Below are 57,357 nucleotides of genomic sequence, written 5' to 3'. Positions count from 1 at the left end.
AGCCCAGGAAGGTGTAGAGGAAGAACTTGAGGGTGGCGTAGACCCGGTTCGGCCCGCCCCACAGGCCGATCACCAGGAACATGGGGATCAGCATGCCCTCGAAGAACACGTAGAACAGCACCGAGTCCAGGGCCGCGAACACGCCGTTCATGAAACCTTCCATGATCAGGAAGGCGGCCATGTACTGGGACACCCGCTTCTGGATCACCTCCCAGGCGGCGATCACCACCAGCACCGTGGTGAAGGTGGTGAGCAGGATCAGCGGCATGGAGATGCCGTCCACGCCCAGGTGGTAGTTGACGTTGAAGGTGCTGATCCAGGGCAGCAGCTCCACGAACTGCATCTCGTGGGTGCCCCGGTCGAAGTGCACGAACAGCGGGATGCTGATCAGGAAGGTCAGCACCGAGAAGAACAGCGACAGACGGCGCGCGCCGTCGGGCATCTTGTCCCCCGCCATCAGCACCAGGATGCCGCCGATGATCGGCGTCCAGATCACCAGACTCAGAAGTGGCCAGTCAGCAAACATTGATCAGTCCCAAAATGTTCCGCGATTCGATCCTGCTGGATCGTCTTGTCGTTATGTTCCGCGCTCAGAACGCGAACACCGTGATCAGCACCAGCAGGCCGATGATCATGGCGAAGGCGTAGTGATACAGGTATCCGGTCTGGCTGAAGCGGGCATATCTGGAGATGAAGCCCACCGCCCGGGCGCTGCCGTTGACCAGCAGGCCGTCGATGAACATCCGGTCGCCGAAGCGCCACAGGGCGCGGCCCAGGCCGACGCTGCCGCCGGCGAACACGAAGGCGTTGAACTCATCGAAGCCGTACTTGCGGTCCAGCACCTTGTACAGCCACTCGAAGCGCGCCTTGGCGGCGGCGGCGATGGAGGGCTTGCGCATGTAGATGTACCAGGCGCTGGCCAGACCGGCCATGGCCAGCCAGAAGGGCGGCATCATCATGCCGTGGACGATGAAGCCCATCACCCCGGTGTAGCCCTCGCCCAGGCGGGCCAGCACGTCGTTGGCCTCGGCCACGAAGATGGCATCGCCGAAGAAGTCGCCGAACAGCATCGGGCCCACCACGTAACCGGCCAGTACAGAAGGGATGGCCAGCAGGATCAGGGGCACGGTCACCACCCAGGGTGACTCCTTCGGCTCCACCGGACCGTGGTGGCCATGGCCGTGGTCATCGCCGTGGTCGTCGCCATGTTCATCGCCGTGATGCGCGTCATGATGGGCGTGGTGCTCCAGGTTACGGAAGCGCTCCTCGCCGTGGAACACCAGGAAGAACATGCGGAAGGAGTAGAAGGCCGTCACGAACACGCCGGCCAGCACCAGCACGTAGGCGAAGGTCGCCCCCGGCGTGGTGGACAGGGAAACCGCCTCGATGATGCCGTCCTTGGAGAAGAAGCCGGCGAAGCCCGGGAAACCGATCAGGGCCAGCGAGCCGATCAGGGCCGTGATGTAGGTGATGGGCATGTACTTGCGCAGGCCGCCCATGCGGCGCATGTCCTGCTCGTGGTGCATGGCGATGATCACCGAACCCGCGGCCAGGAACAGCAGGGCCTTGAAGAAGGCATGGGTCATCAGGTGGAACACACCCGCGGCGTAGGCCGAGGCACCCAGGGCCACGGTCATGTAGCCCAGCTGGGACAGGGTCGAGTAGGCCACCACCCGCTTGATGTCGTTCTGCACGATACCGATCAGGCCCATGAAGAAGGCGGTCAGCGCGCCAATCACCAGCACGAAGGACAGGGCCGCCGTGGACAGCTCGAACAGGGGCGACATGCGCGCCACCATGAAGATGCCGGCGGTCACCATGGTGGCCGCGTGGATCAGGGCGGAGATGGGGGTCGGGCCTTCCATGGAGTCCGGCAGCCACACGTGCAGGGGGACCTGGGCGGACTTGCCCATGGCGCCGATGAACAACAGGATGCAGGCCACCGTCAGCAGGGACCACTCGGTGCCCGGGATGATGCTGATGGTGGCCTGGGACATGCCCTCGGCCTCGGCGAACACCTCCCAGTAATCCAGGCTGCCGGCGTAGAACAGCAGCGCGCCGATGCCCAGGATGAAGCCGAAGTCGCCCACGCGGTTGACGATGAAGGCCTTCATGTTGGCGTAGATGGCCGTGGGGCGCTTGTACCAGAAGCCGATCAGCAGGTAGGAGACCAGGCCCACGGCCTCCCAGCCGAAGAACAGCTGCATGAAGTTGTTCGCCATCACCAGCATCAGCATGGAGAAGGTGAACAGGGAGATGTAGGCGAAGAAGCGCTGGTAGCCCGGGTCGTCCTGCATGTAGCCGATGGTGTAGATGTGCACCATCAGGGACACGAAGGTCACCACCAGCATCATCATGGCGGTGAGGTTGTCCACCAGGAAGCCCACCTCGAAGCGGATGCCGTCGCTCACCATCCAGGTGTAGACGGTGGCGTTGTAGACCTCCGCACCGTCGAACACGTGGGCCTTGAACACCCACACCGACAGCAGGAAGGACACGGCCACGCCCAGGATGGTGACCGTGTGGGCCCCTACCCGGCCGATCTGGCGGCCGAACAGGCCGGCCACGATGGCGCCGAACAGGGGGGCGAGGACGATGGCGAGATAGATGTTCTCCATGACCTTATCCCTTCATCTCGTCCAGATCCTGGACGTTGATGGTCTGGCGGTTGCGGAACAGCAGGGTCAGGATGGCCAGGCCGATGGCGGCCTCGGCGGCGGCGACGGTGAGGATGAAAAACACGAACACCTGGCCTGCCAGATCCCCGGAGAAATGGGAGAAGGCGACGAAGTTCATGTTCACCGCCAGCAGCATCAGCTCGATGGACATGAGCAGAATGATGACGTTCTTCCGGTTGAGGAAGATCCCGGCGATGCTCAGGGAGAACAGGATCGCCCCGAGGACCAGATAATGTGACAAAGAAATCATGATGGGTCCCGTTTGTTAGCCCGGGCAGACCGTCGACCGGCCCGCCTCTTCATGTCTGTTCGTGATTCCGTCTTCCCGGATCAGGACTTGTCTTCCGACTTCATGTCCACCATGCGCACCCGGCCCTTGCGGGTGATGCGCACCTGCTGTGCCGGATCGATGGCCTTGGTACCCGGCCGGCGGCGCATGGTCAGCGCGATGGCCGCGACGATGGCCACCAGCAGGATCACCGCGGCGATCTCGAAGGGGTAGACGTATTCGGTGTACAGGATCTGGCCCAGGGCCTCGGTGTTGTTGTAATCGGCGCCGGCCCGCTCCGGGGCCTCCATGTGGAAGTGGCGCACGATCACCAGGGTCATGACGCTCACCATGGCCACCGCCACCACGATGCCCACCGGCAGGAAGCGGATGAAGCCCTCGCGCATGCGCGCCAGGTTGATGTCCAGCATCATCACCACGAACAGGAACAGCACCATCACCGCGCCCACGTAGACCAGCACCAGCACGATGCCCAGGAACTCCGCCTCCAGCATGATCCACAGGGCGGCGCTGGTGAAGAAGGTGAGCACCAGGAACAGGGCCGCGTGCACCGGGTTGCGCACGGTGATCATGGCCACCGCCGCGCCCACCAGGATCACGGAGAAGAAGTAGAACAGGAAGGCTTCAAAGTTCATGGTCGGAATCGTCCTCGAAACTTATCGGTACGGCGCGTCGGCGGCGCGGGCGGCCGCGATCTGCTGCTCGTACCGGTCGCCGATGGCCAGCAGCTTGTCCTTGGTCATGATCTGCTCGCCCCGGTTCTCGAAGTGGTACTCGAACAGGTGGGTCTCGACGATGGAGTCCACCGGGCAGGCCTCCTCGCAGAAGCCGCAGAAGATGCACTTGAACAGGTCGATGTCATAGCGTGTGGTGCGCCGGGTGCCGTCGGCCCGCTGCTCGGATTCGATGGTGATGGCCAGCGCCGGGCACACCGCCTCGCACAGCTTGCAGGCGATGCAGCGTTCCTCGCCGTTGGGATAGCGGCGCAGGGCGTGCAGGCCGCGGAAGCGCGGCGACATGGGCGTCTTCTCTTCCGGGTACTGCACGGTGATCTTGCGGGCGAACAGATAACGCCCGGTCAGCCGCATGCCGATGAGCAGTTCCCACAGCATAAAACTCTTGAAGAAGTTGCGAATCGCAGCACTCATCATCGAACCTCTCACGCGAACCAGGGGCCGATGCCGAAGGCGACACCCACGCCCAGGACAAACAGCCACACGATGGTCACCGGGATCAGCACCTTCCAGCCCAGGCGCATGATCTGGTCATAGCGATAGCGGGGGAAGGTGGCACGGAACCACAGGAACAGGAACAGGAAGAAGGCGGTCTTGAGCAGGAACCAGTGGATGCCGCTGTCCAGGAACCAGCCGATCACGGGAATCGCAAAGGCGGACTCCGGCAGGATGCCCTGGAAGGGAGACAGCCAGCCGCCCAGGAACAGCAACGCGGTGAGCGCCGAGATCAGGATCATGTTGGCGTATTCGGCCAGGAAGAACACGGCGAAGGCCATGCCCGAATACTCCACGTGGAAACCGGCCACGATCTCCGACTCGCCTTCCGCCACGTCGAAGGGTGCGCGGTTGGTCTCGGCCACGCCGGAGATGAAGAACACCAGGAACAGGGGCAGCAGGGGCAGCAGGTACCAGTGATAGATGCTGCCGGACTGGGCGCTGACGATCTCGCCCAGGTTCAGGCTGCCGGCCACCATGATCACGCCCACCAGGGCGAAGCCCATGGCGATCTCGTAGGCCACGATCTGGGCCGCGGAACGCATGGCGCCCAGCAGGGCGTACTTGGAGTTGGACGCCCAGCCGGCAATGATCACGCCGTACACGCCGAGCGAACTCAGGGCCAGGATGTACAGCAGACCGGCGTTTATATTGGCCAGCGCCATGCCGTCGTCGAAGGGGATCACCGCCCAGGCCGCCAGCGCCGGGGCGATGGACAGCACCGGGGCGATCAGGAACAGGTAGCGGTTGGCGTTGGTGGGGACGATCACCTCTTTGGTCAGCAGCTTGACCGCGTCGGCGATGGGCTGCAGCCAGCCCTTGGGACCCACCCGGTTCGGACCCAGGCGCACCTGCATGTAGCCGATCACCTTGCGCTCGGCGTAGGTGACGTAGGCCACCGCCAGCATCAGGGGCGCGACGATCAGGGTGATCTTGGCCATGATCTGCATGACCAGCGGCAACCCTTCCCAGACATTCATGATGGTTTCCAGCATCTCGTATCCCCAGCGCCCTTAGAGCTTCTGCAGTTCCACGGGTCCGAAGGCCGCGCCCAGGGCAGCGGTCTCCGGCATCCCGGCGGGAATCCATACACAGCCCATGGCGACGCCGTCGTCGATCACCAGGTCCAGGGTGGCGGTGCGGCCGTTCTGGCGCACCAGCACCCGGTCCGTATTGAGCAGGTCCAGGGCGCGGGCCTGGGCCTCGCTGATGTAGGCACCGGCCTGGCGGCCGTCGGCGGTCTCCTGCAGCGGCCGCGCGCGGCGCACCAGGGGATCCAGGGCGTAGATGGCCACGCCACCGGCGCGCTGCAGGCCGGTGGGTACCGTGGCCGCCTCGAAGGCCGCTCCTTCCAGGGAGACGCCGGTATCGAAGGACAGGTCGGCGCCGAACAGCCCCTTGAGTTCGTCGCGCACGTTCTCGGAAGAGACGTGCTCGAAACCATTGAGCCCGGCCATGTTGCCCAGCACACGCAGCACCTTCCAGCCGGGGCGGGCCTCGCCCAGGGGCCGGGCGACACCCTGGAAGGACTGCCAGCGGCCCTCGGCATTGACGAAGGTGCCGGAGGTCTCGGCGAAGGTGGCGATGGGCAGCAGCACGTCGGCCAGGTTGCGGGTGGCCTCGGAGGCGAAGGCATTGAGCGAGACCACGAAGTTCGCCCCCTCGATGGCCTCCCGGGCACGCACGCCGTCGGCGCAGTCCAGATCCGGCTCCACGCCCAGCAGCACATAGGCCTGGCGCGGCTTGTCCAGCATGGCCTGGGCATCCAGGCCCGAGCTGACCAGCCGCTCACCGGCGGGACCGCGATGGGGCACGGCACCGGCCAGCCAGGCGCCGGCGCTGTTGGCGGCCTCGGGCAGGTAGCCCAGGGCGGCGCCGGTGTGCTCGGCCACCACGGCGGCCAGGGCGCGCAGCAGGCTGAAGCGGGGATGGGCAAAGGCCTGGCTGCCCAGCAGCACCACGGCCTGTTCGCCGGCCTTGAGCTGTTCGGCCATGGCGCGGGTGGTCTCGTCGATCTCGGCGGCGTCGATGATCTTTGCCAGGCTCGCCGGCGCCTTGGCGCCGGCGGCCTTGAGCGCGGCACCGGCCACGCCCGCCAGGACACCGACCATGCCATGGGGGTCGGTGATGCACTGGGCCGTCACCGGGAAGGCAAAGCCGTAGTCCCGGGTGTTGATGGCCATCAGGCGGGCGCCCTTGAGCCCCGCCTTGCGCAGGCGATGGGCCGCGATGGGCTGTTCCTTGCGCACGTTGGAGGCCACCAGCAGGGCGGCGTTGAGGTTCTCAAGATCCGCGACGGGCAGACCCAGGTAGGGGAACACGGGATCGGCGTCGCCATGCGCGAAATCGCCCTGGCGCAGGCGGTGATCGATGGCACTCACGCCCAGACCGCGCAGCAGCTTCTGGGCCAGGTAGAGTTCTTCCAGGCTGGCGTGGGGCGAGAGCAGTGCGCCGATCTCGCTGGCGGCGGTGCCCTTCAAGCCTTCTACGGTGCGGGCCAGGGCCGTTTCCCAGTCGGTGGCCACCCACTTGCCGTTGTCTTTCACCATGGGCGTGGTGAGGCGGTCATCGGCATACAGGCCGGTGTAGCTGAAGCGGTCCCGGTCGGAGATCCAGGTCTCGTTGACCGCCTCGTTGTCCCGGGGCACGGCGCGCATCACGCGACCCTCGCGGGTGTGCAGGAACAGGTTGGAGCCGATGCTGTCATGGGGCGCCACGGTGGCGTGCTGCACCAGTTCCCAGGGACGCGCCGTGTAGCGGGACGGCTTGGCGGTGAGCGCGCCCACCGGGCACAGGTCGATCACGTTGCCGGACATCTCGGAGCTGACCGACTTCTCGATGTAGGTGCCGATCTGCATGAACTCGCCGCGGCCGGTGGCGCCCAGTTCACGGATGCCGGCGATCTCCTCGCCGAAGCGCACGCAGCGGGTGCAGTGGATGCAGCGGGTCATCTCGGTGGCGATCAGGGGACCGATGTCCTTGTCCTTCACCACGCGCTTGGCCTCGCTGTAGCGGGACACGTCCTCGCCGTAGCCCATGGCCACGTCCTGCAGCTCGCACTCGCCGCCCTGGTCGCAGATGGGGCAGTCCAGCGGATGGTTGATGAGCAGGAACTCCATGGTGCCCTTCTGGGCGGCCAGGGCCTTGGGCGACTGGGTGAAGGCCTTCATGCCGTCCATCACCGGCGTGGCGCAGGCGGGCAGCGGCTTGGGCGCCTTCTCCACCTCCACCAGGCACATGCGGCAGTTGGCCGCCACGGACAGCTTCTTGTGGTAGCAGAAGCGCGGGATCTTGATGCCCGCTTCGTCCGCCACCTCGATCAGCATGGCGCCCTTGCGTGCCTGCAGGGGAATGCCGTTGATCTCGATGTTGACCAGGTCCTGACTCATGTTCTGTGTCTCGACTCGCTGGGGTTCAGTCCGGGCAGGCTCAGGCCGCGTTCGCGACCAGGCTGCGCCCGTGCTGAATGTAGTATTCGAATTCGTGGCGGAAGTGCTTCACGAAGCTGCGCACCGGCATGGCGGCGGCATCACCCAGGGCGCAGATGGTGCGGCCCTCGATCTTGCTGGCCACGTCGTCCAGGCGCTCCAGGTCCTCGGGCCGGCCCTTGCCTTCCACGATGCGGGTGAGCATGCGGTACAGCCAGCCGGTGCCCTCGCGACAGGGGGTGCACTGGCCGCAGGACTCGGAGAAGTAGAAGCGCGAGATGCGCTGCAACGCCCTGACCATGTCGGTGGTCTCGTCCATCACGATCACCGCGCCAGAGCCCAGCATGGAACCGGCCTTGGCGATGGAGTCGTAGTCCATGTTGGCAGTCAGCATCACGTCGCCGGGCACCACGGGCACCGAGGAACCGCCGGGGATCACCGCTTTGAGCTTGCGGCCGCCCAGCACGCCGCCGGCCATCTCCAGCAGGTCCTTGAACGGGGTACCGAGGGGGATCTCGAAGTTGCCCGGTTTGTTCACGTGACCGGAGACGGAGAACAGCTTCTCGCCGCCGGACTTGGGGATGCCGAGCGCCGCGAACCAGTCTCCACCCTCGCGGATGATGCTCGGGATGGAAGACAGGGACTCGGTGTTGTTGATGGTGGTGGGCCGGCCGTAGAGGCCGAAGTTGGCCGGGAACGGCGGCTTGAAGCGGGGCTGGCCCTTCTTGCCTTCCAGGGACTCCAGCAGCGCGGTCTCCTCGCCGCAGATATAGGCGCCGGCACCCAGCGTCGGGTAGAGGTCGAAATCCACGCCGGAGCCCAGGATGTCCTTGCCCAGGAAGCCCTGTTCGTAGGCCTCGCGCACCGCCTGGGCGAAGCGCTGGTAGGGCTCGTCCATGAACTCGCCGCGCATGTAGTTGTAACCCACCGTGGCGCCGATGGCGTAGCCGCCGATGGCCATGCCCTCCACCAGGGCGTGGGGGTTGAAGCGCAGGATGTCGCGGTCCTTGCAGGTACCCGGCTCGGATTCATCCGAGTTGCACACGATGTATTTCTGGCCCGGGGCATTGCGGGGCATGAAGCTCCACTTCAGGCCCGTGGGGAAGCCCGCGCCGCCACGGCCGCGCAGGTTGGATTTCTTCACCTCCTCGATGACGTCCTCCTGGGACATCTTCTCGGTGAGGATCTTCTTCCACGCCTGGTAACCGCCCACCTTGAGATAGCTCTCCAGGGTCCAGGGCTCGTCGAACTGAAGGGTCGTGAAGCAGATTCGGTTCATGGCTTGCTCACTCCAGACCGTCGAGGATCTCGTCCACCCGTTCGGGGGTGAGATGCTCGTAGTAGACGTGATCCACCTGCATCATGGGCGCGCCGCAGCAGGCGGCGAGGCATTCCTCTTCGCGCTTGATGTAGAACTTGCCGTCGGGGGTGCTCTCGCCGGTCTTGATGCCCAGCTTGTTCTCGATGTGCTCGACGATCCTGTCGGAGCCGCGCAACATGCAGGAGATGTTGGTGCACACGGCGATGGTGTGTCGGCCCACGGGCTTCAACTCGAACATGGAGTAGAAGCTCGCCACCTCGTAGACGGCGATGTCCGGCATGCCGATATACTCGGCCACGGCGTCCATCATCTCGGTGCTGAGATAGCCGTGCTCGTGCTGCACGGCGCGCAGGGCGCCGAGCACCGCCGACTGGCGCTGGTCTTGCGGATAGCGGCGCAGCCAGTCGTCGATCTCCTCGCGCAGGTGATCGTTGAGCAGTGCGGCCTTGTGTTCGGTCTGGATCTTGGGCATCAGCGGTCAATCTCCCCGAATACGATGTCCTGGGTGCCGATGATGGCCACCACGTCGGCCAGCATGTGGCCCGTGGCCATCTCGTTGAGGCCGGCCAGGTGGGCAAATCCGGGGGCGCGCACCTTGAGCCGGTAGGGCTTGTTGGCCCCGTCGGAGACCAGGTACACGCCGAACTCGCCCTTGGGATGTTCCACCGCGGCATAGGCCTCGCCCTCGGGCAGGCAGAAGCCCTCGGTGAACAGCTTGAAGTGGTGAATGAGGGACTCCATGTCCGCCTTCATCTCTTCGCGGCGCGGCGGGGCGATCTTGTGATCCTCCAGCATCACCGGGCCGGGGTTCTTGCGCAGCCAGTCCACGCACTGCCTGATGATGCGGTTGGACTGGCGCATCTCCTCGATGCGCACCAGGTAGCGGTCGTAGCAGTCGCCGTTCACGCCCACCGGGATCTGGAAGTCGAGCCGGTCGTAGACCTCGTAGGGCTGCTTGCGGCGCAGGTCCCACTCGATACCCGAGCCGCGCAGCATGGGGCCGGTGAAGCCCATCTGCATGGCGCGCTCGGGGCTGACCACACCCACGCCCACGGTGCGCTGCTTCCAGATGCGGTTGTCGGTGAGCAGTGTCTCGTACTCATCCACGCAGCCGGGGAAGCGCTCGGTGAAGGCCTCGATGAAATCCAGCATGGAGCCCTGGCGCACCTGGTTGAGGGCGTCCACTTCCTTCTGGCTCTTGAAGCGGGAGGCCTGGTACTGGGGCATGCTGCCCGGCAGGTCACGGGCCACGCCGCCGGGACGGTAATAGGTGGCGTGCAGGCGCGCGCCGCTCACCGCCTCGTAGCAGTCCATCAGGTCCTCACGCTCGCGGAAGGCGTACAGGAACACGGTCATGGCGCCGATGTCGAGGGCATGGGCGCCGAGCCACAGCAGGTGATTCAGGATGCGGGTAATCTCGTCGAACATCACCCGGATGTACTGGGCACGGATGGGCGCCTGGACACCCAGGAGCTTTTCCATGGCCAGCACGTAGCCGTGCTCGTTGCACATCATGGACACGTAGTCGAGACGGTCCATGTAGCCGATGCTCTGGTTGTAGGGCTTGCTCTCGGCCAGCTTCTCGGTGCCGCGATGCAGCAGGCCGATGTGCGGGTCGGCGCGCTGCACCACCTCGCCGTCCAGTTCCAGCACCAGGCGCAGCACGCCGTGGGCGGAGGGATGCTGGGGACCGAAGTTCAGCGTGTAATTGCGAATCTCAGGCATCGGCGGACTTCTCCTGGGCCGATTCATGGACATAGCGGTGATCCTGGCGGATCACCTTGGGCACCAGCACCCGGGGCTCGATGCTCACCGGCTGGTAGACGACGCGGGCCTGCTCGGGGTCGTAGCGCATTTCCACGTGGCCGACGAGCGGGAAGTCCTTGCGGAACGGGTGGCCCACGAAGCCGTAGTCGGTGAGGATGCGACGCAGGTCGGGATGACCCTCGAACATGATGCCAAACAGGTCGAATGCCTCGCGCTCGTACCAGTCGGCGGAGGTCCAGACATCGGTCACCGTGGAAACCACGGGGAACTCCTCATCTTCGCAGAACACCTTCATGCGCAGGCGCTGGTTGGCGCTGATGGACAGAAGGTGGTAGACCACGGCAAAGCGCGGACCTTCGTGGGCCTTGCGCTCGGCGACCTCGTCGAAGATGAAGCGCCCGAAGGTGGCCTTTTCCACGCCGCGGCTGAAGCCCTGGTTGGAGGATTCTTCCGTGGACCATTCGGCCACGCCGTATTCCTGGTAGTCCACGCCGCACAGGTCGATCAGCATCTCAAAGCCCAGATCGTCACGCAGCGCCTTGGCCGTGTCGGTCATGGCAGCCGCCGGAACGGTCAGGGTCAGCTCGCCGTAGGCGCTGTCCACCTTGCCGCCCGCCGCCTTGAAGCGTTCCGTAAGACGCGCAGCCAGTTTCTCGAGTCGCTCGCTCATGATCAAAGACCGGGTTGGGACGGGTTTATCGGGCGATGGTGTTGGTACGGCGGATCTTGTTCTGCAACTGCAGGATGCCGTAAAGCAACGCTTCCGCCGTGGGTGGGCAGCCGGGGACGTAGATGTCCACGGGCACGATGCGGTCGCAGCCGCGCACCACCGCATAGGAGTAGTGGTAGTAGCCGCCGCCGTTGGCGCAGGAACCCATAGAGATCACCCAGCGGGGCTCGGCCATCTGGTCGTAGACCTTGCGAAGCGCGGGCGCCATCTTGTTCACCAGGGTGCCGGCCACGATCATCACGTCGGACTGGCGCGGGCTGGGACGGAACACGACACCGAAGCGGTCCAGGTCATAGCGGGACGCGCCGGCGTGCATCATCTCCACCGCGCAGCAGGCCAGACCGAAGGTCATGGGCCACAGTGACCCGGTGCGGGCCCAGTTGATGAGCTTGTCGGCCGAAGTGGTGACGAAGCCCTTTTCAAGGACGCCTTCTATTCCCATTCCAGGGCCCCCTTCTTCCACTCATAGATGAAGCCGATCACCAGGATCCCCAGGAACAGCGCCATGGCCAGCAGGCCGAACAGGCCGATGCTGTCCAGGGCCACGGCCCAGGGAAACAGGAAGGCGATTTCCAGATCGAAGATGATGAACAGGATGGCGACCAGGTAGAACCTGACGTCGAACTTCATGCGCGAGTCCTCGAAGGCCTCGAAACCGCATTCATAGGGGGAGTTCTTGGCCCCGTCAGGACGATGGGGACCGATCACCATACCCAGGGCCAGCGGGATGATGCCCACCAGAAGCCCCACACCGATGAAGATCAGGATCGGCAGATAGTTTTCCAACATGCTCTCACTCCCCCCGCCAGTGGTCGGGCCACATCAACGGGACTCGGCTTGCTGTTGTGCCCGGGCGTTCGTGACGTCCGGGTCGTCTTTTATGTCTGCTTCTGCTGCTGAAGGGCTAATGCCCTGAGCCCTGGTGATTCGGGCTTTTGTGAATCAGGGAGATGACTTACACCCTGATGTCACGGCACGGGATTTCATTCCCTGCCGGAATTTGGTGCAGATGGTCGGACTCGAACCGACACGGCTTGCGCCACCGCCCCCTCAAGACGGCGTGTCTACCAATTCCACCACATCTGCATGTACTAATATTTTGCCGGGCTCAATGCCGCTCAGCGCGGCACGTCGGCCGGGGCCCCGGGCTCCACCGGCTCCGGGCGAACCGGAGCGGGCTGCTCGATGGCGGGCAGACGGTCGATCACACTGGTAGGCGCGGGCTGGTTGGATACCAGATACGCCAGACCCATGCTGTTGACGAAGAACACCGTCGCCAGGATGGCCGTGGTCCGGCTCAGGAAATTGGCCGAGCCCCGCGCGCCGAACACCGTCGAGGAGGCACCGCTGCCGAAGGCTGCGCCCGCATCGGCGCCCTTGCCGTGCTGCATCAGGATCAGGGCGATCAGGGCCAGGGCCACGACCACCTGCACCACCAGTAACAATCCATACAACATAGGTTCAACTCGCCTGTTCGGCCGCGCGGCAAATGGCCATGAAATCATCAGCCTTCAGGGAGGCGCCGCCGATCAGGCCTCCGTCAATATCCGGCTGCGAAAACAGTTCCGCAGCATTGTCGGCTTTCACGCTGCCGCCGTAGAGGATGCGCAGACCCTCGGCCACTTGCGCATCCCGTTCGGCCACGCGAGCGCGGATGAAGGCATGCACCGCCTGGGCCTGCTCGGGGCTGGCGGTCTTGCCGGTACCGATGGCCCACACGGGCTCATAGGCGATCACCGCGTCGGCCAGGGCGGACACGCCCTCCAGATCCATCACCGCATCCAGCTGCCGCGCCACCACCTGCTCGGTCACGCCGGACTCGCGCTCCTCGAGCAGTTCGCCCACGCACAGGATGGGCTTGAGGCCGTGGCGCCGGGCGGCGGCAAACTTGCGGGCCGTGAACTCGTCGCCCTCGCCGTACAGGCTGCGACGCTCCGAATGACCCACGATGACGTATTCACAACCCAGGTCCTTGAGCATGGTCCCGGATACCTCGCCGGTGAAGGCGCCGGCATCCTGGTCGGAGAGATCCTGGGCACCCAGGGCCATAGGCTGGCCATCGATCAGACCCGCCACCTGGGGGAGATACACGAAGGGGGGACACACGGCGACCTCTGCCTTGATACCACCTGAGAGGGCCTTGCGAAGGTCGCCCAGCAACGCCTCATTGGCCTTCAGGGAACCGTTCATTTTCCAGTTGCCTGCCACCAGTGGCTGTCGCATGCAATACCCCCGTTGTATTAGCTTTTCTCCAGAAAGCGCGCAAGCATACTGCCCGGCACCCAATAAATCAATTTCACCGACTTCCGCCGTTGGTCTCAGCCGGCATGATCCGCTACGGAGCGCACCGCCTCGGCGATCTCCCGGGCGATCTGTTCCACCTGGCGACGCTCCCTGCCCTCCACCATGACCCGCATCAGGGGCTCGGTCCCGGAGGGCCGAAGCAGCACACGCCCCTCCCCGCCCAGGGCACCCTCAGCGGCACGCACGGCCTCCTTGACGGCCTTGGCGGAGAGCAGGGCGTCCCGGGCCACGCCGCCGTTCAAGGGCACGTTCAGCAGGGTCTGGGGGAACTTGGCCATGACCTTGCGCAGCTCCGAGAGGGGCCGACCGGTGGCCTGCATGATGGCCAGCACCTGCAGGGCGGAGACGATGCCGTCGCCGGTGCTGGTGCGGTCCAGGCACAGGATGTGGCCGGAGGACTCGCCGCCCAGCAGCCAGCCGCGCTGCTGGAGCATCTCCATCACGTAGCGATCCCCCACAGCAGCGCGCTCGAAGGCGATGCCCTGGGCCTTGAGAGCCAGTTCCAGGCCCAGGTTGCTCATCTGGGTGCCCACCACCCCGCCGCCCAGGGCGCCCTCCCCGGCCCGGGCCAGGGCGATGATGCACAGGGCCTCGTCCCCGTCCAGGACCTCGCCCTGCTCGTCCACCAGCACCAGGCGGTCACCGTCACCGTCCAGGGCGATGCCCGCGTCCGCGCGCTGGGCCAGGACCGCGGCACGCAGGTTCTCCGGGTGCAGGGAGCCGGCCTTCTCGTTGATGTTGAAACCGTCCGGCTCGGCGCCGATGGCCACCACCTCGGCCCCCAGTTCCTCGAACACGCTGGGCGCCACCGCGTAGGTGGCCCCGTGGGCGCAATCCACCACCAGCTTCAGGTCGTGGAAGGCGGTGCCGTTGGGAATGGTGCTCTTGCAGAACTCGATGTATCGCCCGGCGGCGTCCACCACCCGCTCCGCCTTGCCGATATCCGCGGAATCCACGGTCTCGATGGGCTTTTCAAGCTCCGCCTCGATGGCCAGTTCCACCTCGTCGGGCAGCTTGGTGCCCTGGGCGGAGAAGAACTTGAAGCCGTTGTCGTAGAAGGGATTGTGGGAGGCGCTGATGACGATGCCCGCCGAGGCCCGGAAGGTGCGCGTCAGGTAGGCCACCGCCGGCGTGGGCATGGGACCCAGGAGGCGGATGTCGGTGCCCGCCGCGGACAGCCCTGCCTCCAGGGCGGACTCGAACATGTAACCGGAGACCCGGGTGTCCTTGCCGATGATCACCAGGCCATTGCCCCTGGGCGCCAGGACCCTGCCCGCCGCCCAGCCCAGGCGCAGGGCGAAATCCGGTGTCATGGGCGTACGCCCCACCCGGCCACGAATCCCATCGGTCCCGAAATAGCGTCTGTCCACCCTTGAATCCTCCCTGTGCCGCCGGCATCAGCCGACGCATACATATATATGATGTTGCAGAATCGCGAGATTCCGTCGAATGTCCGTGTTCCAGGCCTCAGCCCCCCCGGGCCTCGAGGCCCTCGAGCATGCGCAGGGCATCCACCGTGGGCCCCACGTCATGGACCCGCAGGATGCGGGCACCGGCCCGGGCAGCCAGCAGGGCCGCCGCGACGCTGCCATGCAGACGCCCGTCGATGGGCCGATCGCCCAGCAGCGCACCGATCATGCCCTTGCGCGAGACCCCCACCAGCAGGGGCAGGCCCAGGGATGCCAGTTCCGGCAGGGCGCGAAACAGGGCCAGATTGTGATCCAGGGTCTTGCCAAAGCCAAATCCCGGGTCCAGCACCAGGCGCTCCCGGCCGATACCCAGGGCCTCGCAGGCCTGCACCCGCTCGGCGAGAAAGGCCCCGACCTCGGCCACCACGTCCCCGTAGCGGGCTTCCTGCTGCATGGTGCGCGGATCCAGGGTGCTCATGTGCATGAGACACACGGGCAGGCCGATGTCCCGGGCCGCTTCCAGGGCGCCCGGCAGCCTCAGGCCACGCACGTCGTTGATCAGCCCCGCCCCGGCCCCGGCTGCGGCACGCATCACCTCCGGCTGGCTGGTGTCCACGGAGACGGGCACCGGGATGGCCCGGGCCAGGGCCTCGACCACCGGAATGACCCGCGCCAGCTCCTCCTCCACCGGTACCGGCTCAGCGCCTGGACGGGTGGACTCCCCACCCACGTCAATGATGGCCGCACCCGCCTCCACCATGGCCAGGGCATGGTCCACAGCCTGCTGCAGGCCGGCATGGCGCCCGCCATCAGAGAAGGAATCCGGGGTCACATTGAGGATCCCCATCACCCGCGGGCGCGATAGATCCAGCGCTCGCCCACCACAGTCCAGCATCACGGCGCCCTCACCCGTCTTGTCACTTGCATCTTGCCTCTTGCCTCTGCCCTCCGGGCATGAAAAAGGCCGCCCATGAGGCGGCCATTTTCATGCCCGGAGGGCTTGCCTTCAATGCTGACTGGCTGGCCCGCCGATCACGCCGCCCTTGGCGTGCTCATCCTCGGCGGGGGTGCCGCCACCCGCCTTGGGCTCGTCATCGCTCCATTCACTGGGCGGACGGGGGGTCTTGCCCTCCATGATGTCGTTGATCTGCTCCACGTCGATGGTCTCGTACTTCATCAGGGCCTCGGCCATCACGTGGAGCTTGTCCATGTTCTGCTCCAGGATCTTCTTGGCGCGATCGTAGCTGGTATCGATCACGCGCCGGATCTCCTCGTCGATGGCATGGGCCGTCTCGTCGGACATGTGCTTGTGCTGGGTCACCTGGCGGCCCAGGAACACCTCGCCCTCGTCCTCGCTGTAGGACAGCGGCCCGAGGCGATCGGACAGGCCCCACTTGGTCACCATGTTGCGGGCAATGGCGGTGGCCCGCTCGATGTCATTGGAGGCACCGGTGGTGACCTTGTCGGAGCCGAAGATGATCTCTTCGGCGATACGCCCGCCGAACAGGGAGCAGATCTGGCTCTCAAGCCGGGTCTTGCTGTGGCTGTAGCGGTCCTCCTCGGGCAGGAACATGGTCACACCCAGGGCGCGGCCGCGGGGAATGATGCTCACCTTGTAGACCGGGTCGTGCTCGGGCACCAGGCGACCAACGATGGCGTGACCAGCCTCGTGGTAGGCGGTGAGCTTCTTCTCCGCGTCGTTCATGACCATGGACTTGCGCTCGGCGCCCATCATGATCTTGTCCTTGGCGCGCTCGAAATCGTGCATGTCCACCAGGCGCTTGTTGCCCCGGGCGGCGAACAGGGCCGCCTCGTTGACCAGGTTGGCCAGGTCCGCACCCGAGAAACCGGGGGTGCCTCGGGCGATGAGGTCCGGGCGCACGTTCTCGGCCAGGGGCACCTTGCGCATGTGCACCTTGAGGATCTGCTCGCGGCCGCGCACGTCCGGCAGGGGCACCACCACCTGGCGGTCGAAGCGGCCGGGACGCAGCAGCGCCGGGTCGAGTACGTCGGGACGGTTGGTGGCGGCGATCACGATCACGCCCTCGGTGCCCTCGAAGCCATCCATCTCCACCAGCAGCTGGTTCAGGGTCTGCTCGCGCTCGTCGTGACCGCCGCCCAGACCTGCGCCACGGTGGCGGCCCACGGCGTCGATCTCGTCGATGAAGATGATGCAGGGGGCGTGCTTCTTGCCCTGGTCGAACATGTCGCGCACGCGGCTGGCGCCCACGCCCACGAACATCTCCACGAAGTCGGAGCCGGAGATGCTGAAGAAGGGCACCTTGGCCTCGCCGGCGATGGCCTTGGCCAGCAGGGTCTTACCGGTACCCGGGGAACCGACCATGAGCACACCACGGGGAATCTTGCCGCCAAGTTTCTGGAACTTGCTGGGATCGCGCAGGAATTCCACCAGCTCGGCCACCTCTTCCTTGGCCTCGTCGCAGCCGGCCACATCGGCGAAGGTGACCTTGACCTGGTCCTCGCTCATCATCTTGGCCTTGCTCTTGCCGAAGGACATGGCCCCCCGGCCACCGGCCCCGCCCTGCATCTGACGCATGAAGTAGATCCACACACCGATCAGAAGCAGCATCGGGAACCAGCTGATCAGGATGTCCATCAGCAGGGAACGACGCTGGGGCTCCTGGGCCAGGATCTCCACGTTGTTGTTCAGCAGGTCACCGATCAGGCCCGGATCGTTGGGGCTGTAGGTGGTGAAGCGCTCACCGTTGATGGTGCGCCCCTCGATGGTGTTGTTCTCGATGTAGACGCTCTTGATGCGCCCGCTCTTCACTTCGCTGATGAACTGGGAATAGGACAGGGACTGCGGCGTCGACGTGCGCGGGCTGAAGTTGTTGAACACGGACATCAGCACCACGGCAATGACCGCCCAGATAATCAGGTTTTTGACCAAGTCGTTCAAGGTGTTACCTCGGTTATCAACGTGTGAGCCCCTGTTGGGACATTACACCACTTTCCGGCCCCGGGCCACCGCATACACCTCACGGGAGCGGGGTCTTGAGGCCTTGGGTTTGCGTATGCTGACTTTATCGTATTCGGTGCGCAGCATCCGGACGTACTCGTCGAATTCGGCGCCCTGGAAAAGTTTGACCAGAAAATCCCCGCCCGGTTTCAGCACCGTGCGCGCCAGTTCCGCCGCCAGTTCCGCCAGGTACATGGCGCGGGGCTGATCCACCGCGTCCATACCACTCATATTGGGGGCCATGTCCGACATCACAAGGTCTGCCCCGCCCTCGCCCAGCACGGCCAGCAGGCGTTCCAGCACCTCGGCCTCGCGGAAGTCCCCTTCGACGATGGTCACCCCCGGCAGGGGGTCCATGGGCAGGATGTCCGAGGCCACCACCCGCCCGTGCTTACCCACCAGGCCCGCCGCGTACTGGGTCCAGCCGCCCGGGGCGGCGCCCAGGTCCACCACGGTCATGCCCTGGCGCAGGAGGCGATCCCGCTCCTGGATCTCCTGGAGCTTGTAGACGGCGCGGGAGCGGTAGCCCTCCTGCTGGGCACGTTTGACGTACTCGTCGTCGAAATGCTCCTTGAGCCAGCGGTGGCTGCTTTTGCTTCGGGGCATGGGGTTTGCTGTCGTCAGTTGGTTAGGTTCGTTAAGAAATCAAAATCAAAGGCTTCCGATCCCCGCTTTTCGCGGGGCTCGGGTTACTTTCTTTGCTTGTCCAAAGAAAGTAACCAAAGAAAAGACACCCGAGTTTCTCGCCCCTGCGGGGTGCCCTGCGCGCGGAGGCGTTCCGGGGAGGTCGGCTGACAGGCCGTCCGTGGCCTGGCAGCCGACGCTGCCGCATCCCTGCGGCGCCCCTGGCGGGCTTTTACCCCGGAACACCCCCGTGCTCGGCGAGAAAAACGGGGGGGACGTCAAAGGCAGCAACCCCTTTACCTTGGGTGGCTTGTTGTTCTTTCGTAGGAGCCCCGACCCCGGGGCGAATTTCCCACCATTCGCCCCGGGGTCGGGGCTCCTACAATAAAAACCAAAGACTGCTCGAAGCGGTTTTGACCTGCCTCCCCCCCCTTATGCCGCACCGAGTAGCGCAGGCTTCGAGGGATTAAGCCCGAAGGGGCGCCGCAGGGATGCGGCGCGTCGCCTGCCAGGCCAGGGACGGCCTGTCAGGCGACCCCCTCGAAGCCGAGCAACGCAGGGCACCCGCGAATAGCGGGTGCGGCATCGGGGTGTCCTTCTTTTGGTTACTTTTCTTGGACAAGCAAGAAAAGTAACCCGAGCCCCGTGCAACGGGGATCGGAAGCCTTTGACTTTAAAGAAACCCAAGGACAGCCAGCCCACACCAAGTCATGCTAAGCTCCGCCCTTTGAACAGCAGCCCCAGCAGATCCATGGCCCTCACCGACCGACAACGCAAACAACTCCGAACCCTCGCCCATCCCCGCAAGCCCATCGTTATCGTGGGTCAGAAGGGCCTGACCGACAACGTCATGGAAGAGATCAACCTGGCCCTGGAGCATCACGAGCTCATCAAGGTGAAGGTCAACGTGGCCGACCGGGACGAACGCAGCGCGGCGGTGGAACAGATCTGCCAGCAGACCGGCGCCGACCTGGTGCAGCGCATCGGCTTCATCGCCACGCTGTTCCGGCGCAACCTCAAGAAGCCGGTAGTAGAGCTCTAGAGACAAGAGACAAGTTTCTAGAGACAAGAAAGATCGCGGTTGCTTCGTTTACCGAGGCATTCAAATGAATGCTACGCACCCCAACTTGACTCTTGTCTCTTGCATCTTGTCTCTCAGATGTATTTCACCGCCACGATCTCGTAATCCTTGTCGCCACCCGGCGCCTTCACGGTCACCACGTCACCCTCTTCCTTGCCGATCAGTGCACGGGCGATCGGGGAGTTCACCGAGATCTTGCCTTCCTTGATGTCCGCCTCGTCGTCGCCGACGATCTGGTAGGTGACTTCCTTGCCGGTCTCCTCGTCGGACAGGTCCACCGTGGCACCGAACACCACCTTGCCGCCGGCGTTCAGCGTGGTCACGTCGATGATCTGGGCGTTGGAGAGCTTGGCCTCGATCTCCTTGATGCGGCCCTCGATGAAGCCCTGCTGCTCGCGGGCGGCGTGGTACTCGGCGTTCTCCTTGAGATCGCCGTGTTCACGGGCCTCGGCGATGGCGGCGATCACCCGGGGGCGATCCTCGCTCTTCAATTTCTGCAGTTCGGCCTTGAGCTTGTTGGCGCCGGCCACGGTGAGCGGGGTCTTGCTCATTACCGATTCTCCTGATGCATGTCCTGCAATCTGTAGACTTCCTCGTGGGCCAGGTAGCTCAAGGCCGACACCGTGGCCAGCGCGCCGGCCAGGGTCGTGGTGTAGCTGACCTTGTGCTGCAGGGCCTCGCGGCGGATGGTGAATGAATCCGCGATGGCCTGCCGGCCCTCGGTGGTGTTCACGATCAGGCTGATCTCGTCGTTCTTGATCATGTCCACGATGTGCGGGCGGCCCTCGGTGACCTTGTTGACTGGCGTGCATTCGATGCCCGCCGCCTTGAGGACCTCGGCGGTGCCGCGGGTGGCGATGACCTCGAAGCCCTGCTCCACCAGCGCACGGCCCACCTTGGCCACACCGCCCTTGTCCGCCTCGCGCACGCTGACGAAGGCCTTGCCGCGCTGGGGCAGGGTCACGCCCGCGCCCAGCTGGCTCTTGGCGAAGGCCTCGCCGAAGCTGCGGCCCATACCCATAACCTCGCCGGTGGACTTCATCTCCGGCCCCAGGATGGTGTCCACGCCGGGGAACTTGATGAACGGAAACACCGCTTCCTTCACGGAGAAGTAGGACGGGATCACCTCGCCGTCCACGCCCTGCTCCCTGAGGCTGCGCCCGGCCATGCAGCGGGCGGCGATCTTGGCCAGGGGCTTGCCGATGGCCTTGGAGACGAAGGGCACGGTGCGCGAGGCGCGGGGATTGACCTCCAGCACGTAGACCTTATCGCCCTGCACCGCGAACTGGGTGTTCATCAGACCCACCACCTTGAGGCCGAAGGCCATCTTGCGCACCTGCTCGCGCAGCTCGTCCTGGATCTTCTTGTCCAGGGAGTACGGCGGCAGGGAGCAGGCGGAGTCGCCGGAATGCACGCCGGCCTGTTCGATGTGCTGCATGACGCCACCGATGAGCACCTCTTCGCCGTCGCAGATGGCATCCACGTCCACCTCCACGGCGTCATCCAGGAACCGGTCCAGCAGCACGGGGGCATCGTTGGAGACCTGCACGGCGCTGCGCATGTAGCGGCGCAGGTCCTCCTCGTTGTAGACGATCTCCATGGCCCGGCCGCCCAGCACGTAGGAGGGACGGACCACCACCGGATAGCCGATCTCCTCGGCCTTGCTGATGGCGTCCTCCACGCTGCGTGCGGTGCGGTTGGGGGGCTGCACCAGTTCCAGCCTGTCGATGAGCTGCTGGAAGCGCTCCCGGTCCTCGGCGAGATCAATGGAGTCGGGTGTGGTGCCGATGATGGGCACGCCGGCGGCCTCGAGATCCCGGGCGAGCTTGAGCGGGGTCTGGCCACCGTACTGCACGATCACGCCCCTGGGCTTCTCGACCGCCACGATCTCCAGCACGTCTTCCAGGGTCAGGGGCTCGAAGTACAGGCGATCGGAGGTGTCGTAGTCGGTGGACACGGTCTCCGGGTTGCAGTTGACCATGATGGTCTCATAGCCATCCTCGCGCATGGCGAGCGCCGCGTGCACGCAGCAGTAGTCGAACTCGATGCCCTGACCGATGCGGTTGGGGCCGCCGCCCAGCACCATGATCTTCTCGCGACTGGAGGGTGCGGCCTCGCACTCCTCGTCGTAGCTGGAATACATGTAGGCGGTGTTGGAGGCGAACTCCGCGGCGCAGGTGTCCACCCGCTTGTACACCGGGCGCACCTTCAGACCATGGCGATGCTCGCGCACCGCCTGCTCCTTCTCGCCCAGCAGGGTGGCCAGGCGACGATCTGAGAAGCCCCGGCGCTTGAGATCCAGCAGGGCCAGGCGGTCCAGGTCCTTGAGGCTGCGGCCCTGGAGTTGCTGTTCGGTGAAGATCAGCTCGTTGATCTGGGCCAGGAACCAGCGGTCGATGCGGGTCAGCTCGTGGACCTGCTCAATACTCATCCCCAGGCGGAAGGCATCGCCCACGTACCAGATGCGATCCGGACCGTTGGCCACCAGCTGCTGGCGCACCAGCATCTCCGCGTCCGGGTCGTTCAGATCCACCATGGGGTTAAGGCCGTCGGCACCGGTCTCAAGACCCCGCAGGGCCTTCTGGAAGGACTCCTGGAAGCAGCGCCCGATGGCCATCACCTCGCCCACCGACTTCATCTGGGTGGTGAGCTTGGCCTCGGCCTGGGGGAATTTCTCGAAGGTGAAACGCGGCACCTTGGTGACCACGTAGTCGATGGACGGCTCGAAGGACGCGGGTGTGACGCCGCCGGTGATCTCGTTGCGCAGCTCATCCAGGGTGTAGCCCACGGCCAGCTTGGCCGCCACCTTGGCGATGGGGAAGCCGGTGGCCTTGGAGGCCAGGGCCGAGGAGCGCGACACACGCGGGTTCATCTCGATGATCACCAGGCGGCCGTCGTCCGGGTTCACGGCGAACTGCACGTTGGAACCGCCGGTATCCACGCCGATCTTGCGCAGCACCGCGATGGAGGCGTTGCGCATGATCTGGTATTCCTTGTCGGTGAGCGTCTGGGCCGGGGCCACGGTAATGGAGTCACCGGTGTGGATGCCCATGGGGTCCAGGTTCTCGATGGAGCAGATGATGATGCAGTTGTCCGCCTTGTCGCGCACCACCTCCATCTCGTATTCCTTCCAGCCCAGCACGGACTCCTCCACCTGCACCTCGTTGGTGGGCGAGAGGTCCAGGCCGCGCTTGACGATCTCCTCGTACTCGTCGCGGTTGTAGGCGATGCCGCCGCCGCTGCCGCCCATGGTGAAGGACGGGCGGATGATCACCGGGAAGCCGATCTTCGGCTGCACCTCCTGGGCCTCATCCCAGGTGTTGACCACGAAGGCCATGGGCGACTCGAGACCGATCTCGGTCATGGCGTCGCGGAAGCGCTCCCGGTCCTCGGCCATGTCGATGGCGTCCTCGCTGGCGCCGATCAGCTCCACGTTGTGCTTCTTGAGCACGCCGTGCTTCGCCAGATCCAGGGCGCAGTTGAGCGCCGTCTGTCCGCCCATGGTGGGCAGGATGGCATCCGGCTTCTCACGCTCGATGATGCGCGCCACGGTCTTCCATTCCACCGGCTCGATGTAGACGGCGTCCGCCATCTCCGGGTCGGTCATGATGGTGGCCGGGTTGGAGTTCACCAGGATGACCCGGTAGCCCTCCTCGCGCAGCGCCTTGCAGGCCTGGGCGCCGGAGTAGTCGAACTCACAGGCCTGGCCGATGATGATCGGGCCGGCGCCGATGATGAGGATGCTGTTGATGTCTGTACGCTTAGGCATATTGTTAAATCTTTAGTCCGCAAATGAACGCGAATGGACGCAAATAAAATCCTCAAAGCGCTTGATTGTCATCGTGACCCCAGACGATGCGCCGCACACCCAGACGCGGAGTCCCGAAATTCAACAACAAGCCTACCGTCAGCCCTGTCGCTTTGAGGTAGTTCATGACTTGAGCCTCATGCTCCAGCACCAATCGCGACAACGCTTTGATCTCGACAATCAAGCGCTGCTCGACCACGAAATCGGCCACGTATTGACCGATGAGCTCACCCTTGTAACTGACAGGCAGCACGGCTTGCCTGTCAAAATCCATTCCCGCACGCGCGAACTCCACTGCCAGCGCGTTCTCATAAACGTTTTCCAGGAAACCGGCCCCCAAGGTATTACTGACCTCGAATGCGCAGCCGATCACCCGTTCGGAAATCCTTTTCCTCTTTGCGTCCATTCGCGTTTATTTGCGGACTCCCTGCGGTTTCATCAACTCGATGAAACGGTCGAACAAGGGCGCCACGTCGTGGGGGCCGGGGCTCGCCTCGGGGTGACCCTGGAAGCTGAAGGCCGGACGGTCGGTGCGGGCGATGCCCTGCAGGGTGCCGTCGAACAGAGAGCGGTGCGTGGCCTTCACGTTACCGGGCAGGGTGTTCTCGTCCACGGCGAAACCGTGGTTCTGGCTGGAGATCATCACCCGCTTGCTGTCCAGATCCTGCACCGGGTGGTTGGCACCGTGATGACCGAACTTCATCTTCACCGTACGCGCGCCGCTGGCCAGGCCCAGCAGCTGGTGGCCCAGGCAGATACCGTAGGTGGGGATGCCGGTGTCGACGATCTCGCGGATGGCGGAGATGGCGTAATCGCAGGGCTCCGGATCGCCGGGGCCGTTGGACAGGAACACGCCATCGGGCTGCATGGCAAGCACCTGGGCGGCGGGGGTCTGGGCGGGCACCACGGTGACCTGGCAGCCGCGATCCACCAGCATGCGCAGGATGTTGCGCTTCACGCCGAAATCGTAGGCCACCACCTTGTAGGGACTGCTGGCCGGCGCCGGGGCATGGCCGCTGCCCAGCTGCCAGGTGCCCTCTGTCCAGTCATAGATCTCGGCGGTGCTGACCTCCTTGGCCAGATCCATGCCCTTGAGGCCGGGGAAGCCCCGGGCCGCCGCAAGGGCTGCCTGCTCGTCGATCTCGCCGGCCATGATGCAGCCGTTCTGGGCGCCCTTCTCCCGCAGGATGCGGGTCAGGCGCCGGGTATCGATGTTGGCGATGGCCACCACCCCGAAGCGGGTCAGGTAGTCGGGCAGGGACTCGCGGCTGCGCCAGCTGCTCACCAGGGGTGGCAGGTCACGAATCACCAGGCCGGCCGCGTGCACACCGGCAGATTCCTCGTCCTCCGGATTCACACCGGTATTGCCGATGTGGGGATAGGTCAGGGTGACGATCTGACGGGCGTAGGACGGGTCGGTCAGGATCTCCTGGTAACCGGTCATGGCGGTGTTGAACACCACCTCGCCGACGGTCTGACCCGGGGCACCGATGGAGATGCCATGGAACAGGCTGCCGTCTTCCAGTGCCAGCAGGGCAGGTGTGAAATTCAAGGGAAAACCTCCGGCGTGCTTGGGACGAGCGGGACGATGATCGGGACAGCACTCCCGCCGGGGATCGAATGTATGGGGGATTTAATGTGTTGAATTTTACGCGATTTGCGGGGGTTTTGTCCAATCGGCGCCCGTCGCGGGGCGCCTGACCCGGGGCCGGCCGGGGGCCGAAGGCGCGGCCCGGACGCACCCCTTGCAAGGCGGGAAAATCAGCGCAGGTCGAGCACGTCCTGCATGTCGTAGAGGCCGGCGGACCGGCCCTTCAGCCAGGCGGCGGCGCGCACCGCGCCCTTGGCGAAGGTCATGCGACTGGAGGCCTTGTGGGTGATCTCCACCCGCTCGCCAATGCCAGCGAACATGACCGTGTGTTCGCCAACGATGTCGCCGGCGCGGATGGTCTCGAAACCGATGGTCTTGCGCTCCCGCTCGCCGGTGTGGCCTTCACGGCCGTAGACGGCGCACTGGGCCAGATCCCGCCCCAGGGCCTCGGCCACCACCTCACCCATGCGAAGCGCGGTGCCGGAGGGTGCATCCACCTTGTGGCGGTGGTGGGCCTCGATCACCTCGATGTCCACCTCGTCGCCCAGCACCCGGGCGGCCAGGTCCAGGAGCTTGAGGCACAGGTTCACGCCCACGCTCATATTGGGGGCGAATACCACGGGGATCTCTTTCGCCGCCTCGCGGATCGTCTGCTTCTGCGCCTCGGTGAAGCCGGTGGTGCCGATCACCATGGCCCGGCCCGCCTTGCGGCAGATCTCCAGATGCGCGAGCGTGCCTTCCGGGCGGGTGAAGTCGATGAGCACGTCAAAGGCCGCCACCTGGGCGGCCGGATCCTCGCTGATGGCCACCCCCAGGCGGCCCACGCCCGCCAGCTCGCCCGCATCGGCGCCGATCAGGGAACTGCCGGCCCGCTCGGTGGCCACGGTGAGATCAAGGCCCTCGGCCTGCTGGATGGCCTCGATCAGGGTGCGCCCCATGCGCCCACCGGCGCCGACGATGCAGATGTTGGTCATGGTTTATTCTTCTGGGTGTGGTTTTGAATTTGAATGGCACGGCTTCGAAAGCCCCGTGGACTAGAGACAAGATACAAGAGGCAAGAGACAAGACAAACCGCTTTCACTTGCCTCTTGTCTCTTGCCACTTGCCTCTGCGCGCCACCGGCGCGCTTACTTATTCCAGAACTTCAGATCCTCGAAGAAGCCCTTCACCCCGTCCAGCCAGCCCTCCTCCTGGGGACTGTGGCGGGTGCCGCCGGCCTTCATGGTCTCGTCCAGTTCCTTGAGCAGTTCCTTCTGACGCTTGGTGAGGTTGACCGGGGTCTCCACGCTGACCCGGCAGATCAGGTCGCCCTGGGCACCGCCGTGCACCGATTTCACGCCCTTGGCACGCAGGCGGAACAGGCGGCCGCTCTGGGTCTCCTCGGGGATCTTGAGGTTGACCCGGCCATCCAGGGTAGGGATCTCAAGCTCCCCGCCCAGCGCCGCGGTGGCGAAGCTGATGGGCACCTCGCACATGAGGTCGTTGCCCTTGCGGGTGAACAGCTTGTGGGCCTTGACGTGGATCTGCACATAGAGATCCCCGGGCGGGCCGCCGTTGATGCCCGCCTCGCCCTCGCCGGAGAGCCGGATGCGGTCGCCGCTGTCCACGCCGGCCGGCACCTTCACGGACAGGGTCTTGTGTTCCTCGACGCGACCCTGGCCATGACAGGCCTTGCAGGGGTGGGTGATCATCTTGCCGGTGCCGTGGCAGCGGGGGCAGGTCTGCTGCACGGAGAAGAAACCCTGCTGCATGCGCACCTGGCCGACACCGCCGCAGGTGCCGCAGGTCTCGGGCGTGGTGCCCTTCTCGGCGCCGCTGCCGTGGCACTCGCCGCACTCCACCAGGCTCGGCACGCGGATCTTCACCTCGGTACCGAACACCGCCTCTTCCAGGGTCAGCTCCAGGTTGTACTGCAGGTCGGAGCCCCGGTAGACCCGGCTGCCGCCACCCCGGCCGCCGCCGAAGATGTCGCCGAAGATGTCCTCGAAGATGTCGCTGAAGCTCGCCCCGCCCCGGGCGCCGCCGCCCGCGGAGGGATCCACGCCGGCATGGCCGAACTGGTCATAGGCGGCCCGCTTCTGGGGGTCGGTGAGGATCTCGTAGGCCTCCTTGGCCTCCTTGAATTTCTCCTCGGACTCCTTGTCGCCGGGATTGCGGTCCGGGTGGTGCTTCATGGCCAGGCGCCGGAACGCCTTTTTCAGTTCCGCCTCGCTGGCGTTCTTCGCCACGCCGAGGATCTCGTAGTAGTCACGCTTTGCCATGAAGTCGTTCGGTCCGTATTGATGTCTGGAAAGTCAAAAGCCGGAACGCAGAGGGCGCAAAGAAGACGCAGAGGGCGCAGAGAAAATTTCTGATGGGAAACTCTCTGCGACCTCCGCGTCTTTGCGTCCTCTGCGTGATCCGCCGGCGCTCAGGGATAGCGCCGCGCTTACTTCTTCTTGTCGTCCACTTCCTCGAACTCGGCGTCCACCACGTCGTCCTGCTGGGCGGAGGCCTGCTCGGCCCCGGCGCCCTCACCGGCGCCGCCCTCGGCGGACTGCTTGGCGTAGACCCGCTCGGCCAGCTTGCCGGAGGCCTCGGCCAGCTTCTGGGTCCTGGTCTCGATCTCGTCCTTGTTGTCGCCCTTCATGGCCTCACGCAGTTCGGAGAGCGCGGACTCGATGGCCTGCTTCTCGCCGGCCTCCACCTGATCGCCCAGTTCCTTCAGGGACTTCTCGGTGGCATGCACCAGGTTGTCCGCCTGGTTGCGGGCGGCCACCAGCTCGTGGAAGCGCTTGTCCTCGTCGGCGTGGGCCTCGGCGTCGCGCACCATGCGCTCCACTTCCTCGTCGGACAGGCCGGAGGAGGCCTTGATGACGATGGACTGCTGCTTGCCGGTGGCCTTGTCCTTGGCGGACACGTTCAGGATGCCGTTGGCGTCGATGTCGAACATCACCTCGACCTGGGGCACGCCGCGGGGGGCGGGCGGGATGTCGGTCAGGTCGAAGCGGCCCAGGGACTTGTTGGCGCTGGCCATCTCGCGCTCACCCTGGAGCACGTGCACGGTCACCGCGGTCTGGTTGTCGTCGGCGGTGGAGAAGACCTGGGTCGCCTTGGTGGGGATGGTGGTGTTCTTCTCGATCAGCTTGGTCATCACGCCGCCCAGGGTCTCGATACCCAGGGACAGGGGGGTGACGTCCAGCAGCAGCACGTCCTTGACCTCGCCACCCAGCACACCGGCCTGGATCGCGGCGCCCACGGCCACGGCCTCGTCCGGGTTCACGTCCTTGCGCGGCTCCTTGCCGAAGAAGTTCTTCACCGCGTCCTGGACCTTGGGCATGCGGGTCTGGCCACCCACCAGGATCACGTCGTCGATGTCGGACACGGACAGGCCGGCATCCTTGAGCGCCACCTTGCAGGGCTCGATGGTGCGCTTGATCAGCTCTTCCACCAGGGACTCCAGCTTGGCGCGGGTCACCTTGATGTTCATGTGCTTCGGACCGCTGGCGTCCGCCGTGATGTAGGGCAGGTTCACGTCGGTCTGCTGGCTGGAGGACAGCTCGATCTTGGCCTTCTCGGCGGACTCTTTCAGGCGCTGCATGGCGAGCGGGTCGCCCTTGAGGTCGATACCCTGCTCCTTCTTGAACTCCTCGACCAGGTAGTCGATGAGACGCATGTCGAAGTCTTCACCGCCCAGGAAGGTGTCACCGTTGGTGGCCAGCACCTCGAACTGGTGCTCGCCGTCCACCTCGGCGATCTCGATGATGGACACGTCGAAGGTGCCGCCGCCCAGGTCGTACACGGCCACCTTGCTGTCGCCGCGCTTCTTGTCCAGGCCGTAGGCCAGCGCCGCCGCGGTGGGCTCGTTGATGATGCGCTTGACCTCGAGACCGGCGATCTTGCCGGCGTCCTTGGTGGCCTGGCGCTGGGAGTCGTTGAAGTAGGCGGGCACCGTGATCACCGCCTCGGTGACCGGCTCGCCGAGATAGTCCTCGGCGGTCTTCTTCATCTTCTGCAGCACCCGGGCGGAGATCTCAGGCGGGGCCATCTTCTTGTCGCGCACGCGCACCCAGGCGTCGCCGTTGTCGGCCTTGAAGATCTCGTAGGGCACCAGCTTGATGTCCTTCTGGACCTCCGGCTCCTCGAAGCGGCGACCGATCAGGCGCTTGACGGCGAACAGGGTGTTCTTGGGGTTGGTGACCGCCTGACGCTTGGCGGCCTGGCCCACCAGCACCTCGCCGTCCTCGGTGAAGGCGACGATGGAGGGGGTGGTGCGGGCGCCTTCGGCGTTCTCGATGACCTTGGCCTTGTCGCCCTCCATCACCGCCACGCAGGAGTTGGTGGTGCCCAGGTCGATACCGATGATCTTACCCATGGTGTGTCTCCAAAAATGTCTGAATTCTGTGTGGAATGTTCCGGTTACCCGCTAGATTTGGGGCAATCCGGGGGATTTCAAGGGTTTCCGACGGCAAAACAGCCTATTCCCCTTCGGGCGCCTTGCTGACCACCACCATGGCCGGGCGCAGCAGGCGGTCGTTGAGCAGGTAGCCCTTCTGCAGCACCGCCATCACGGTGTTGGGTTCCAGTTCCGCGTTGGGCTGCATGGACATGGCCTGATGCCTGTCGGGATCGAAGCGCTGGCCCTGAGGATCCACGGCCTCGACGCCGAACTTCTCCATCACCTGGGCCAGCATCTTGAGGGTCAGCTCGGTGCCCTCGCGGATCTTCTCCACGTCGGTCTCACCCCGGGCGGCGTCCAGGCCCATCTCCAGGCTGTCGCGTACCGCCAGCAGTTCGCCGGCGAACTTCTCCAGGGCGAACTTGCGGGCGTTCTCCACGTCCCGGGCGGTGCGCTTGCGCAGGTTCTCCATCTCCGCCTGGGTGCGCAGCGCCTTGTCGAAGTGCTCCTGGGCCTGGGCCTGGGCCTCCTCCAGCTGCTTGAGCAGGACGGCGGGATTGAACTCCGGGGCCGCGCCTTCGGTGACCGCGCCCTCGGGCGCCTGCGCGGCGGGATTGGGCTGCTGCTGTTCCTCGTTGGACATGGGTCATCTCCCTTCAGGGTCTTGAATCTAAAGGCAATTCCGGGCCACGGGCGAGCGTGTCCCGAGAGCAACTGGTTTCAATGTGGGATTCAGAGCCGGGAATTCAAGGCCGCGCCCAGCAGGCGGGCGGTGATATCCACGATGGGGATCACCCGGTCATAGGGCATGCGGGTGGGGCCGATGACCCCCAGCACCCCCACCACGTGGCCGCCCACCTCGTAGGGGGCGGTCACCACGCTGCAGTCGTCCAGGATCCGGTGCCCGGACTCCTGACCGATGAAGATCTGCACCCCCTGGGCATGGATGCACTGGTCCAGCAGACCCAGGATCTCGCGCTTCTCGTTGAAGGCCTCGAACAGCTGGCGCAGCTTCTCGACGCTGGTCAGCTCGGCGTAATCCAGCAGGTGGAACTGTCCGGCCAGCACCACGTCGTCGGCGCCCTGGTCGGCGGCCACCGCCTGCTCGCCCAGCTCGATGGCGGCCAGCATCAGGGAATTCATGTGCTCGCGCACCGCCTTCATCTCCCGCAGGAGCTGCTGACGCACCGTGGCCAGGTCCCGGCCCACCACCCGGTCATTGAGGTAGTTGGCCATCTGCTGCAGCTCGCCGGCCGAGTAGTCCCGGTCCAGCTCCAGGATGCGGTTCTGCACCTCGTTCTTGTTCATCACCAGGATCACCAGCACCCGGCGCTCGGAGAGCTTCATGAACTCGATCTGGCGCAGGGAGGCGTGCTCGCGGCGCGGCACCCGCACCATGCCCGCCATCTGGGTAACCGCCGACAGCAGCCCCGAGGCGGACTCCACCAGGGCCTTGGTCTCCAGCTCCGGGCTCAGCCGCTCGCGCAGGGTCTGCACCTCGCGGCTGTCCAGGGGCTTGACCTCCAGCAGGCTGTCCACGAACAGGCGATAACCGGCGGCGGTGGGGATGCGCCCGGCGGAGGTGTGCGGGGAGCTGACCAGCCTCATCTCCTCCAGGTCCGCCATCACGTTGCGGATGGAGGCCGCACTCAGGTCCAGGCCGGCGGTGCGCGACAGGGTGCGCGAACCCACGGGCTGGCCTTCCCGGATGTAGCTCTCCACCAGGGTGCGCAGCAGCCGCTGGGCGCGGTCGCTGAGGTCGGTGATGGGCGGCGTATCGGTCATGGCAGCTCGGGTGTGCAGGGAGTCCGGAATTTGGCACTCTCAAGTCATGAGTGCCAAATCCCATAGTATAGGCGCGGGGTCAGGAGTCAAGTAAGGCGCAGAGACAAGAGGCAAGTTACTAGAGACAAGGATTTTGAGATTACCGTGTGTGCAGGGGCATGACCTGAGATCATTACTTGCCTCTTGCAACTTGCCTCTTGCCTCTGCGCCCTCATATACATCAGCCCCGTCTTTTGCCGATAATGCCCAACCATGTCCAAGCCCCATTTCCAGACCATCGGCATCATCACCAAGACCAGTGACGAGCGCCTGGTACACATATTGAAGACCCTGGTGGGACACCTCCTGGGTCACGGCTGCCGCGTGCTGCTGCACGAAAGCGCATGCCAGTGGCTGGAGGATGACCTGGGCTGCGAGACCGCAGACCTGGACGCCATGGGGCAGGCGGCAGATCTGGCCATCGTCATCGGCGGCGACGGCACCTTCCTGGCCGCCGGGCGGGCCATGGTGGATCACCAGGTGCCGCTCCTGGGCATCAACGTGGGACGCCTGGGTTTCCTGGTGGACGTCTCCCCCCACGAGATGCAGAGCCGCCTGGACGAGATCCTGGCCGGTGAATACGACGAGGACTACCGCAGTCTGCTGGCCACCCGGGTGGTGAGCCAGAACGGCGAGGCCGTAGAGCAACTGTCCCTCAACGACGTGGTGCTGCACATCCGCGACGTGGTACGCATGATCGAGTTCGAGACCCGCATCGACGGCCGCCACGTCAACACCCAGCGGGCCGACGGCATCGTGGTGGCCACCCCCACCGGTTCCACCGCCTACGCCCTGTCCGGTGGCGGCCCCATCCTGGCCCCGAGCCTGGACGCCCTGGTGCTGGTGCCCATCTGTCCCCACGGGCTGTCCAACCGCCCCCTGGTGGTCCACGGGGACAGCGAGGTGGAAATCCGCGTCTGCGAACAGAACCGCAGCAACGCCCAGGCCGCCTTCGACGGCCAGGCCAGCACCTTCCTCGAACCCGGCGACCGCCTCATCGTGCGCCGCAAGAAGACCTGCCTGCGCCTGATCCACCCGGTGGGCTACGACTACCTGCAGATCCTGCGGGCGAAGCTGGGGTGGGGGGAGCAGCCGTAAATGGAAGTGGGAAGTGTGAATTGGGAAGTGGGAAGTAGCAGCCACCATGCCTCGCTGATCGCCCTCTCCCTCAGGCCGCTCGCCTCCCTCTCCCTCAGGACAAATCCGCCAGGAGCGGATTTATTCCGGACATCCTGTCCTCCACCCTCCGGGTCGTCCTATCGGACGATCAAATCCGTTCCAGACAGATTTGTGATCAGCCGACAGGCTGGCCCGAAGGGTGGAGGGCAGGATGCCCGGAATTTGAGGGCCGGGGTGAGGGTGGTTTCACTTCCAACTTCCCAATTCACACCTCTCCCTTCCGTTCCAACTTCCCAATTCACCCTTCGCACTTCCTAACCATGATCACCTCCATCCACATCCGCGACTTCGCCATCATCGACGAACTGAGCCTGGAACTCGGCTCGGGCATGAGCGCGCTGACCGGGGAGACCGGCGCCGGCAAGTCGATCCTGGTGGATGCCCTGGGGCTGGCGCTGGGGGACCGGGCGGACAGCACCGCGGTTCGTGCCGGGGCGGAACGGGCGGAGATCAGCGTCGGCTTCGACCTCTCCGACGACGCCGATGCCCTGATCTGGCTGCAGGAGCAGGCCCTGGAGACCGGCCATGACTGCCTGCTGCGGCGCGTGGTGGGCGCCGATGGCAAAAGCCGCGCCTGGATCAACGGCACCCCCACCACCCTGCAGAACCTCAAGACCCTGGGCGAGATGCTGGTGGACATTCACGGCCAGCACGCCCACCAGTCCCTCACCCGCCGCGAGGTGCAGCGCCGCATCCTGGACGAGTTCGCCGACCACCCGAAACTGCTGGACGAGGCCCGCAGCCACTTCCAGGCCTGGCGGGAGATCCAGGAACGCCTGGACCGGGCCGCCGGTGACGACGAGGCCCGCAGCGCCCGACGTGACCTGCTGCGCTTTCAGACCGGCGAGCTCAAGGCCCTGGAGCTGGGCGACGACGAGGTCGCGCAACTGGACGAGGAGCACCGTCGCCTGGCCCATGCGGGGCGCCTGCTGGAAGTGGCCGAATCAGTGCACCAGGGCCTGTACGCCGACGACCAGAGCGTCGACACCCAGCTGGGCCAGCTGCACCACCTGCTGGAGGAAGTCACCCGCCTGGACCCGTCCCTGAAAGAGCCGCTGGAGCTCATCGCCAGCGCCCAGATCCAGATCCGCGAGGCGGCCGATGCCCTGCGCCACTACGCCGACCGGGTGGAACTGGACCCGGGGCGGCTGAGCTTCGTGGAACAGCGCCTCTCCGACATCCACGACCTCGCGCGCAAGCACCGGGTGCCCCCCGAGGACCTGCCCCGGCTGGCGCGCGAACTCCTGGAGGAACTGGCACAGCTGGAAAGCGACGACGAGGACCTGGACGCCCTGAGCCGCAAGGCCGAGGCGGCCGAAACGAAATACCGGGACGCGGCGGCGGCCCTGTCCCGATCACGGCAGGCGGCGGCGAAGAAACTGGGCAAGCAGGTGAGCGAGGCCATGCAGGGCCTGGGCATGGAGGGCGGCAAGTTCCAGGTGGCCGTGGACAGCGACCCGGAGACCCGCCCCGCCGCCCATGGCCTGGACCGCATCGAGTTCCTGGTCACCGCCAACCCTGGTCAGCCCCTGCAAGCGCTGACCAGGGTGGCCTCCGGCGGCGAACTGTCGCGCATCAGCCTGGCCATCCAGATGATTGCCGCCAAGGCCCTGCCCATCCCGACGCTCATCTTCGACGAAGTGGATTCCGGCATCGGCGGGGCGGTGGCGGAGGTGGTGGGCCGGCAGCTGCGCAGCCTGGGCGAGCACCGCCAGGTGTTGTGCGTCACTCACCTGCCCCAGGTGGCCGCCCAGGCCCACCATCACCTGCAGGTGAGCAAGCACAAGGGCAAGGCCGACACCCGCACCCGCATCCAGGTGCTGGACGCCGACAGCCGCATCCAGGAAGTGGCTCGCATGCTGGGCGGCGTGGACCTCACCGAGCAGACCGTGGCCCATGCGCGGGAGATGGTTGAGAAGGCGAAAGACAATTCAAGATTCAATATTCAAGGTTCAAAGGGGTGACACCCGACGCCGGCTGAATGTGCAGCCGCAGCGTCTTCATTGAATCTTGAATCTTAAATATTGAATTGTCTTTACGCCTTCTCCCGATTCGGGCAATCCGGCTTGTTGCACTCCCCGTAGAGGGTGAGCGCGTGATCCTTGATGGTGTAGCCGAACTTCTCAGCGATGGCCTTCTGGCGTTCCTCGATGACGCTGTCCATGAATTCGTCCACCCGGCCGCAGTTCACGCAGATGATGTGGTCGTGATGCCGGCCCCGCTCCAGCTCGAACACCGCCTGGTTGCCCTCGAAGTGGTGGCGATTCACCAGGCCTGCCTGCTCAAACTGGGTCAGCACCCGGTAGACGGTGGCCAGGCCAATCTCCTCGCCGCCTTCCAGCAGCTGGCGATAGATGGTCTCGGCACTCAGATGCCGGTCATCGGAATTTTCCAGCAATTCCAGGATCTTCATCCTGGGCAAGGTCACCTTCAATCCGGCCTTTTTCAGATCCTGGCTTTCCAAGGGGTCCTCCGTTCGGGCCCTGAATCGATGTACAATCCGGCCACACTCACCGGCGCCCCGGACACAACCCGGGTGGCCCAATGAAGGATAACCGATCTCACATGGGAAAGATTCTCACCGGACTCGTGCTCATTGCAAGCCTGCTGCTCCAGGGTTGCGGCTCCGGGCTGTTCTCCGTGTTCCGCCCCGACATTCAACAGGGCAATCACCTGGACGATGAACGCATCGCCCAGCTGGAGACGGGCATGAGCCCGGAACAGGTGCGCTTCCTGCTCGGCGAGCCGGTGCTGCGTGACCCCTTCCACGGGGACCGGCGCTGGGAGTACGTCTACTACCTCAAGCCCGGCGACGGACAGGCGCAGCGCCGCCGCCTGACCATCCTGTTCGACGGGGCCTACCGGGTCTCCAGCATCGAGGACAGTGGACTGAAGTAAGACGCAGAGGCAAGTGACAAGAGAGTTACAGCTTTTGATCTTTCTTGTCTCTTGCCTCTATTCACTTGTCTCTGTCTCCTCTATATCCCCACCACCCTTCTTCATGCGCTTGCCCGCCGCGGCGCGCTGCTTGCGCACCTCCTTCGGGTCGGCGATGAGCGGCCGGTAGATCTCCACCCGATCCCGGGGCTTGAGCACCGTGTCGCGCTTGGTGAGCTTGCCGAAGATACCCACCTTGGCCGACTCCAGATCGATCTCCGGGAAACGCGCTTCGATGCCCGAGGCGCGCAGGGCGTCCTCCACCGTCGCCCCCTCGGGGACGATGACCTCCAGGATCAGCTGGGTGTCGGGCCGGGCGTAGGCCACCTCGACGGTCATGCCCTCGCGGGCACCGGCTTCAGCGGACGCCATAGACTTCCCGGGCCCGGCGCACGAAGGAATCCACCAGGGTATTGGCGATCTGGTTGAACACCGGGCCGATGGCCAGGCCCACCAGGCGGCTGGAGAACTCGAACTCCAGGTCCAGGGACACGCGGCTGGCGCCACTCTCCAGGGCGTCGAAGCGCCAGAAGCCCTCCAGGTGCCGGAACGGCCCCTCCACCAGGCGCACCTCGATCATCTTGTTCTTCTGCAGGCGGTTGCAGGTGGTGAAGGACTTGCTCACCGCCCCCTTGGCCAGTTCCAGGCTCGCCTTGATGGTGTCCTCGTCCCGGGCATGCACCCTGGCGCTGCGGCAGCCGGGCAGGAAGCGCGGGTAGGACTCGATGTCGTTCACCAGGTCGTACATCTGGGCGGGACTGTAGGGCACCAGGGCGCTGCGGCTGATGGAAGGCATAGTGACGGGCAGATCAGATGACGTTGATGGCGCGCAGGAACACCAGCAGGATGCCGATGGGCGCGACGAAACGCAGCAGATAATACCATGTGCGGAACAGCGCCGGCCGCTGCACGTCCAGCTCCGAGGCCACGGAGCGTTCGGTCATGCGCCAGCCCACGAACAGGGCGATGAGCAGACCGCCCAGGGGCAGCAGGATGTTGGAGGTGAGGTAATCCACCGCGCCGAAGAAGGTCATGTCGAACAGGGTGTAGCCGGACCAGTGGTTGAAGGACAGCACCGTGCCGACGCCCAGCAGCCAGGACAGCACCGCCACCAGCGTGGCCGCGCTCACCCGGGTCATGCCCCGGTTCTCCACCAGGTAGGTCACCGCCGGCTCCATGAGCGAGATGGACGAGGTCCAGGCCGCCACCACCAGCAGCACGAAGAACACCGTGCCGAACAGCACCCCGCCGGGCATCTGGGCAAAGGCCAGCGGCAGGCTGACGAAGATCAGCCCCGGCCCCTGGCTCGGCTCGAGTCCCGCCGCGAACACGATGGGGAAGATGGCCAGGCCCGCCAGGATGGCCACCAGGGTGTCGGCACCCACCACCGTGGCGGAGGTCCTGGCGATGGAGGCCCGGGAACTGAGGTAGGAGCCGTAGATCATGATAGCCCCCATACCCAGGCTCAGGGTGAAGAAGGCCTGGCCCATGGCCACCAGCACCGCGTTGCCGGTCAGCTTGCTGAAGTCCGGGGTGAACATGAAGCGCAGGCCCTCCATGAAATGCCCCTCGGCCATGGCATAGCCCACCAGCAGCACCAGCATGAGCAGCAGCAGGGGCATGAGGAACTTCACCGCCTGTTCGAGACCCGAGCGCACCCCCCGGGCCACCACGATCAGGGTCATGCACATGAAGACGGTGTGCCAGGCCAGCAGGCGCTCCGGATCCGCCACCAGGCCCTCGAACATGGCCTGGACACCCTGCGCGTCCAGCCCCGTGAAACTGCCGGTGCCGGCCCGGAACACGTAGGAGAGCGCCCAGCCGGCGATCACACTGTAATAAGAAAGTATCAGGAACCCGGCGACCACCCCCATCCAGCCCATCAGCCCCCAGCCTCGGGACAGGCCCTCCTCGCGGGCCAGGGCGGTCATGGTGTTGATGGGACTCTGCCGCCCGCGCCGGCCGATGAGGATCTCCGCCATCATGATGGGCAGGCCGATGAGCAGGATGCACAGCAGGTAGACCAGCACGAAGGCCCCGCCGCCATGCTCGCCGGCGATGTAGGGGAAGCGCCAGATGTTGCCAAGGCCCACGGCCGAACCCGTAGCCGCCAGGATGAACACCAGTTTCGACGACCACTGCCCGTGGATGGAGGATTCTTTTCTCATCGTTATGCGTCTCCCTGATCGGCGCAGCTATTGTGAGCAATACCAACCCGGCGCTCAACCGCGCCCGCCTTCGCGTATAATCCCGCCCCATGTCGAAACAGGCCAAACAAGCGGGCACCAGCACCATTGCGCTCAACAAGAAGGCGCGCCACGAATACTTCATCGAGGAACGCTTCGAGGCGGGCCTCGCCCTGGAGGGCTGGGAGGTCAAGAGCCTGCGAGACGGGCGCGTGCAGCTCAACGAGAGCTACGTGCTCATCAAGGACGGCGAGGCCTGGCTGTTCGGCGCCCACATCAGCCCCCTGCCCACCGCCTCCACCCACATCCACCCCGACCCCATGCGCAGCCGCAAGCTGCTGCTGCACAAGGAAGAACTCAACAAGCTCATCGGCCAGGTGGAGCGCAAGGGCTACACCCTGACCCCGCTCGCGCTCTACTGGAAGCGCGGCCGGGCTAAGCTGGAGATCGGCCTCGCCAAGGGCAAGAAGGAACATGACAAGCGCGCCACCATCAAGGACCGGGACTGGCAGCGGGAGAAGGAACGGGCGCTGAAGAAGGGTTGAAAGCCCCGCCCCTGGCCTCTTTCATACCGCCATCCTGTCGAAATAACTTACAAATCTTCCCCGGTCCGCGTGGCATGGCTCACAAAAAGCCAAGCAAAATAAGGCTACCAGAACCCTGGCACACTTCCTGCTTCATTGTGACTTAGAGCACACTGCAACGGCGGTTGTGCAAGAAAAACCGACAATGAGGTCCAGGGATATGAAAATCGTTAACAGGATATCTGCCGTTCTGCTGCTGGTGCTGGGTCTTTTGGCCTTCGGCAGTGCCAGCGCCAACACCGTTGACCTTCGGTACACCGGCTTCGTCGGCGGCTCCACGACCGGCACCCTGTACGACACCAACGGCAACCTCATCGGTGGCAGCGGCAGTCTGAACGTGAACGCCGGCCTGTTCGGATTCAATGTCCTGGGCAGCAGTGGTGATGTGGAGTGGGGCGGCCGGGTCGAGGCCTTCTGCATCGAGACCGGGATTGCCCTGAACACCAGCAGCACGGTCACCTACAACGTGGTCAATGCCGGCGACTACTTCTCTGCGAGCCAGCTGGGCGCGATTCAGAGCCTGTACGGCAACAACCACACTAGCCTGGGCAGCACCGCCACCAACGTGGCCTTCCAGCTGGGCCTGTGGGAGATCATCAACGAGACCACCAGCAACACCAGCCTCTCCAACGGCAGCTTCCGCAGCAACGCCTTCGGTAGCGCTCAGGGCATCGCCAACGGCTGGCTGAATGATCTGGGTGAGACCGTCGAGCAGTTCCACATGTACGTGCTGACCTCCGACAGGTCCCAGAACCTGCTGGTGATCACGCCCAAGCCCATCGGCGTCCCCGAGCCGGGCGCCCTGGCCCTGCTGGGCATCGGCCTGCTGGCCCTGGCCATGGGCATGCGCCGCCGCCACTCGGCCTGATCGCCTGAAACGCAGCGCATGAAAAAGCCCGCACCGAGAGAGGTGCGGGCTTTTTTGTATCTGCGCTTGATGTCTGAAAACCCTGTTCTCTCGCGGAGACGCAGAGGCGCAGGGAAAGTCAAAAACAAAACCGGGTCTCTCGCAAAGGCGCGAAGACGCCAAGAAATGCACATTTAAGTTCAAGGATTTTTCTTCGCGCCTTTGCGCCTTTGCGCCTTTGCGAGAGATCGTGTTTTGTTTTTTCCCCGCGTCTCTGCGTCTCCGCGAGAGAATGATTTTTTCAATCAACCCGTATCAGAACCCGGCCCCGGCCGGCAATCCAGCGACATGTGGAAGTTGCGGAACATCATGCCCCGCAGGGGCACGATGCGATGCTCCACCAGCCGGAAGCCGGCATGCTCGAAGAAGGGTCGTGCGGTGATGCTGGCATCGGTGGTCAGGCGGCGCACGCCCCGCTCCAGGGCCCAGGCCCTGGCATGGTCCAGCAGGGCGGTGCCGATGCCACGCCGCAGGTGGCCGGGGTCCACGAACAGCATGTCCACATGCCCGTTGGCCTCCATGGCGATGAACCCGACCACCTGCCCCTGCACCACGTAGACGAACACCGCGCAGCGGGCCAGTCGCCGACACCAGGAAGGCTGATCCGGGGGATCGGGGGCCCAGGCCTCCACCTGCTCGGGGATATAGTCCCGGGCCGCCACCTTGCGCACCGCGTCCTGGAACACCCGCAGAACGGCGTCCAGGTCCTCCTCCTCGAACTCGCGAATGGTCCAGCCACCCCCCTGCACCTCGCTTCCCTGCCATTGCATGATCAAAGGCTCCCGGGGCTAGTGCCGACAGGATGATGGGCGAAAGCACGGCACGCAGATCGCGCAGCCAGACATGGCCGGACGACCTGCGAGAAGACAGGAACGAGCGGTGAGCACCATCGGACAGGATGGCCTGTTCACCATGGATCCCCCAGTGTGTATGAATCAGCCCTTGATTGTGCCGCTTTCAGGCCTGGAACTTGCCTGAAGCCGCATTTATGACAATGGAGCATAGACCCTGATCAGAATTTAGCCAGCCGGTTGACCCGGTTCTGCGCAGACTGGGGCATTTTCTCCGCACATCCGCGACCCGGATTTCCCTTGGGCGCTTAGTGGCATGATCTGCCCCACCTGTACACCCCGAAATCACCACCAGCCACCCGGAAGGCGCACCCACAAACCACTATCTATATGTTTATTCGTCGAATTACACCGCAGCCTGATATCAGGGCAGGCGGCTATTTGCACCCCACTGGTGCATTCCCGGGAATCATGTACAATTAATGTATATGTTGTGCATAAGATATCCGTGGCCACCGTGGCCACGCGAATACTCCGGGGAGGCCTCATGATTCTGAACAAGCGCTTGCACAACGAACTGGCCGAATGTCGACAGGCCCTGGCCGAGACCCGCTTCGCATTCGATGCCATCCGGGCCTCGGTGGCCTACATTGAATTCACGCCAGATGGACAAATCCTGGATGTGAACGAGCAGTTCCTGGCCGCCACGGGCCACACCCGGGAGGTCGTGCTTGGCGCCCATCATCGCCTGTTCTGTGACCCGTCCTACGTCAAGTCCACCGAATACAGGCAATTCTGGGAGCGGCTCGCCCGGGGCGAATCCCATGCAGGCACCTTCCCCCGCCGCAGGGCGGACGGCCGGCGCCTCTGGCTGGAAGCCACCTATTTCCCCGTCAGGGACGCCTCGGGCAGGGTCACCCGGGTGATCAAGATCGCCTCCGACGTGACTGCCAAGCAGGAACAGCTGCGCGATCAGGCGGCCGTGTTCCAGGCCCTGGACCGGTCCATGGCCGTCATCTCCTTCACCCCCGAAGGCCAGATCCTGGATGCCAATCGCAACTTCCTGGATGCCGTGGGTTATCGGCTGGACGAGGTCCGCGGACGACATCACCGCATGTTCTGCGACGAGGCCTTCTACCGCGATCACCCCCATTTCTGGGAACAGCTTGCTGCCGGGGAATTGATGACCGGCAAGTTCCGCCGGCTGCGTTCCGATGGCCGCGAGCTCTGGCTCGAGGCCAGCTACAACCCGATCCTGGACGAACAGGGCAGGACCGTGAAGGTGATCAAATTCGCCACCGACATCACCGAAAGCGTCGACGCCGCCAACAAGATCCGCGACGCATCCGCCGTGGCCTACTCCACGGCACAGCAGACCGCCGACAACGCCGGACGGGGCTACACGTCCCTGCTCGCCTCTGTGGAAAACTCGGAACAGATCCGCGCGCTCATCGATGAGGCCAAGCGCGCCATCCACGACCTCAACAGCCAGTCCAAGAACATCGAGACCATCGTCGCCACCATCAGCAGCGTCGCCTCCCAGACCAACCTGCTGGCGCTCAACGCCGCCATCGAGGCGGCCCGCGCCGGCGAGCATGGGCGCGGATTCGCCGTGGTGGCCGACGAGGTCCGCCAGCTGGCCGCCCGCACCAGCACCGCCACGGAGGAAATCACCCGCGTACTCCAGGGCAATCTCCAGTACACCACGGAGATCGTCACACGCATCGAGAACGTCAGCGAGGCCGCGGAAAGGGGTCGTCAGCAGGTCATCTCCGCAGGCACCCTGGTGGATGAGATCCGCAGCGGTGCCACCCACGTGGTGGACCTGGTGTCCTCGATTCCCAGGGTGGCGTGAGGCGATAAAAGGCTCGCTATAAAGATACGTCTAATACCACTGCGCTGGATCAGACTTGAAACCTTCTTGCATTACCCTGCGCAAGCCCTCAAAAACATCAGGAAGTTGAGAAAAAACTTCAGCCGCCACCTCGGAGAACAAAGGAAGTGTCATATTAACCTTCATCCCATCCTGCCATTCCATCCAAGTATCGCAGCGGATTCTTTTTTTCGATCTTAGATAAATTTGTTGATTGCAGAAATCGAGGTAGTTAAAGATTGCGTCCTTACAACCTAAGATTTCGTCGTCAGTCAATTCTTGCCCAATCAGAGCCTTATATGGAACAGCCCTTATCAACTCTCTGTACTCTTTTGAAAGCGCATCCTCAAATGTAGTTTTTGATTGCTCAGCAGTACGCCATATTTGCCATGCAGCAATTGCAACACCAATAGCGGTAGCAAAACCAGCAACAATCCTAGCAATCTCGTACATAATCAAGCCAAAGCGCAAACTTCACCGCTCATTGACTGAACCGCTAAGCCCCAAGAGCTCAGCGACATATCCTTTATAATTTATTTGAAGATTCCTTAAAGTGTCGTCTACAGCATTATAAGTCACCACATAATCCTCATTCTCACCTACATATAAAGACGTATATACTGTATCCACCACGCTGTAACTTGCAACCTCCGAAGCAGTTATAAAATTATCAACTTCACCCTTAGCAACTCCATAGTAGAAAGGATGCAAGGACTTACCTTTGTAAGCCCTAGTCGGAGTAAACAACGTTGCCCCATCAGCACTGTAATAAGGCATGCTAATTTGTGTTACGATCCCATCGGCATCGAAGCAAACCACGCCCAAGTAAGAAATAGTCACACACTTCCCAGCGACATCCTCAACCCAAGCCACAGGATCCCCGAAGCCATGTAAACCCAACACCTTTGAGGCGTGCTTATAGGACTTACCAACCAAATTGTTAACGATTGTCTCCGAACCAATGAACGGCAAATACGCAGCAAGCTCATCGGTTATCTGCCCGGCAATTCTAAGCTCTTCTAAAGCACCAACCAGAGCCTCATTAAACCTCGACTCTCGATGCCTATAAAACAACTCATTCAAACAAGCCCATGTACTTATATAAGTATCGCGCGAGGATCCAGCATCAAGCCTTCCACAACGCGCTATTGACCAATCCTCATAATCTCTAGAAACCCCAGAGAGATTCCTCTCAATATAGGACTGACTCAACCTTTCGACACGGTCATAGGATACTGACGACATTCGATCCCACAGCGCACGAGGAGCGCCCATTTCTTGAAAATAGTCAGCCACCCACTCTGCTATCAGCAATGAATGCTCACGTGCCTCGTCTGCGGTGATTTCTCTGAGCGATGATGGCTCTATGTATGGCCTGTGAACGGTAATATAATCTCCCTCTCGCTTAATACCTCCTAACCAAATAAATAAACATGCACTATCGCAGGTACAGTGCTGAATATTGTAGAGAGGGGTACAACTCGCATCCGGTCGCGCAGTAGGGATATCAGTAACATACCCTATTTTACGTATTAATCTGCCAATGCGCATTGCCTCATGCAGATCACCTCCAGGCGATGAAATAAAAATACTTGCCCCATAACCTGATGACAGCAAAGCGGCCAGAAATCTTTGGTAATCACCTTCAACTATCTCACCGTCAATGACCACAACATCATGACTAGGAAAATATGAAAAATATGCACCTCCATTTATCTTTTCTTCAGCGCTTAGTACATTAACTGTAGCGGCAGTTAATGCAAAAATAAATCCAAATATAGACCACCTAAACATGACAATAACCACCCCGGCATCGAAAATGTAAATGAGCACACCTAAAAACTAGCCTCACCATCAACGGCCTGAATATACTTAGGAAACGCTTAATAACTCGGCGTTTCCGCAGTCAGTGACGAACCGCCCGCGAATCGAACACCTACAAATTTGACTCGAGCAGCAGCGTCAGGGCGTGTACCGGGTACTGCACGCACTGGCAAGTCCGTCCTGGACTTGTTCAGCACCCCCTCACAGCTTGTTATGGCTACCATCGCAGAACGGCACATTCCCCGTGCGCTTGCACTGACACAGCCAGGCCTCGCCGGTCTTCTCGGCGGTGAAGGCCACCGGCTCGCAACCGCTGCCCTGGTGGGAGCCGTCGCAGAAGGGCTGCTTCTTGGACTTGCCGCACGCGCACCAGAAGTATTTCTTGCCCGCCTCCAGCTGCACGGCGATGGGCTGCTTGGCGGCGATCTCGGGCTTGCAGTTGCTCATGTAAAAGTCTCCTTCGGGTTGCTTGCTTGTCAGTGTCTTGTTGTCGGTTGTTGTTCACTGCCCTGCCCCGCTGCGGCGCAGGGATCGGGGACTACCAGGGGGACGGCGGATTGAGCTTTTCCAACAGACGGGTGTGGGCCTGCAATTCCGCCTCCGAGGGGCGGATGACCCGCAGGCGCGCGCGGGCTTCGGGCAGACGCCGGATGCTCTCGGCGCGTGCCTCGCCATTGACGCCCGCAGCCTCGCCGCCCAGGGAGAGGGTGGTCTGGCCGCCGGTCATGGCGAGATAGACATCCGCCAGGATGCGGGCGTCGAGCAGGGCGCCGTGCAGCTCGCGCCCCGAGTTGTCGATCTGGTAGCGCTTGCACAGGGCGTCCAGGCTGTTGCGCTGGCCCGGGTGCATGCGCCGGGCCAGGTCCAGGGTGTCCAGGATGCTCGAGTAGTCGGTCACCTGGCCACGGGCGGCGTCCAGCAGCTTGAGCTCGTGGTCCAGGAAGCCCACGTCGAAGGGGGCATTGTGGATCACCAGCTCGGCGCCGCGGATGAACTCCAGGAACTCGTCCACCACGTCGGCGAAGCGCGGCTTGTCGGCCAGGAACTCGTTGCTGATGCCGTGTACCGCCAGCGCGCCCTCGTCGATCTCCCGGTCCGGCTGCAGGTAGTGGTGGAAAGTGCGCCGGGTGATGCGTCGCCCCACCAGCTCCACGCAACCGATCTCGATGATGCGATGACCCTGGGCCGGCTCAAGACCGGTGGTTTCCGTATCCAGCACCACCTGGCGGTGGTTGTTGTCGGACATCTCGACGCGATTGTTCATGGGGTTCTCGGTTCAGGCGTGACGGACAGACATTAAAAGATTTCGACGCGAAGACGCAAAATCGTGAAACATGAAAACACCTAATTGGGTTCCCCGTGTCCCAGTGACCCCGTGAGAGAAGCCTGTTTCCTTAAAGCCAGGCAAACACATGTTCTCTCACGGGGGCACGGAGCCACGGGGAAATCAGAATTTGATCAGCAATCACGGTTTTCTTCACATCTTTGCGCCGCGTTTGCCTTCAGGCCCCTGCCAGCATCTCGTCGATGGCCTCGTTGGCCAGCTGGTCGGCCAGTTCGTTTTCCGGGTGGCCGGTGTGGCCGCGCACCCAGTGCCAGGCCACCTCGTGGCGGGCGGCGGCGGCGTCCAGGCGCATCCACAGGTCCTGGTTCTTCACCGGCTTGCCGTCGGCCGTGCGCCAGCCCTTGCGCTTCCAGCCGTGGATCCACTGGGTCAGGCCCTGCTTCACGTACTGGGAGTCGGTGGTCAGATCCACGGCGCAGGGACGGGTCAGGGTCTCCAGGGCCATGATGGCGGCAGTCAGTTCCATGCGGTTGTTGGTGGTCTCGGCCTCGGCGCCCTTGAGGGTGCGCTCCCTGCCCTTGAAACGCAGCACGGCGCCCCAGCCGCCGGGACCGGGATTGCCGCGACAGGCACCGTCGGTGTAGATCTCCACCCGCTGGGACTCAGCCACGACCCTGTCTCCGCAACCCGGAACTGGCCAGCCCGGCGGCGAGCCGGCGGCGCGGGCGCCAGCGGGGGCGCATGGGGGTGAGCGTGGCGACACGCTTGCGGGCAAGGATCACGTAGGCACCTCCGAAGTACGGCCAGAAACGGGCGCCCAGTGTCTCCATGAACTGCAGGCGGCGCAACAGCCCGGCGCCCCGCAGCGGCGGACGGAAGCCGGCGGGCACGCAGGCCACCAGGTCGAAACCCAGCAGGCGCAGCCAGTCCTTGATGCGAAACACGCTGTAGTAGCGCCCGCGCCAGGGGGCCATCCCCCCGCGCCCGGCGAACAGGCGACGCAGGCCCATGAGGCTGAAGGGATTGAAACCGACGATGAGCAGATGCCCCTCGGGCACCAGGGTGCGGTCCACCTCGCGCAGCACCTGGTGGGGATCCGAGCAGAATTCCAGCACATGGGCCAGGACCACCACGTCCAGGGTGTCGGACTGCACGGGCAGGGCCCGGGGCTGGGCCAGCACCTGGGCCGGGGGGGTAAGGCTCAGGCTTACCTGGTGGATGATGCGCGAGCCCTCCAGCATATCCAGGGATTCACCCAGATCACCCACCTGCAGGGCATGGTAGCCGAACAGCTGGGGCACCACGCTGGCCGCATAGCGGCGCAGTTCCGCCCTGAGCGCCTCGCCGGGCGGCGTGGCGTACCAGGCACGCAGGTCCTGTCGGTCGCGGATGGCGTCGGAGGGGTTCATGGCCGACAGCATATCCCATGGGCCGGGCAAGTCCATGACGGTCCGTACACAGCGACGTCCGACAGACGTCTAGACGACCCGATGGATGCCACTGTTCAGGGTTGTGGAGGGTACCCCCCGGTCGCTATCCTTGGCACCCATGAACCCCATCCGTTTCATGGTCATCGCCGCGCTGCTGCCCGCGGCCCTCTTGCTGAGCGCCTGCGGCAGCCTCCCCTCTCAACCCGATGAACCGGAACGGGTTGAAATCACTGAAGAAACCGACACCGTACGACTGGCGGACGCCGAGCAGACCCTGCTCGGCCTGGAGGAAGCAACCCCCTTCCCCGACCTGACCCCCTCCCGGGACATCCCCGTGGGCGAGAGCCCGCCCAGCGAGGACATCTGGGGCCGGGTGCGCGCCGGCATGGGTATGCCCGATTACCGCCACCACCCCAGCGTCCAGCCCCACATCCAGTGGCACCTGTGCCGCCCCGACTTCATCCAGCGGGTGACCGCCCGGGCGGAACCCCTGCTGCACTACATCCTGGAAGAGATCGAGGCCCGGGACCTGCCCACGGAGCTGTTGCTCCTGCCCATCGTGGAAAGCGCCTACCTGCCCTTCGCCTATTCCCACGGCCGCGCGGCGGGCATCTGGCAGTTCATCCCCTCCACCGGGCGCCACTTCGGCCTGAAGCAGAACTGGTGGTATGACGGGCGCCGCGATATTCACGCCTCCACCACCGCCGCCCTGGACTATCTGCAGCAGCTCAACCAGCGCTTCGACGGCGACTGGCTGCTGGCGCTCGCCGCCTACAACGCCGGCCAGGGCACCGTGGCCCGGGCCATCCAGCGGAACGAACGCCTGGGCCGCCCCACGGACTTCTGGAGCCTGGACCTGCCCCGGGAGACCCGCCAGTACGTGCCCAAGCTGCTGGCCCTGCGCAGCCTGGTGGAAGACCCCTGGGCCTACCACGTGGAACTCTGGCCGGTGCCCGACGAGCCCTACCTGGAACTGGTGCAGCTGGACGGCCAGCTGGACCTCGCCGTGGCGGCGCGCCTGGCGGACCTGGACCTGGAAGAGGTCTACCAGCTCAACCCGGGCTTCAACCGCTGGGCCACCGATCCTGAAGGCCCCCACCACCTGCTGCTGCCCCGCGACCGCACACCGGCCTTCCGCGAGGGTCTGGCCGCGCTGGATGCCTCCGAGCGGGTGGTCTGGAACCGCCACCGCATCCAGGAGGGCGAGACCCTGATCCAGATCGCCCGCCAGTACCGCACCACCGTGGCCATGCTGCAGAGCACCAACAACCTCCGCGGCAGCAACATCCGCGCAGGCCAGTACCTGCTGGTGCCGAGCGCCAGCGAACCGGCCTCCACCTACACCCTGACGGCCGACCAGCGCCGCACCCAGACCCAGGCGCGCGGGCCGGCCGGCCGGGTACAGCACCAGCACCTGGTCCAGGCGGGCGACACCTTCTGGGGCCTGTCCCGGCGCTACAACGTCTCGGTGCAGGAACTGGCCCGCTGGAACGGCATGGCCCCCGGCGACACCCTGCGCCCGGGCCAGCGCCTGTCCGTGTGGCTGAGCAGCGACGCCGGTCCGGTGGCCTCGGCGGGTCCGCCGCAGTTGCAGAACCCGGCCGCGCGGCGCCAGACGGTGAACTATGCCGTGCGCCCCGGGGACTCCCTGGCAAGCATCGGCCAGCGCTTCCAGGTCAGCGTGGCTGACATCCGCCGCTGGAACAACCTGGGCAACGGCAATCTGATCCGCCCCGGACAGACCCTGACCCTGCACGTGGACGTCACCAACCAGGGCGGCGGGGCATGACGCCCCAGGACTCTGAGCGCACGTGAACGACACGGCCCCGATTCTCGTCGCCAGCCGCACCGACACCGGCCACGTGCGCAGCCACAACGAGGACGCCATCGGCAACGACCCGCACCTGGGCGTGGTGGTGCTGGCCGACGGCATGGGCGGCTATTCCAGCGGCGAGGTGGCCAGCCAGATTGCGGTCAATACCATCCTGGACGAACTGCAGCGGGTGCTGCCCGGCCTGAACCCGGGCGAGCTGGACCCGGAACTGGGTTACACCCGCCAGACCATGGCCGTGCGCGAGGCCATCCTGCGGGCCAACCACAAGATCTACCAGGCCGCCCAGCAGGACACCCGCCACGCGGGCATGGGCACCACCCTGGTGATGGCTGCCTTCCACGGCAACCAGGTGACCATCGCCCACGTGGGCGACTCACGCCTGTATCGCATGCGGGACCGGCGCCTGGAGCAGCTCACCACCGACCACACCCTGATCCAGGAACTGGTGGACCACGGTTACTACAATCGCGAAGAGGCGCGCACCGCCCAGAACAAGAACCTGGTGACCCGCGCGCTCGGCATCGAACCCAGCGTGGCGGTGGATGTGCTGGAAGGCCTGGCCCTGCCGGGCGACGTGTACCTGCTGTGTTCGGACGGCCTGAACGACATGATCGACGACAGCACCATCGAGCGCACCCTGCTGGAGGCCGCGCCCGACATCGAGGCCGCCGCCGAGCGGCTGGTGGAGCGGGCGCTCAACTCGGGCGGGCGGGACAACGTCTCCGTGGTGCTGACGCGGGTGCTCGACACCCACCCGAAGGATCTGCCGTGGTATAAACGGATCACGAAGATCCTAAAACGCAGCTAGGACAGCCATGGCCCGTCTCATCCTCACGCTCAACGACCAGCTCCTGAAGGACATCCCCCTCAGCCGGGAGACCCTGACCATCGGTCGCAAGCCGGACAACGACATCCATCTGGACAACCACGCGGTCAGCGGCTATCACGCCCAGGTCATCACCCTGCTCAACGACAGCTTCATCGAGGACCTGGGCAGCACCAACGGCACCTGGGTCAACGGCGTGCGCATCCGCAAGCGGGCGCTGCAGGAAGGCGACGAGATCAACATCCATCACTATCGCCTGCGCTTCACCCACCAGACCGGCCCGGTGAAGACCCTGACGCCCGACAACCTGGAAAAGACCATGATCGTGCGCATGGATGCCCTGGGCCTGCCCCAGACCCAGGCCGATGCCGGCATGGAAAAGGCCGTGCGCAAGATCGAGACCACCCCTGCCCCGGCGGGCGAAACCCGCCGCACCGGCACCCGCCCGGAACCGGCCGGAACCCCTGCCCCCCATCACGCCCCCCGGTCCGCGGCCGCAGCAACCCCTGCCCCGCAGCCTGCGACCGCGGGCACTGGCACGCTGCGCATCCTCTCCGGCCCCAACGCCGGTCGCAGCCTGGAACTGGTGAAGAACCTCACCACCCTGGGCCGACCCGGCGTGCAGGTGGCCGCCATCACCAAGCGCGCCCAGGGCTACGTGCTGGTGCGCGTGGACGCCGGCGCCAGCGGCGAATCCCCCAAGGTCAACGACCAGCCCATCGGCAACCAGGCCCGCCTGCTCAAGCATGGCGACATCATCGATATCGCGGGCATTCGGATGGAGTTTGTGACCAAGTAAGAAGTGGGAAGCGGGAAGTAAGACGTGGGAAGTAAGAAGTGAGAAGTGTAAACCAATCCCTACTTCGCACTTCCCAATTCACACTTCCAACTTCCTTTCCCACTTCCCGATTCACACTTCCAACTTCCATTCACGCCACTAGCCCGCATATCTCACCGGGATCGCGGAGGCAGGCGAAGGATTCGCGTTCGTAGGCGCCGCTCTGGAGCGAAACCCATAGCAATAGCTATGGGTTGAGTGAAGAGCAAGCCTACGGACGTGAAGACGAGCCTGAACCGCGATAGGATACCGGCGGGAACAAACTGTCATGCTGAGTTCACCGAACATTTCGGTGTATTTCACTTGCGTTTCAGGCTGTTATGCGTCCGCCGGTGTCCGACCGGTGAGATATGCGGGCTAGATCCAGCCTCGGCACCGCCGCCAGCAGCTTGCGGGTGTAATCGTCCCGGGGACGGTTGCTCACCTGCTCCGTCGGGCCGTACTCCACCACCCGCCCCTGATACATCACCGCCATGGTGTCGGCCAGGTATTCCACCACGCCGATGTTGTGGGTGATGAACAGCAGCGTGAGGCCGCGCTCCGCCTTCAGGGCCAGCAGGATCTGCAGGATCTCCGCCTGCACCGAGACGTCCAGCGCGCTGGTCACCTCGTCGCAGACGATGAAGCTCGGGTTGAGCACCAGGGCCCGGGCGATGCCGATGCGCTGGCGCTGACCGCCCGAGAACTCGTGGGGATAGCGCCACAGGCTGTCGGCGGGCAGCTGCACCTGGTCGAGCACCTGCTGGGCCAGGTGCAGGCGCTCCTCCAGGGACCCGCCGATGCCGTGCACCGCCATGGGTTCGGTGAGCGCCCCGGCCACGGTCATGCGCGGATTCAGAGACGAGGCCGGGTCCTGGAAGATGATCTGCATGCGCCGGCGGAAGGGACGCATCTCCCGGGGGCTGAGCGTGCTGATGTCCTCGCCTTCGAAACGTACCGAACCGCTGGTGATGTCCTGCAGCCGCAGGATGCCGCGTCCCAGGGTGGTCTTGCCGCAGCCGGACTCCCCCACCAGGGCAAGCACCTGGCCCTGCGGGATGCTGAGCGTCACGCCGTCCACGGCGCGCACGTGATCCACCACCCGGCGCATCAGACCCTTGCGCACCGGGAAGTGGATACGCACATCGTTCAGATCCACCAGGGGCGCCTCGGCGATCCGCGGCGGCTCAACCGTGGCAGGAGACTCGATCACCGTCGACGCACGACGCTTGCGCAGGTTCTCGGGCAGTGCCTCGATCAGCTGTCGGGTATAGGGATGCTGCGGTTCGGTGAGCACCTTCTTCACCTCGCCGGTCTCCACGATCTTGCCCAGCTTCATCACCGCCAGGCGACGGGCCATCTGCGCCACCACGCCGAAGTCGTGGGTGATGAACAGGATGCCCATGCCGTTTTTCTCCTGCAGCTCGCGCATCAGGCGCAGGATCTCCGCCTGCACGGTCACGTCCAGGGCGGTGGTGGGCTCGTCGGCGATGAGCAGGTCCGGCTCGCAGGCCATGGCCATGGCGATCATCACCCGCTGGCGCTGGCCGCCGGAGAGGCGATGGGGAAACTCGTGGAAACGTTCGTCCGGCTTGGGGATCTGCACCTGGGCGAGCGCCGCCACGGCCCGCTCACGGGCCTCGGCATCGCCCATCTCGGGACGGTGCAGCCGCAGGGCCTCGACGATCTGGTCGCCCACGGTGAACACCGGGTTGAGCGAGGTCATGGGCTCCTGGAAGATCATGCTGATGCGGCTGCCGCGGATCTGCCGGCGCCGCTCCTCGGAGAGCCTGAGCATGTCCACCCGCTCGATGCGCCCGTCGGGCTGACGGTCCTCGAACCAGATCTCGCCGCCCGGATGGCTGCTGATGTCCCGGGGCAGGAGCTGGATCACCGACAGGGCCGAGACCGACTTGCCGCTGCCCGACTCCCCCACCAGGCAGAAGGTCTCGCCCCGCTCGATGTGAAAGCTCACGTCATCCACCGCCTTGACGGTCTCCCCGCCGGCACGCAGATGGGTCTGGAGATTTTTCACTTCAAGCAGCATGTAAGGGCCTTAGATCTACATACCATGTCATTAACGCAGAGTACGCGGAGACGCAGAGGGCGCAAAGGAAAGATCGGTCATACATAGCCTCATCGTTTATCTCATGTCGAGTAAAGACTACTCCAATGATCCCGCATGATTGCCTGTGGTCTTTTGCGTTCTCTGCGTCTTTGCGTGCTCTGCGTCAAATACGGTTGACTGTTTAGATGCTCTTCTTCAAATGCGGATCCAGCGCGTCGCGCAGGGATTCGCCCACCAGGTTGTAGGCGAACACCGTGAGGAAGATGGCGCCGCCCGGGAAGGCCGCCATCCACCAGTTGAAGGTGGAGGACTGCACTGCCTGGTTGAGCATCTGGCCCCAGGAGGGATCGTCCACCAGGCCCAGGCCCAGGAAGCTCAGCGTCGCCTCGGCGAGGATGGCGGAGGCCACACCGAAGCTTGCCGCCACCAGGATGGGCGCGGCGCCGTTGGGCAGCATGTGGCGGAACAGGATGGAGCGCAGCGGCAGGCCGCAGGCCACCGCCGCCTGTACGTATTCCTGCTGGCGCAGCTTGAGGAATTCGGCGCGCACGTAGCGGGCATAGCCCGACCAGGAGGTGATGCCGATGATGATCATCATCATGTACAGGCTGCGACCGAAGAAGGCCACGAAGGTGAGCAGCAGGAACAGCGTGGGGATGGCCTCGAAGATCTCCACCAGGCGCATGCCGATGATGTCCACGATGCCGGAGAAGTAGCCCATCAGGCCGCCGATGATCACGCCGATGCCGAGCGCGATGCCCGTGGCGATGAAGCCGATGGCCAGGGCGATGCGCGAGGCGTGGATCATGCGTGAGAGCACGTCTGCGCCGTTCTCCTCCGTGCCCAGCCAGTGGCGCCGCTCGGCACTCTCGAGCGGGGCCTCGAGGCCGGTGTCGCCGAAATCACGCAGGTAGTCCTTGGGGGAATAGGGAATCGGCGCACGCCACACCCAGTCATACTGCCCGGCGGCCTCCGCCTCCCGGTACTGCTCGAAGATCACCAGGGAGGGCGGCGTGATCAGGCTGTAGCTGAGCGTCGCGCTCAGCGCCAGCACGCCAAGGACCACTGCCAGGCGCTTGCGGAACGCCACCCGCCAGAACAGCACCGCCACCGCCGCCAGGAACACCGCCATGATGGTGACGTCCGCCGGCGTCAGGTGGCGCAGGGCGGGGCTGAAGAGCCGCCCGCCCTCGGAGAGCAGCAGGGGATGACTGGTGGCGATGAAGGGCGCGAACACCGACACGCCCACCAGCACCAGGATCCAGGCGAGCCCCACCCGGGCACCCCAGCGCAGGAACACCTCGCGCAACACCTGAGCGCTGTAGCTGCGCCGGGGCGCGAGAGAGGCGGGCTTGGCGGTGGCGAGCGACTCAGTCATAGCTCACCCGCGGGTCCACGATGGCGTAGCAGAGATCCGCCAGCAGGTAGCCGGCCAGGGTCAGCAGGCCGCTGATGAGCGTCACCGAGAGCACCAGCTCCCGGTCGCGGCCGCGCACCGCCTCCACCGCCAGCTTGCCCATGCCGTCGATGCTGAAGATGGTCTCCACGATCACCGAGCCCGCCAGCAGGCTGGGCAGGAGAGTGGCGGAGACGGTGATCAGGGGCAGCAGGGAATTGCGAAACACGTGCTTCCACAACACATCGCTTTCCGATACGCCCTTGGCCCGGGCGGTGCGGGCATAGTCGGCCAGCAGGTTCTCCAGCACCGAGGAGCGGGTCAGCTTGGCCAGGAAGGCGAAGCCACCGTAGGACAGGCAGATCACCGGCAGCACCAGGTGCCAGAGCCGGTCCAGCAGGAAGCCGCGCACGAACTCGCCGGGGAAGAACTGCGCCACCAGCAGGATGCCCAGGATCACGCCGATGAGCCCCATGGTGACGGTGCGCAGCGCCTGGAAACCGCTCCAGCCGATGCCCGCGAAGGCGGCGCCCACCAGCAGCGCCAGCACGACCTGAGTCGCACTGAAGCCCTCGCTCACCTGCCCGGCCATGACCACGCCGGCCCCGGCGCCCAGCGCGCCGAGCAGCGCCATGCGCAGGCGTGCCGTGCCGCGCAGGCTGAGCCACACCAGCAGCGCGGCGCAAAGCCCCACCGCCAGGAACAGCAACAACACCTCGCCCAGGCTGCCCCAGTGGGGCAGGAAGGGCATGTCCAGGGCCTCGCGCCGGCTGATGCCGGCGGTGGGGAACCAGCGCCAGAACTGGTCCGAGGCGAAGAAACCGATCAGCAGCACGCCCGCCAGCATGGTGGGCACCGACCACAGCCCGAGCATCACCACGCTGGAACTGACATCGAAGCTGCTGCCCCGGCGGGTGGCGGCATGCACCCCCACGGCGATGGCGATGACGTAGATGATGGGAATGGAGACGACGTTGAGCAGCAGGGTGATGGGCAGGCGCTCGGCGATCAGATCCATCACCGGGCGCCCGTAGCGAAAACTCATGCCCAGGTCAGAGCCCTTGAAGAAGGAGAAGCGTCCCAGCTCGCCGGTGGTCTCGTCGATCTGGAAACCCACCGGCGAGACGTTGTTCAACCAGCGCAGGTACTGCACCGGCGCCGGCTGATCCAGTCCGTAGCGGCGATTGTAGTAGTCCTCCAGGGCCTTCTTGGCCTGGGGCTCCAGGTTCAGGCCGTCCACCAGGGCCTGGGCACTGATGCCGCCGGGGGCCGCGGCCATGACCACGAACACCACGAGCGTGATCCCCAGCAGGGTGGGGAACATGAGCAGCAGGCGACGCAGGATATAGGTGGTCACGGGAAAGGCAATTCAAGATTCAAAGTTCAAGATTCAAAGGGCATGCTGCTGGCCATCGCGCACACCTCGAGATTGCAACGTCACCATCAAACTTTGAATTTTGAATTTTGAATTTTGAATCTGAATCATCTCGTGTACCTCTGCATATCCGCTGGCACATAGGTCTCCACGGGCACCGCACCGAGATTCAGGCCCAGATTGGTGATCTGCAGGTTGTGCAGGCGCTGGTCGATGAAGGCGAGCGTCTGGCGGCGCATGAGGAAGGTGTAGGGCTGATCCTCGTACAGGATGCGCTCGACCTGCTGCCAGAGTGCCATGCGCGCGGCCTCGTCCACCTCGGCCCGGGCCTGGTCGATGAGCCGGTCCAGTTCCGGGTTGCGGTAGTTGATGAAGTTGTCGCCGCCGGCCACGGTCTGGCTGGAGTGGAACATCTGGTAGATGTCGGTCTCCACGCCGCTGGTCCAGCCCAGGGTGATGGCGTCGAAGTCCTTGCGGGTGAGCAGGTCCAGCATCACCGACCACTCCGTGGGCCGCGGACGCAGCAGGATACCGGCCCGGGCGTAGATGTCGCGCAGGAACAGCACGATGCGCCGGGTGTCCTCGTTGTCCTGGAAGAACACCAGCTCGAACTCGAATGGCCTGCCCTGTTCGTCCACCAGGATGCCGTCACGGTTGCGGCTGCGGTAGCCCGCCTCGTGCAGCAGCTGCGTGGCCCGCTCGATGTCGAAGGCATAGGGTTCGAGGCTCGTGTCGTGCTGCGGGCTGCGGGGGTTGAAGGGGCTGACCGCCGGCTCCGCATAGCCCAGCATGATCTCGTCGATGATGCGCTCGATCGGCGTGAGGTGGCTCATGGCCTGGCGCACCCGAGGATCGGCGAAGCGGGTTGCACGCCCGTCCCGCTCCTGGTTCCAGCCGATGTAGTTGTAGCCGGCGGTGGGGCTCATGTACTCGAAGTGCCGGGTGCGGCTGCGCAACTGTTCGTCCTCCAGCAGGCGCTGGTACTCACGGGGACGTGCGCCGTAGGCGTCGATCTCGCCGTTGCGGAAGGTGGTCAGGCGGGCGCTGTCGTTCTCGATGACACGCCAGAGCACCCGGTTGAAGGGCGGATCCACCGGCCCCCAGTAGCGCGGATTGCGCACCAGCTCCACCAGGCCCTGGTCCGGAGTCCAGCCCTCGGGGTCGGACAGCCGGTAGGGGCCGGAACCCAGCAGCAGGCCGCGGGAACGGTTGAAGGCCTCGGGATCGTCCAGAAAACGCGCGTAGAAATGCCTCGGCATGATCTCCAGGCCGCCGGCCAGGGACAGGCTGTTGAAGTAGGGCTCGGCAAAGGTGAAGGCCACGGTGTGATCATCCAGGGCCTCCACCTTCTCCAGCTTCTCCAGGTAGGCCCGGGAACGGGGCGCGGCGATGGCCTCGTTCATGATGAAGGCCCAGGTGAACACCACGTCGTGGGCGGTGAGCGGCACGCCGTCGGAGAAGTTCACGTCGGGGCGCATGCGGAAGGTGATGGTGAGTCCGTCCTCGCTGATGGTCCAGTCCCGGGCGATCAGGCCCTGCCATTCCAGGGTGTCCGGATCCCGGGTGATCAGGGACTCCAGCACGTAGTTCTGCACCTCCCGGGAATAGGCGTCGGCGGACACCAGAGGGGTGATGGTGCTCAGCCCCGTGGGGAAGGCCTGCACCAGCCAGTCGCCGGGGGCGAAGTCGGGCTGGGCGGCGGCCTGTTGCGCGCGCCGGAAGGCGGGCGGGACATCGGCCAGCTGATCCCCCTCCCCTGCACCCACGGCCACGCCGCTGCGCACCCGGGTCTCCAGGGACTGCAGGGCCACGCGCAGCCGACGCAGATCGTCGGACTGCTCCTGCATGGCCCGCTGCATCTCGCTCATGCGGCTCCACTGGCGGTCCACCTGGTACATGAGCAGGATCAGCATCACGCCCAGGATGACCAGGCCAAGGATCAGGGTCAGGTCTTTGGCGGCAAAACGTGTTTCCATGGGGCTCCGTGTCCATCCAGGCCGATTGCGGCCTCACCAGGGAGGCCGTCTCGGCTCGTTCGTATGCAAAGTCGCCTCGACTATAGATGGATTCCGCGTCCGTTTCATCCGCCCCGCGCGCCGCGCGGCAGCGGACCGGATTGCGAGCAGCGGAGTGGAACGCCGGCACGGGGCGATAGTATGATGCGGCCATCCCCGATGGGTGATGTGGCAGCCCGTGCCGTTCGAGGCCATCCGTTGCGTTCAGACTCCCCATCGGTGAGCAGGTTCATTCGACCGCGCAGCGACCGAACATGCGCGGCACCCAAGCACAGGAGAATCACATGGGTTTTCTCACCGGCAAGCGCGCCCTGATCGTCGGCGTGGCCAGCAACCGATCCATCGCCTACGGCATCGCCCAGGCCATGAAGCGTGAAGGCGCCGAACTGGCCTTCACCTACCAGAACGAGCGTCTCAAGGAGAGGGTGGAGAAATTCGCCGCGGAATTCGATTCCGACATCGTGGTGCCCTGCAACGTGGAAAGCGACCAGGAAGTGGAAGCGGTGTTCGAGCACCTGGACAACTACTGGGACAGCCTGGACGTGCTGGTGCACTCGGTGGCCTTCGCGCCCAAGGAGGAGTTGGAGGG

Annotated in this window: 53 protein-coding genes, 1 tRNA gene and 1 pseudogene (2 of these 55 running past the window's edge); 11 read left to right on the top strand and 44 right to left on the bottom strand. The window is 64.6% G+C overall.

Annotated elements, in window-relative coordinates:
* The 20 genes from TGR7_RS04985 to rlmE all read right to left on the bottom strand — a co-directional run.
* A protein-coding gene (locus TGR7_RS04985; RefSeq protein WP_012637570.1) for an NADH-quinone oxidoreductase subunit M crosses the window boundary here: on the bottom strand, positions 1-526 show its beginning. Its footprint begins 989 nt before the window's first position; only the first 526 of its 1,515 coding nucleotides appear in the window; its start codon is at positions 524-526; its stop codon lies off the left edge, out of view.
* 64 nt (positions 527-590) lie between these two features.
* A complete protein-coding gene (gene nuoL, locus TGR7_RS04980; RefSeq protein WP_012637569.1) occupies positions 591-2,618 on the bottom strand; it encodes an NADH-quinone oxidoreductase subunit L in 2,028 nt (675 codons plus the stop codon).
* 4 nt (positions 2,619-2,622) lie between these two features.
* A complete protein-coding gene (gene nuoK, locus TGR7_RS04975; protein ID WP_012637568.1) occupies positions 2,623-2,928 on the bottom strand; it encodes an NADH-quinone oxidoreductase subunit NuoK in 306 nt (101 codons plus the stop codon).
* Between the two features lie 80 nt (positions 2,929-3,008).
* Positions 3,009-3,602: an NADH-quinone oxidoreductase subunit J gene (locus tag TGR7_RS04970; RefSeq protein WP_012637567.1), complete on the bottom strand. Its 594-nt coding sequence runs from the start codon at positions 3,600-3,602 to the stop codon at positions 3,009-3,011.
* Between the two features lie 21 nt (positions 3,603-3,623).
* Positions 3,624-4,115, bottom strand: coding sequence for an NADH-quinone oxidoreductase subunit NuoI (gene nuoI / locus TGR7_RS04965; protein ID WP_012637566.1), 492 nt, complete (start codon positions 4,113-4,115; stop codon positions 3,624-3,626).
* Positions 4,116-4,126: 11 nt separating this feature from the next.
* Positions 4,127-5,191 carry an NADH-quinone oxidoreductase subunit NuoH gene (gene nuoH / locus TGR7_RS04960; protein WP_012637565.1) on the bottom strand — a complete coding sequence of 355 codons (1,065 nt, stop codon included), beginning with the start codon at positions 5,189-5,191 and terminating at the stop codon, positions 4,127-4,129.
* 18 nt (positions 5,192-5,209) lie between these two features.
* Complete coding sequence (nuoG, locus tag TGR7_RS04955) at positions 5,210-7,585, bottom strand: NADH-quinone oxidoreductase subunit NuoG (protein ID WP_012637564.1); 2,376 nt, start codon at positions 7,583-7,585, stop codon at positions 5,210-5,212.
* A 40-nt stretch (positions 7,586-7,625) separates the two neighbouring features.
* Positions 7,626-8,903 carry an NADH-quinone oxidoreductase subunit NuoF gene (nuoF, locus tag TGR7_RS04950; RefSeq protein ID WP_012637563.1) on the bottom strand — a complete coding sequence of 426 codons (1,278 nt, stop codon included), beginning with the start codon at positions 8,901-8,903 and terminating at the stop codon, positions 7,626-7,628.
* Positions 8,904-8,910: 7 nt separating this feature from the next.
* Complete coding sequence (locus tag TGR7_RS04945; RefSeq protein WP_012637562.1) at positions 8,911-9,417, bottom strand: NADH-quinone oxidoreductase subunit NuoE family protein; 507 nt, start codon at positions 9,415-9,417, stop codon at positions 8,911-8,913.
* On the bottom strand, positions 9,417-10,670 hold the full coding sequence (locus tag TGR7_RS04940; RefSeq protein ID WP_012637561.1) for an NADH-quinone oxidoreductase subunit D: 1,254 nt from the start codon (positions 10,668-10,670) through the stop codon (positions 9,417-9,419). Before TGR7_RS04940 ends, TGR7_RS04945 begins: the two co-directional genes overlap by 1 nt.
* Positions 10,663-11,382 (bottom strand): NADH-quinone oxidoreductase subunit C, encoded by a 720-nt coding sequence (locus TGR7_RS04935; protein ID WP_012637560.1) that lies wholly within the window; start codon positions 11,380-11,382, stop codon positions 10,663-10,665. Before TGR7_RS04935 ends, TGR7_RS04940 begins: the two co-directional genes overlap by 8 nt.
* Positions 11,383-11,407: 25 nt before the next feature.
* Positions 11,408-11,884, bottom strand: coding sequence for a NuoB/complex I 20 kDa subunit family protein (locus tag TGR7_RS04930; protein WP_012637559.1), 477 nt, complete (start codon positions 11,882-11,884; stop codon positions 11,408-11,410).
* A complete protein-coding gene (locus tag TGR7_RS04925) occupies positions 11,875-12,231 on the bottom strand; it encodes an NADH-quinone oxidoreductase subunit A (protein WP_012637558.1) in 357 nt (118 codons plus the stop codon). Before TGR7_RS04925 ends, TGR7_RS04930 begins: the two co-directional genes overlap by 10 nt.
* Positions 12,232-12,443: 212 nt before the next feature.
* A tRNA-Leu gene (locus TGR7_RS04920) sits at positions 12,444-12,528 on the bottom strand.
* A gap of 32 nt (positions 12,529-12,560) precedes the next feature.
* Entirely contained in the window at positions 12,561-12,899 is a 339-nt protein-coding gene (secG, locus tag TGR7_RS04915; RefSeq protein WP_012637557.1) for a preprotein translocase subunit SecG, read from the bottom strand.
* A 4-nt stretch (positions 12,900-12,903) separates the two neighbouring features.
* Positions 12,904-13,665 (bottom strand): triose-phosphate isomerase, encoded by a 762-nt coding sequence (gene tpiA, locus TGR7_RS04910; RefSeq protein ID WP_012637556.1) that lies wholly within the window; start codon positions 13,663-13,665, stop codon positions 12,904-12,906.
* Positions 13,666-13,760: 95 nt separating this feature from the next.
* Positions 13,761-15,116: a phosphoglucosamine mutase gene (glmM, locus tag TGR7_RS04905; RefSeq protein WP_012637555.1), complete on the bottom strand. Its 1,356-nt coding sequence runs from the start codon at positions 15,114-15,116 to the stop codon at positions 13,761-13,763.
* A 97-nt stretch (positions 15,117-15,213) separates the two neighbouring features.
* The gene (gene folP / locus TGR7_RS04900; protein WP_012637554.1) at positions 15,214-16,050 is read right to left on the bottom strand and encodes a dihydropteroate synthase; all 837 of its coding nucleotides are present in this window, start codon (positions 16,048-16,050) and stop codon (positions 15,214-15,216) included.
* A 111-nt stretch (positions 16,051-16,161) separates the two neighbouring features.
* Positions 16,162-18,075 (bottom strand): ATP-dependent zinc metalloprotease FtsH, encoded by a 1,914-nt coding sequence (ftsH, locus tag TGR7_RS04895; protein WP_012637553.1) that lies wholly within the window; start codon positions 18,073-18,075, stop codon positions 16,162-16,164.
* 42 nt (positions 18,076-18,117) lie between these two features.
* Complete coding sequence (gene rlmE, locus TGR7_RS04890; RefSeq protein ID WP_012637552.1) at positions 18,118-18,741, bottom strand: 23S rRNA (uridine(2552)-2'-O)-methyltransferase RlmE; 624 nt, start codon at positions 18,739-18,741, stop codon at positions 18,118-18,120.
* Between the two features lie 769 nt (positions 18,742-19,510).
* On the opposite strand from rlmE, the gene yhbY reads away from it, so the two are divergent.
* On the top strand, positions 19,511-19,801 hold the full coding sequence (yhbY, locus tag TGR7_RS04885; RefSeq protein WP_012637551.1) for a ribosome assembly RNA-binding protein YhbY: 291 nt from the start codon (positions 19,511-19,513) through the stop codon (positions 19,799-19,801).
* 113 nt (positions 19,802-19,914) lie between these two features.
* Here the strand turns inward: yhbY and greA are convergent, their stop codons facing one another.
* The 9 genes from greA to hrcA all read right to left on the bottom strand — a co-directional run bounded on the left by greA (position 19,915) and on the right by hrcA (position 31,402).
* Positions 19,915-20,391, bottom strand: a complete 477-nt coding sequence (gene greA, locus TGR7_RS04880) for a transcription elongation factor GreA (protein WP_012637550.1) — start codon at positions 20,389-20,391, stop codon at positions 19,915-19,917.
* Entirely contained in the window at positions 20,391-23,609 is a 3,219-nt protein-coding gene (carB, locus tag TGR7_RS04875) for a carbamoyl-phosphate synthase large subunit (protein ID WP_012637549.1), read from the bottom strand. Before carB ends, greA begins: the two co-directional genes overlap by 1 nt.
* 52 nt (positions 23,610-23,661) lie before the next feature.
* Positions 23,662-24,054, bottom strand: coding sequence for a GxxExxY protein (locus TGR7_RS04870; RefSeq protein ID WP_012637548.1), 393 nt, complete (start codon positions 24,052-24,054; stop codon positions 23,662-23,664).
* A gap of 6 nt (positions 24,055-24,060) precedes the next feature.
* Positions 24,061-25,200, bottom strand: a complete 1,140-nt coding sequence (carA, locus tag TGR7_RS04865) for a glutamine-hydrolyzing carbamoyl-phosphate synthase small subunit (protein WP_012637547.1) — start codon at positions 25,198-25,200, stop codon at positions 24,061-24,063.
* Between the two features lie 209 nt (positions 25,201-25,409).
* Complete coding sequence (gene dapB / locus TGR7_RS04860) at positions 25,410-26,213, bottom strand: 4-hydroxy-tetrahydrodipicolinate reductase (RefSeq protein WP_012637546.1); 804 nt, start codon at positions 26,211-26,213, stop codon at positions 25,410-25,412.
* Between the two features lie 153 nt (positions 26,214-26,366).
* Entirely contained in the window at positions 26,367-27,500 is a 1,134-nt protein-coding gene (gene dnaJ / locus TGR7_RS04855; RefSeq protein ID WP_012637545.1) for a molecular chaperone DnaJ, read from the bottom strand.
* 167 nt (positions 27,501-27,667) lie between these two features.
* On the bottom strand, positions 27,668-29,593 hold the full coding sequence (gene dnaK / locus TGR7_RS04850) for a molecular chaperone DnaK (RefSeq protein WP_012637544.1): 1,926 nt from the start codon (positions 29,591-29,593) through the stop codon (positions 27,668-27,670).
* Positions 29,594-29,696: 103 nt separating this feature from the next.
* Positions 29,697-30,260, bottom strand: coding sequence for a nucleotide exchange factor GrpE (grpE, locus tag TGR7_RS04845; protein WP_012637543.1), 564 nt, complete (start codon positions 30,258-30,260; stop codon positions 29,697-29,699).
* Between the two features lie 89 nt (positions 30,261-30,349).
* A complete protein-coding gene (gene hrcA / locus TGR7_RS04840; protein WP_012637542.1) occupies positions 30,350-31,402 on the bottom strand; it encodes a heat-inducible transcriptional repressor HrcA in 1,053 nt (350 codons plus the stop codon).
* 252 nt (positions 31,403-31,654) lie between these two features.
* Here hrcA and TGR7_RS04835 point away from each other — a divergent pair, with 252 nt between their 5' ends.
* A complete protein-coding gene (locus TGR7_RS04835; RefSeq protein WP_012637541.1) occupies positions 31,655-32,539 on the top strand; it encodes an NAD(+) kinase in 885 nt (294 codons plus the stop codon).
* 341 nt (positions 32,540-32,880) lie between these two features.
* Complete coding sequence (recN, locus tag TGR7_RS04830; protein ID WP_012637540.1) at positions 32,881-34,584, top strand: DNA repair protein RecN; 1,704 nt, start codon at positions 32,881-32,883, stop codon at positions 34,582-34,584.
* A gap of 71 nt (positions 34,585-34,655) precedes the next feature.
* On the opposite strand, the gene fur is transcribed toward recN, so the two are convergent.
* The gene (fur, locus tag TGR7_RS04825; protein WP_012637539.1) at positions 34,656-35,084 is read right to left on the bottom strand and encodes a ferric iron uptake transcriptional regulator; all 429 of its coding nucleotides are present in this window, start codon (positions 35,082-35,084) and stop codon (positions 34,656-34,658) included.
* Between the two features lie 101 nt (positions 35,085-35,185).
* On the opposite strand from fur, the gene TGR7_RS04820 reads away from it, so the two are divergent.
* Positions 35,186-35,518, top strand: a complete 333-nt coding sequence (locus tag TGR7_RS04820; RefSeq protein ID WP_041440978.1) for an outer membrane protein assembly factor BamE — start codon at positions 35,186-35,188, stop codon at positions 35,516-35,518.
* Between the two features lie 57 nt (positions 35,519-35,575).
* Here TGR7_RS04820 and TGR7_RS04815 read toward each other — a convergent pair whose 3' ends face one another.
* From TGR7_RS04815 to TGR7_RS04805, 3 genes are read right to left on the bottom strand one after another with little or no spacing between them, the layout of a single operon-like run.
* On the bottom strand, positions 35,576-35,929 hold the full coding sequence (locus TGR7_RS04815) for an RnfH family protein (protein WP_012637537.1): 354 nt from the start codon (positions 35,927-35,929) through the stop codon (positions 35,576-35,578).
* Positions 35,916-36,353, bottom strand: coding sequence for a type II toxin-antitoxin system RatA family toxin (locus tag TGR7_RS04810; protein WP_012637536.1), 438 nt, complete (start codon positions 36,351-36,353; stop codon positions 35,916-35,918). The genes TGR7_RS04815 and TGR7_RS04810 overlap by 14 nt, the downstream gene beginning before the upstream one ends.
* 13 nt (positions 36,354-36,366) lie before the next feature.
* The gene (locus TGR7_RS04805) at positions 36,367-37,725 is read right to left on the bottom strand and encodes a sodium-dependent transporter (RefSeq protein ID WP_012637535.1); all 1,359 of its coding nucleotides are present in this window, start codon (positions 37,723-37,725) and stop codon (positions 36,367-36,369) included.
* Between the two features lie 89 nt (positions 37,726-37,814).
* Between TGR7_RS04805 and smpB the strand changes: the two genes are divergently transcribed.
* Both smpB and TGR7_RS04795 read left to right on the top strand, forming a co-directional pair.
* Positions 37,815-38,288, top strand: coding sequence for an SsrA-binding protein SmpB (gene smpB, locus TGR7_RS04800; RefSeq protein WP_012637534.1), 474 nt, complete (start codon positions 37,815-37,817; stop codon positions 38,286-38,288).
* 199 nt (positions 38,289-38,487) lie between these two features.
* Positions 38,488-39,195 (top strand): PEP-CTERM sorting domain-containing protein, encoded by a 708-nt coding sequence (locus tag TGR7_RS04795; RefSeq protein WP_012637533.1) that lies wholly within the window; start codon positions 38,488-38,490, stop codon positions 39,193-39,195.
* A gap of 284 nt (positions 39,196-39,479) precedes the next feature.
* On the opposite strand, the gene TGR7_RS04790 is transcribed toward TGR7_RS04795, so the two are convergent.
* Positions 39,480-40,004, bottom strand: coding sequence for a GNAT family N-acetyltransferase (locus tag TGR7_RS04790; RefSeq protein WP_012637532.1), 525 nt, complete (start codon positions 40,002-40,004; stop codon positions 39,480-39,482).
* 568 nt (positions 40,005-40,572) lie between these two features.
* Here TGR7_RS04790 and TGR7_RS04785 point away from each other — a divergent pair.
* Positions 40,573-41,880 carry a methyl-accepting chemotaxis protein gene (locus tag TGR7_RS04785; RefSeq protein WP_012637531.1) on the top strand — a complete coding sequence of 436 codons (1,308 nt, stop codon included), beginning with the start codon at positions 40,573-40,575 and terminating at the stop codon, positions 41,878-41,880.
* A 30-nt stretch (positions 41,881-41,910) separates the two neighbouring features.
* Here TGR7_RS04785 and TGR7_RS17010 read toward each other — a convergent pair whose 3' ends face one another.
* From TGR7_RS17010 to TGR7_RS04765, 6 genes and pseudogenes are all read right to left on the bottom strand, one after another.
* Positions 41,911-42,351: a hypothetical protein gene (locus tag TGR7_RS17010; RefSeq protein WP_081434314.1), complete on the bottom strand. Its 441-nt coding sequence runs from the start codon at positions 42,349-42,351 to the stop codon at positions 41,911-41,913.
* A 21-nt stretch (positions 42,352-42,372) separates the two neighbouring features.
* Entirely contained in the window at positions 42,373-43,731 is a 1,359-nt protein-coding gene (locus TGR7_RS17425) for a COG3904 family protein (RefSeq protein ID WP_148211467.1), read from the bottom strand.
* Between the two features lie 204 nt (positions 43,732-43,935).
* Positions 43,936-44,169: pseudogene (locus tag TGR7_RS04780) on the bottom strand (CDGSH iron-sulfur domain-containing protein); the annotation flags it as partial.
* 91 nt (positions 44,170-44,260) lie between these two features.
* Entirely contained in the window at positions 44,261-44,986 is a 726-nt protein-coding gene (gene dnaQ / locus TGR7_RS04775; RefSeq protein ID WP_148211466.1) for a DNA polymerase III subunit epsilon, read from the bottom strand.
* Between the two features lie 238 nt (positions 44,987-45,224).
* A complete protein-coding gene (rnhA, locus tag TGR7_RS04770) occupies positions 45,225-45,677 on the bottom strand; it encodes a ribonuclease HI (RefSeq protein ID WP_012637527.1) in 453 nt (150 codons plus the stop codon).
* Entirely contained in the window at positions 45,670-46,416 is a 747-nt protein-coding gene (locus tag TGR7_RS04765) for a class I SAM-dependent methyltransferase (protein ID WP_245523030.1), read from the bottom strand. Before TGR7_RS04765 ends, rnhA begins: the two co-directional genes overlap by 8 nt.
* 139 nt (positions 46,417-46,555) lie before the next feature.
* On the opposite strand from TGR7_RS04765, the gene TGR7_RS04760 reads away from it, so the two are divergent.
* The 3 genes from TGR7_RS04760 to TGR7_RS04750 are packed head-to-tail and all read left to right on the top strand — an operon-like array spanning position 46,556 to position 49,896.
* A complete protein-coding gene (locus TGR7_RS04760) occupies positions 46,556-48,226 on the top strand; it encodes a LysM peptidoglycan-binding domain-containing protein (protein ID WP_012637525.1) in 1,671 nt (556 codons plus the stop codon).
* A 22-nt stretch (positions 48,227-48,248) separates the two neighbouring features.
* On the top strand, positions 48,249-49,079 hold the full coding sequence (locus tag TGR7_RS04755) for a Stp1/IreP family PP2C-type Ser/Thr phosphatase (protein ID WP_012637524.1): 831 nt from the start codon (positions 48,249-48,251) through the stop codon (positions 49,077-49,079).
* Positions 49,080-49,086: 7 nt separating this feature from the next.
* Positions 49,087-49,896, top strand: coding sequence for an FHA domain-containing protein (locus tag TGR7_RS04750; RefSeq protein WP_012637523.1), 810 nt, complete (start codon positions 49,087-49,089; stop codon positions 49,894-49,896).
* Between the two features lie 349 nt (positions 49,897-50,245).
* Here TGR7_RS04750 and TGR7_RS04745 read toward each other — a convergent pair whose 3' ends face one another.
* The 4 genes from TGR7_RS04745 to TGR7_RS04730 form a co-directional block, all read right to left on the bottom strand.
* Complete coding sequence (locus tag TGR7_RS04745; RefSeq protein ID WP_012637522.1) at positions 50,246-51,961, bottom strand: ABC transporter ATP-binding protein; 1,716 nt, start codon at positions 51,959-51,961, stop codon at positions 50,246-50,248.
* A 202-nt stretch (positions 51,962-52,163) separates the two neighbouring features.
* Positions 52,164-53,360, bottom strand: coding sequence for an ABC transporter permease (locus TGR7_RS04740; RefSeq protein WP_012637521.1), 1,197 nt, complete (start codon positions 53,358-53,360; stop codon positions 52,164-52,166).
* On the bottom strand, positions 53,353-54,735 hold the full coding sequence (locus tag TGR7_RS04735) for an ABC transporter permease (protein WP_012637520.1): 1,383 nt from the start codon (positions 54,733-54,735) through the stop codon (positions 53,353-53,355). Before TGR7_RS04735 ends, TGR7_RS04740 begins: the two co-directional genes overlap by 8 nt.
* Before the next feature lie 125 nt (positions 54,736-54,860).
* On the bottom strand, positions 54,861-56,729 hold the full coding sequence (locus TGR7_RS04730; RefSeq protein ID WP_012637519.1) for a peptide-binding protein: 1,869 nt from the start codon (positions 56,727-56,729) through the stop codon (positions 54,861-54,863).
* A 323-nt stretch (positions 56,730-57,052) separates the two neighbouring features.
* On the opposite strand from TGR7_RS04730, the gene TGR7_RS04725 reads away from it, so the two are divergent.
* Positions 57,053-57,357 carry the beginning of an enoyl-ACP reductase FabI gene (locus TGR7_RS04725; protein WP_012637518.1) on the top strand. Its footprint extends 484 nt past the window's final position, so the window shows 305 of its 789 coding nt (coding positions 1-305); its start codon is at positions 57,053-57,055; its stop codon lies beyond the right edge, outside the window.

The organism is Thioalkalivibrio sulfidiphilus HL-EbGr7 (assembly GCF_000021985.1).
Taxonomy (GTDB): domain Bacteria; phylum Pseudomonadota; class Gammaproteobacteria; order Ectothiorhodospirales; family Ectothiorhodospiraceae; genus Thioalkalivibrio_A; species Thioalkalivibrio_A sulfidiphilus.
The sequence above is the reverse complement of the archived record's forward strand: the minus strand, read 5'-3'. Positions and strand labels throughout refer to the sequence as shown.

Coding starts and splice junctions, on each gene's coding strand:
- nuoK (WP_012637568.1), bottom strand. CDS start 2,928: ATGATTTCTTTGTCACATTATCTGGTCCTCGGGGCGATCCTGTTCTCC.
- TGR7_RS04790 (WP_012637532.1), bottom strand. CDS start 40,004: ATGCAATGGCAGGGAAGCGAGGTGCAGGGGGGTGGCTGGACCATTCGC.
- TGR7_RS04745 (WP_012637522.1), bottom strand. CDS start 51,961: ATGCTGCTTGAAGTGAAAAATCTCCAGACCCATCTGCGTGCCGGCGGG.
- grpE (WP_012637543.1), bottom strand. CDS start 30,260: ATGTCCAACGAGGAACAGCAGCAGCCCAATCCCGCCGCGCAGGCGCCC.
- secG (WP_012637557.1), bottom strand. CDS start 12,899: ATGTTGTATGGATTGTTACTGGTGGTGCAGGTGGTCGTGGCCCTGGCC.
- nuoI (WP_012637566.1), bottom strand. CDS start 4,115: ATGAGTGCTGCGATTCGCAACTTCTTCAAGAGTTTTATGCTGTGGGAA.
- hrcA (WP_012637542.1), bottom strand. CDS start 31,402: ATGACCGATACGCCGCCCATCACCGACCTCAGCGACCGCGCCCAGCGG.
- dnaJ (WP_012637545.1), bottom strand. CDS start 27,500: ATGGCAAAGCGTGACTACTACGAGATCCTCGGCGTGGCGAAGAACGCC.
- dnaK (WP_012637544.1), bottom strand. CDS start 29,593: ATGGGTAAGATCATCGGTATCGACCTGGGCACCACCAACTCCTGCGTG.
- yhbY (WP_012637551.1), top strand. CDS start 19,511: ATGGCCCTCACCGACCGACAACGCAAACAACTCCGAACCCTCGCCCAT.
- TGR7_RS04935 (WP_012637560.1), bottom strand. CDS start 11,382: ATGAGCGAGCGACTCGAGAAACTGGCTGCGCGTCTTACGGAACGCTTC.
- greA (WP_012637550.1), bottom strand. CDS start 20,391: ATGAGCAAGACCCCGCTCACCGTGGCCGGCGCCAACAAGCTCAAGGCC.
- TGR7_RS04970 (WP_012637567.1), bottom strand. CDS start 3,602: ATGAACTTTGAAGCCTTCCTGTTCTACTTCTTCTCCGTGATCCTGGTG.
- nuoH (WP_012637565.1), bottom strand. CDS start 5,191: ATGCTGGAAACCATCATGAATGTCTGGGAAGGGTTGCCGCTGGTCATG.
- smpB (WP_012637534.1), top strand. CDS start 37,815: ATGTCGAAACAGGCCAAACAAGCGGGCACCAGCACCATTGCGCTCAAC.
- TGR7_RS17010 (WP_081434314.1), bottom strand. CDS start 42,351: ATGTACGAGATTGCTAGGATTGTTGCTGGTTTTGCTACCGCTATTGGT.
- TGR7_RS04925 (WP_012637558.1), bottom strand. CDS start 12,231: ATGTTGGAAAACTATCTGCCGATCCTGATCTTCATCGGTGTGGGGCTT.
- folP (WP_012637554.1), bottom strand. CDS start 16,050: ATGCTGGACTGTGGTGGGCGAGCGCTGGATCTATCGCGCCCGCGGGTG.
- TGR7_RS04815 (WP_012637537.1), bottom strand. CDS start 35,929: ATGGCGTCCGCTGAAGCCGGTGCCCGCGAGGGCATGACCGTCGAGGTG.
- dnaQ (WP_148211466.1), bottom strand. CDS start 44,986: ATGAACAATCGCGTCGAGATGTCCGACAACAACCACCGCCAGGTGGTG.
- TGR7_RS04805 (WP_012637535.1), bottom strand. CDS start 37,725: ATGAGAAAAGAATCCTCCATCCACGGGCAGTGGTCGTCGAAACTGGTG.
- TGR7_RS04810 (WP_012637536.1), bottom strand. CDS start 36,353: ATGCCTTCCATCAGCCGCAGCGCCCTGGTGCCCTACAGTCCCGCCCAG.
- recN (WP_012637540.1), top strand. CDS start 32,881: ATGATCACCTCCATCCACATCCGCGACTTCGCCATCATCGACGAACTG.
- TGR7_RS04765 (WP_245523030.1), bottom strand. CDS start 46,416: ATGAACCCCTCCGACGCCATCCGCGACCGACAGGACCTGCGTGCCTGG.
- TGR7_RS04835 (WP_012637541.1), top strand. CDS start 31,655: ATGTCCAAGCCCCATTTCCAGACCATCGGCATCATCACCAAGACCAGT.
- nuoL (WP_012637569.1), bottom strand. CDS start 2,618: ATGGAGAACATCTATCTCGCCATCGTCCTCGCCCCCCTGTTCGGCGCC.
- TGR7_RS04940 (WP_012637561.1), bottom strand. CDS start 10,670: ATGCCTGAGATTCGCAATTACACGCTGAACTTCGGTCCCCAGCATCCC.
- TGR7_RS04785 (WP_012637531.1), top strand. CDS start 40,573: ATGATTCTGAACAAGCGCTTGCACAACGAACTGGCCGAATGTCGACAG.
- dapB (WP_012637546.1), bottom strand. CDS start 26,213: ATGACCAACATCTGCATCGTCGGCGCCGGTGGGCGCATGGGGCGCACC.
- TGR7_RS04820 (WP_041440978.1), top strand. CDS start 35,186: ATGGGAAAGATTCTCACCGGACTCGTGCTCATTGCAAGCCTGCTGCTC.
- TGR7_RS04750 (WP_012637523.1), top strand. CDS start 49,087: ATGGCCCGTCTCATCCTCACGCTCAACGACCAGCTCCTGAAGGACATC.
- nuoG (WP_012637564.1), bottom strand. CDS start 7,585: ATGAGTCAGGACCTGGTCAACATCGAGATCAACGGCATTCCCCTGCAG.
- TGR7_RS04930 (WP_012637559.1), bottom strand. CDS start 11,884: ATGGGAATAGAAGGCGTCCTTGAAAAGGGCTTCGTCACCACTTCGGCC.
- nuoF (WP_012637563.1), bottom strand. CDS start 8,903: ATGAACCGAATCTGCTTCACGACCCTTCAGTTCGACGAGCCCTGGACC.
- TGR7_RS04945 (WP_012637562.1), bottom strand. CDS start 9,417: ATGCCCAAGATCCAGACCGAACACAAGGCCGCACTGCTCAACGATCAC.
- TGR7_RS04730 (WP_012637519.1), bottom strand. CDS start 56,729: ATGGAAACACGTTTTGCCGCCAAAGACCTGACCCTGATCCTTGGCCTG.
- carB (WP_012637549.1), bottom strand. CDS start 23,609: ATGCCTAAGCGTACAGACATCAACAGCATCCTCATCATCGGCGCCGGC.
- TGR7_RS04795 (WP_012637533.1), top strand. CDS start 38,488: ATGAAAATCGTTAACAGGATATCTGCCGTTCTGCTGCTGGTGCTGGGT.
- rlmE (WP_012637552.1), bottom strand. CDS start 18,741: ATGCCCCGAAGCAAAAGCAGCCACCGCTGGCTCAAGGAGCATTTCGAC.
- TGR7_RS04740 (WP_012637521.1), bottom strand. CDS start 53,360: ATGACTGAGTCGCTCGCCACCGCCAAGCCCGCCTCTCTCGCGCCCCGG.
- TGR7_RS04870 (WP_012637548.1), bottom strand. CDS start 24,054: ATGGACGCAAAGAGGAAAAGGATTTCCGAACGGGTGATCGGCTGCGCA.
- tpiA (WP_012637556.1), bottom strand. CDS start 13,665: ATGCGACAGCCACTGGTGGCAGGCAACTGGAAAATGAACGGTTCCCTG.
- TGR7_RS04760 (WP_012637525.1), top strand. CDS start 46,556: ATGAACCCCATCCGTTTCATGGTCATCGCCGCGCTGCTGCCCGCGGCC.